Source organism: Vibrio sp. PNB23_22_6, from assembly GCF_052877535.1.
In genome coordinates this window covers 57,672-101,044 of record NZ_JBNFXP010000017.1, presented here as the reverse complement: position 1 = coordinate 101,044, position 43,373 = coordinate 57,672, and the positions used below count along the sequence as shown (strand labels likewise).

The following is a 43,373-nucleotide window of genomic DNA, read 5'->3' as shown; positions in this document are numbered from 1 at the left end:
CGCTAAAGTGACCGTCATTCTGAACCGTGAGGAACGAACGTGATTCAGAATCTACTATCCGATTGTGCGGTAGTGAGATGGCTCTATTGGGTTGGGGAGCTTGCTGAGGTTAGATTCTTAGTCTCGTTTGGACTCGCTAGAATGACGAATCTTCTCGGTTGAGTGCGCTAAAGTGACCGTCATTCTGAACAGTGAGGGACGAACGTGATTCAGAATCTACAGACCGAGTTTGATATCACTAAGGTGATAAACCGAAATTAAATAGTGCGCTGATAATAGATTCCGGATGCTCGCTTGAGCTCGTTCGGAAGGACGCTGTTGGGTTCAGTGAGCGTGTTTCTGTAAGTGAAGCGCCCTGTATTCTGTATTTCAATCACGTTCTCAAAAAGTAATGAAATGCACAAACTAGCAGAGTGCTCCACCTAGGATTCTAGGCTCTATAATCTAGGCCCTTATTTTTACCTAAAAATTCTCTTTCCAAATTGCACATGGTTCGATTTTGGCGCGTTGCAATTTATGACGGTCCTTTTCGGCGTCACGCTTGAACTTGTATGGCCCTAGTACTATTCGGTACCACGAACTGCCTTCTTTCTGGCGAATTTGGCTAGAGATGCCTTGGAAAGCGATCGCCAGTTTGCGTTCTTCCGCCTGAGCTTGAGTTTTATAGGCACCGCACTGCATGATGTAAGGGATCTTCGACACTTCGATCTCTTTAGCGACGACTTCGATTTCACGGTTTGGCAATGACTCTACGTATTCCCACTTCTCTTCAGGAGGTGCAGGCAACTCTTTTTTCGGTTTTGGCTTGCTTGTAGTCGCAGGCTGTTGTTTGACAACCGGCTGTTCTGGCTCTGGATCATTACTTAATAAGTACAAGCCGTAACCAAATCCACTGACAAGCAAAATTGCCAGCAGACCACTACGCCAAGGTTTTTTTCTAGAGGGCTGTTTTTTTGTCGACTTTTTCGGAGCGCCGCGCCCTCGTCTTACATAATCTTTATTTGCCACGGTTACTTCGGTCATCAAGAATTCTGCGAAATATGTTAATCCAGAATGAGGATGGAAAACACCCTGTTCGCGCAATCTTGTTAGTTTTAAAAGAAAGGGGCGTGATAAAACGCAGGTCCTAGGATCCTAGGACCTAAAATCTTGGATTACGGATTACGGATTACGGATTACGGATTACGGATTACGCGCAAACGTGGTCTTTTCTGTATTCCGTAAGCGAAGCGCTCCGTATTCGGTATTCCGGTCATTTTCTCGAGAAGCAATCAAATGCACTAACTTCCCACACGCTCCACTTAGGACCTAGGCCCTAACAACCTAGGTCCTTTAATTTTCTATCGCAATGGCGGAGGCGCAGCACTACCACGAACGACGAGCTTAGTATCGAGTAGGCGAGAGCCGGAGTGCACATCATGCCCTCTCAAGAGTTCTAACATCATTAGCATGGCTTGACGGCCAATCTCATAACGTGGTTGAGAAACGGTGGTTAGCGGTGGATCGCAGTATTGGGCGAATTGAATATCATCGAAGCCGACAATAGAGAGATCTTGTGGGACGCGCAAGCCAAGCCGTTTTGCTTCTTGGATCGCGCCTATCGCCATGGTGTCACAGTGACAGAATAGAGCCGTCGGAGGTGTTGGCAGTTCGAGCAGTTTACGTACTGCTTGTGCACCACCTTCAAAAGAAAAATCTGCAATGACACTGTATAGCGGATCTTGGCTAATACCCGCACGACGCAATGCTTGTTGGTAGCCTTGCTGGCGGAATTGACACAGTGCCGCAGTATCTGGGCCCGAAACTTGCGCAATTCGTTTATGCCCAAGTTGGGTTAGGTAGTTTACTGCTTCGAAAGCGGCCGTTAAGTTATCGATGTGAACCGTTGGCAGTTCAAGCTCTGGTGCAAACTCACATGCCATTACCATCGGTGGTAGGTTTTTTTGCTCAGGCTTGCTGACATCGAAAGGGAGATCCGTTCCAAGTAACAGCATGCCATCCGCTTGTTTGGTGAACACCAAGTTTACAAATGAGCTTTCACGCTTTTTCTGCTGGCCGCTATCTCCTAGCAATACAAGGTAGCCGTGCTCCATTGCCGCGTCTTCGATACCGCGAATAATTTCTGCAAAGTAAGGATCACAGATGTCTGGCACAATGGTGACAATGGTTTTTGACTCGTTTCTACGTAAATTGCGTGCGAGAGAATTCGGAGAGTAGCCCGCTTCAAGAACGGCGTCTTCTACTCTTTTTCGTGTCGAAGAAGACACTTTTTCTGGATTCATCAGCGCTCGTGATACCGTAGCCGTAGATACCCCTGCAAGCTGGGCAACATCCTTCATTGTCGCCATAGTTATACCCTCTCAAATTGTCGCCAAGTTGACGTTAGTCGTTGTTTTAATATCAGTCTATGTGATTGACTCACGTTAGACTTTGCTTATTTGAATAGTCTATTCATTTCTAGAGGGAAAGTTACGGTCTGTTTAACAAAACTCGCATTCCTATTGTGATGCAACTCACATTAAGGGGTAATTCATTACATGGTTAAACGTTTGCTAACTGAGATCTTGTGGTTCAATGTCTAAGTTCCAGCGTACTTTCTTAGCATTCGGCAACAAATCAATAGCAGGTTTTGTACTGGTTAATAACTTTTGCATTAATGAACGATGCTGAGTTTGCAGCAATAGTTGCCAACGATATTTCCCCGCACGCTTGGCTAAAGGCGAAGGTGTCGGCCCTAATACCATACAGTTGTCATCAAATAAGGGATGCGACTCTAATGTAAAGCGAACCTGACGCAGAAAATCTTCGACCAACTCACTGTGGTTCGCTTCTGCCTTAAATAATGTTAGGTAGCTATAAGGAGGGAGCTGAGCCAATTTGCGTTCTTCTAATGCTGTCATCGCAAAGTGTCGGTAGTCTTTGTGTAACAAGGCTTGGAGTAAGCTGTGTTCGGGGTGATGCGTTTGCAAAACGACTTCACCTGGCTTACTTGCACGCCCAGCACGCCCGGCCACTTGAATAAATAACTGAGCCAAGCGCTCAGACGCGCGAAAATCACTGCTATATAGAGAGCCATCGATATCAAGCAACGCGACTAATGTAACGTTCGGGAAGTGGTGTCCTTTGGCAAGCATCTGAGTGCCAATCAATATTTGATACTCACCTTTGCGAATGGACGTTAATGCATCTTCCAAGCTGCCTTTGCGGCGCGTGCTGTCTCTATCAATTCGTATTGCTTTGTATTCAGGGAATAGCTGCGCCAGTTGTTGTTCTAACTGTTCAGTACCAACGCCAACGGTGACCAGTTGTGTTGAACCACACCCTTGACACTGATGGATTATGGGTTGCTGTGAGCCGCAGTGGTGACAGCGAATCTCATTACTATATTGATGGAAGGTATAGTAAGCATCACAGCGTTTACACTCGGCGATCCAGCCACACTCATGACACATCAATGCCGGAGAAAAACCTCTTCGGTTTAGGAACAGCATCACCTGATTGCCTGCTTTTAGATGTTTACGCATTTCTGCAATCAAGGGCGCGGATAGGCCACTCTCTAAATACAGCCCTTTAACATCGAGCACTTTATTGGTTGTTGGCACCGCAGAACCTGCACGTTGTGTCAGTGTTAAATGGTGATACTTACCTGAAAGCGCATTATGAAGCGTCTCGAGTGCAGGGGTAGCAGAGCCTAGTACGATAGGTACTTGCTCTTTGTGCGCGCGCATCACCGCAACGTCACGGGCGTGATAGCGCAAACTGTCTTGCTGCTTGTAGGACGCATCGTGCTCTTCATCGACAATAATAATGCCGAGGTCAGCAAAAGGAGCAAGTAGGGCAGAGCGAGTGCCAATAATAATGCCTGCGGCTTTGTCTCGTGCCGATAGCCAAGCGTTTAAGCGTTCGGTTTCGTTCAGTCCAGAGTGGATAACATCAACAGGTACATTGAAGCGATGCTTAAAGCGATTGATGGTTTGCGGTGTTAAGCCAATCTCTGGCACTAATATTAATGCTTGTTTTCCCTTTTCGAGCACTGGCTTTATTAGGTTGAGATAGACCTCAGTTTTACCTGACCCTGTGACGCCTTCTAACAAATAGCAGGCGAATCCGGTTTGGCTATTTACACTGGCAATGGCGAGTGCTTGTTCATGGTTAAGTTTCGGTTTTTCAACCTCAGCCTCGACTTGCTGCCCCCATTTACCGATGCTCGGCTTCTTCTCTATACGTTCAACCCAACCTTTCTCTTCTAGTGACTTAAGCACCGTCGAGGCTATCTCTTGATCAAGCAACTCTTGATGTGGAACGGCACCGTTGATCAACGCCTGCAATGCACGTTGTTGCTTGACCGCACGACGGTCAAGCCCCTGCATGAGCTTATTCTTACCCGCTTCGGTAATTTGCCATTCTTGTAGTGTGGCGAAGTCAGCTGGCTTGCCTTTTCTTAGCGCGGCCGGCATGGCGTTGTGTAGTGTCTCTCCAAGTGGGTATTGATAGAAAGTACTGCACCAATTGAGTAAGGAGTAGAGCTTCTCTGACCATACGGGTTGAGAGTCTAATACCGCTTTGATCGGCTTGAGTTGCTCTTTAGTAAAGTCAGAGTGGTTCACCATTGCTGTCACTATACCCACTAAAGTCTGGCGACCGAAAGGCACAGAGACGCGACCGCCAATGATCGGAAACAGATGGCCAGGGATGACATAATCAAACTGTTTGTCGAGCGGGACGGGTAGGGCCACTCTGGCGATGGATGGGCGCATAGGTTACTAACTATATAAAAGAGAGAGAAAGGTATTAAACCGCGCTTGGCAATCTGAGTAAAGCCACTCCATTGCAATAGAAAGTCTGGTCAGCGCGATGGTTGGCGAAAAAAGTAGCAAAAAAGTCACCAAATGTATTGATCCGAGAGGGGCGATTCATTACTATACTGCGCCTTGAGATATGGCTTCGACAATGCGTCGATGCGGTATCGCATTTTATTATTAATTACGTGTGGTGTGCGGCATAGATTCGTATAGCGACACGGCCTACTATTGAGGTTATCCCATGAAAGCTGGTATCCACCCAGAATACAAAGCAGTAACTGCTACTTGTTCTTGCGGCAACTCTTTTGAGTTCAACACTACTCTAGCGAAAGAATCTATTCACCTAGACGTATGTGACAAGTGCCACCCATTCTACACTGGTAAGCAACGTATCGTTGATACAGGCGGCCGTGTTGATCGCTTCAACAAGCGTTTCGGCGCACTATCAAGCGGTAAGAAATAATAGCAGACGCTATTATGATTACAGTTTAGAAAAGGACGCTTCGGCGTCCTTTTTGTTTATGAGGTAAACGGACACTTTTGATGCAAACTGATTGTATGAAATTTATTCGATTATTTTTCGTTCGGCTATTGCATCCTAAAATGTGATCTGTATAATGCCTCGCACTGGTTAAGCCAGTTGTGAACCAATGAGCAGTGAGGAGCGAGCAAATCTTCGTGATTTGTAAGGTAATGTAGACTCAGCTTATGTTCGCGGTTAATACAATTAGCTATCTTTTCTTCGGAAAAACTGTTCCCAGAGGTGACTCTGACATATAGGGATAGTTAATCGAAAATTAACTGACAATGCGTCCTAATCTTGGATGCTACGGTTTCACATAAATCAATCGGCATTCTCTCGTCTTGACGAGTTTGAGTGGCGATATTGTTTGTGTAATTTTTAATATTGGAGCTCTGTCTCATGCAGAACCAACGTATCCGTATCCGCCTAAAAGCTTTCGATTACAAACTAATCGACGCTTCTACAGCGGAAATCGTTGAAACAGCTAAGCGCACTGGCGCACAGGTTCGTGGTCCAATCCCACTACCTACTCGTAAAGAGCGTTTCACAGTTCTTATCTCTCCACACGTTAACAAGAAAGCACGTGACCAGTACGAAATTCGTACTCACAAGCGTCTAATCGACATCGTTGAGCCAACAGACAAAACTGTTGATGCTCTAATGCGTCTAGACCTTGCTGCGGGCGTTGACGTTCAAATTAGCCTAGGTTAAGGGAGATTAGAAGAATGATTGGTCTAATCGGTCGTAAAGTGGGCATGACCCGCGTATTTACTGAAGAAGGCGTTTCTATCCCAGTAACAGTTGTTGAGGTTGAAGCTAACCGTGTTTCTCAAGTTAAAACTCTTGAGACAGATGGCTACGCAGCAATCCAGGTTACTACTGGTTCTAAGAAAGCTAACCGTGTTACTAAACCAGAAGCAGGTCACTTTGCTAAAGCAGGTGTTGAAGCTGGTCGCGGTCTTTGGGAATTCCGTTTGGAAAACGGTGAAGAGTTCGAAGTTGGTGCTGAACTAACTGTTGAACTATTCAACGAAACTAAGAAAGTAGACGTTACTGGTACATCTAAAGGTAAGGGCTTCCAAGGCGCTGTTAAGCGTTGGAACTTCCGTACTCAAGATATGACTCACGGTAACTCATTGTCTCACCGTGCACCGGGTTCAATTGGCCAATGTCAAACTCCAGGTCGCGTATTTAAAGGCAAGAAAATGGCAGGTCACATGGGTGCTGAGCGTGTAACGACTCAAAACCTAGAGATCGTACGTGTTGACGCTGAGCGCAATCTGCTTCTTATTAAAGGTGCAGTACCGGGCTCAACAGGTGGCAACGTGATCGTTAAACCAGCTGTTAAAGCATAACGTCTCAGGAGTAAGTAATGGAATTAATGGTTAAAGGTGCTGATGCACTAACTGTTTCCGAAGCTACTTTCGGACGTGAGTTTAACGAAGCTCTTGTACACCAAGTAGTTGTTGCGTACGCAGCAGGTGCTCGTCAAGGTACTCGTGCTCAAAAAACACGTTCAGAAGTTTCTGGCGGTGGCGCTAAGCCATGGCGTCAAAAAGGTACTGGCCGTGCACGTGCTGGTACAATTCGTAGCCCAATCTGGCGTACAGGTGGTGTTACTTTTGCTGCGAAACCACAAGATCACAGCCAAAAAGTAAACAAAAAAATGTACCGTGGTGCTATGAAGAGCATTCTTTCTGAGCTAGTTCGTCAAGAGCGTCTAATCGTTGTTGATAACTTCTCAGTAGAAGCACCAAAAACTAAAGAGCTTGTAGCTAAGCTAAAAGAGCTTGAGCTAACTGACGCGCTTATCGTGACTAGCGAAGTAGATGAGAATCTATTCCTAGCAGCTCGTAACCTATACAAAGTTGACGCTCGTGATGTTGCTGGTATCGACCCAGTTTCACTGATCGCGTTCGACAAAGTTGTAATGACTGCTGAAGCAGTTAAGCAAGTTGAGGAGATGCTAGCATGATCACTGAAGAGCGTATCCTAAAAGTTCTACGTGCTCCGCACATCTCTGAAAAAGCAACTATGGCAGCTGAGAAAGCGAACACTATCGTTTTCAAAGTAGCTAAAGATGCAACTAAGAAAGAGATCAAAGCAGCTGTAGAAAAGCTATTTGAAGTTGAAGTTAAGTCTGTAAATACTCTTATCACTAAGGGTAAGACCAAACGTCAAGGTCTACGCCAAGGTCGCCGCAGCGACGTTAAGAAAGCGTACGTTACTTTGAAAGAAGGTCAAGATCTTGACTTTGTTGGCGGCGCGGAATAACAGGAGTAGTTAAGAATGGCTATTGTTAAATGTAAGCCGACTTCCCCTGGTCGTCGTCACGTTGTTAAAGTTGTTAACGCTGACCTACACAAGGGTAAGCCATACGCACCACTTCTAGAGAAAAACTCTAAGAATGGCGGTCGTAACAACAACGGTCGTATCACAGTACGTCACATCGGCGGTGGTCACAAGCACCACTACCGTGTAGTTGACTTCAAACGTACTAAAGACGGTATCCCAGCGACAGTTGAGCGTCTAGAATACGATCCAAACCGTAGCGCAAACATTGCTCTAGTTCTTTACAAAGACGGTGAGCGTCGCTACATCCTAGCACCTAAAGGTCTAAAAGCTGGTGATGTTATCCAGTCAGGCGTAGATGCAGCTATTAAAGCTGGTAACACTCTACCAATGCGTAACATCCCAGTAGGTTCAACTGTACATAACGTTGAACTTAAGCCTGGTAAAGGTGGTCAGCTAGCTCGTTCGGCTGGTGCTTACGCTCAAATCGTTGCTCGCGACGGTGCGTACGTAACTATCCGTCTACGTTCTGGCGAGATGCGCAAAGTTCTTTCTGAAGGTCGTGCAACGATCGGTGAAGTTGGTAACTCTGAGCACATGCTACGTGAACTTGGTAAAGCTGGTGCTTCACGCTGGCGCGGCGTACGTCCAACCGTACGTGGTGTAGTAATGAACCCGGTTGATCACCCACACGGTGGTGGTGAAGGTCGCACATCTGGCGGTCGTCACCCAGTATCACCATGGGGTATGCCTACTAAAGGCTTCAAGACTCGTAAGAACAAACGCACTGACAAGTACATCGTACGTCGTCGTAACAAGTAATCTATATAAAGAGGAATCGCCATGCCACGTTCTCTCAAGAAAGGTCCTTTTATTGACCTACACTTGCTGAAGAAGGTAGAGAAAGCGGTGGAAAGCGGAGACAAAAAGCCACTTAAGACTTGGTCCCGTCGTTCAATGATCATCCCTACGATGATCGGTTTGACCATCGCTGTCCATAATGGTCGTCAGCACGTTCCAGTTTTCGTTACCGAAGAAATGATCGGTCACAAACTGGGTGAATTCGCACCAACTCGCACTTACCGCGGCCACGCTGCGGATAAGAAAGCTAAGAAGCGTTAAGGAGTAAATAATGGAAGCTATTGCTAAACATAACTTTGCTCGCATTTCGCCTCAGAAAGCTCGCTTAGTTGCGGATCTAATCCGTGGTAAATCTGTTGACCAAGCTCTAGAAATCCTAACGTTCAGCAACAAAAAAGCTGCTGTACTAGTTAAGAAAGTTCTAGAGTCTGCTATCGCTAACGCGGAGCACAACGAAGGTGCAGATATTGACGATCTGAATGTCGCAAAAATCTTTGTAGATGAAGGCCCAACCATGAAGCGTATTATGCCTCGTGCTAAAGGTCGTGCGGATCGTATCTTGAAGCGTTCAAGCCACATCACTGTTGTTGTAGCAGATCGCTAGAGACTAGGAGAGTAAGCAATGGGTCAAAAAGTACATCCTAATGGTATTCGTCTAGGCATCGTTAAGCCTTGGAATGCTACATGGTTTGCTAACACCAAAGATTTCGCTGACAACCTAGACGGCGACTTCAAGGTACGTCAGTTCCTAACTAAGGAACTACAAAAAGCATCTCTTTCACGTATCGTTATCGAACGTCCAGCTAAGAGCATCCGTGTGACTATTCACACTGCTCGTCCTGGCGTTGTAATCGGTAAGAAAGGTGAAGACGTTGAGAAACTACGCGCAGCTGTAGCGAAAATTGCAGGCGTACCAGCGCAAATCAATATCGCTGAAGTACGCAAGCCTGAGCTAGATGCTCAGCTTGTTGGTGATAGCATCGCGTCTCAGCTAGAGCGTCGTGTTATGTTCCGTCGTGCTATGAAGCGCGCGGTACAAAACGCAATGCGTCTAGGTGCTAAAGGCATCAAAGTGGAAGTAAGCGGTCGTCTAGGCGGCGCTGAAATTGCACGTTCTGAGTGGTACCGTGAAGGCCGTGTGCCTCTACACACTCTACGTGCTGACATTGATTACGCAACTTCTTCGGCTCACACTCAATACGGTGTGATCGGCATTAAAACTTGGATCTTCAAAGGTGAGATCCTAGGTGGTATGCCAGCAGCTAACGCTGTAGAGCCTAAGGCTGATAAGCCTAAGAAGCAGCGTAAAGGCCGTAAGTAAGGAGTCGACAGATGCTACAACCTAAACGTACTAAGTTCCGTAAGGTTCAGACAGGTCGTAACCGTGGTCTAGCTAAAGGTACTGATGTAAGCTTCGGCGAATTCGGTCTTAAAGCTGTTGGCCGTGGCCGTCTAACTGCTCGTCAAATCGAAGCGGCACGTCGTGCAATGACACGTCACGTTAAGCGTCAAGGTAAAATCTGGATCCGTGTGTTCCCAGACAAGCCTATCACAGAAAAACCACTTGAAGTTCGTCAAGGTAAGGGTAAAGGTAACGTTGAGTACTGGGTAGCCCAAATCCAACCTGGTAAGGTTATGTACGAAATGGGTGGTGTACCTGAAGAATTGGCTCGTGAAGCGTTCCGCCTAGCGGCACGTAAACTGCCATTCAAGACTACATTTGTAATTAAGCAGGTGATGTGATGAAAGCACAAGATCTACGCGAAAAAAGCGTTGAAGAGCTTAACGCTGAGCTATTGAATTTGCTACGTGAACAGTTCAACTTGCGCATGCAAGCAGCGACTGGTCAACTACAGCAAACTCATACTCTGAAAGCTGTACGCCGTGATATCGCACGTGTGAAAACTGTTTTGACTGAGAAGGCAGGCGCATAATGAGCGAAGTAAAACGTACTCAACAAGGTCGTGTAGTTAGCGACAAGATGGACAAGTCTATCGTAGTTGCTATCGAACGTTTCGTAAAACACCCAATTTACGGTAAGTTCGTAAAACGCACAACTAAAGTACACGCACACGACGAAAACAATGAGTGTGGCCTAGGCGACACAGTTGAAATCGCTGAGTGTCGTCCACTGTCTAAGACTAAGTCTTGGACTTTGGTGAAAGTCGTAGAAAAAGCGAAGATGTAATCTTCTTTAGTCTATGATAGAAAACGGCTCCAAAATTTTTTTTGGAGCCGTTTATTTTTTGACTACCCAATCACGAAAAAGGGTGGTACAATTCGCGTCCCTTATAAAGAGGCAGCCCGACCCGTGATGGGTCTAGTTATTAATATTTAGCGGAGCACTAACATGATCCAAATGCAAAGTATGCTGGACGCAGCTGATAACTCAGGCGCACGCAGCGTAATGTGTATTAAGGTTCTGGGTGGCTCACACCGCCGTTATGCACATATCGGTGACGTCATCAAAGTTACTGTTAAGGAAGCAATTCCTCGCGGTAAAGTTAAGAAAGGTGACGTTATGAAGGCGGTTGTAGTGCGCACCCGTAAAGGCGTACGTCGTCCTGACGGTTCTGTCATTCGCTTCGACCGAAATGCTTGCGTACTGTTGAATAACACTACTGAGCAACCAATCGGTACACGTATCTTTGGTCCTGTGACACGCGAACTTCGTGGCGATAAGTTCATGAAGATCGTTTCACTGGCTCCAGAAGTTCTGTAAGGAGCACGTAGAAATGGCAGCTAAAATCCGTCGTAATGACGAAGTAATCGTTCTTGCTGGTAAAGACAAAGGCAAGAAAGGTAAAGTAACTAAGGTCCTAGCAACTGGTAAAGTTATCGTTGAAGGCATCAACCTTGTTAAGAAACATCAGAAACCTGTTCCAGCACTAGGTATCCAAGGCGGTATCGTAGAGCAAGAAGCAGCGATCGACGTATCTAACGTGGCGATCTTTAACGCAGCTACTGGTAAAGCTGACCGTATCGGTTTCCGTTTTGAAGATGGTAAGAAAGTTCGTTTCTTTAAATCTAACAACGAAATCGTTTCTAACTAATAGAAGTAATTTGGAGTTCTACTATGGCGAAACTGCATGATTACTACAAGTCGTCTGTAGTCGCTGAACTGACCAAACAGTTTAGCTACACAAGCGTCATGCAAGTCCCTAGAATCGAGAAAATCACCCTAAACATGGGTGTTGGTGAAGCAATCAACGATAAGAAACTGCTAGAAAACGCAGCTGCTGATATGGCAACGATCTCTGGTCAAAAGCCACTTATCACTAAAGCGCGTAAATCTGTTGCTGGTTTCAAAATCCGTGAAGGCTACCCTATCGGTTGTAAAGTAACCTTGCGTGGCGAACGTATGTGGGATTTTCTTGAGCGTCTAATTTCGATCGCTCTTCCACGAGTACGTGACTTCCGTGGTGTTAGCGCTAAGTCTTTTGACGGACGCGGTAACTACAGCATGGGCGTTCGCGAGCAAATCATCTTCCCGGAAATCGACTTTGATAAAGTTGATCGTGTACGCGGTTTAGACATCACTATTACGACGTCTGCTGGTACTGATGAGGAAGGCCGTGCTCTGCTGGCTGCCTTTAACTTCCCATTCCGTAAGTAAGGTGAAGGGTTACTGTTATGGCTAAACAATCAATGAAAGCACGTGAAGCTAAACGTGCACAGCTAGTAGCTAAGTTCGCTGAAAAGCGCGCAACGCTAAAAGCTATCATCAGCGATGTAAACGCATCTGAAGAAGATCGTTGGAACGCAGTTCTTACACTGCAATCTCTTCCACGTGATTCAAGTGCATCACGTCAGCGCAACCGTTGCAACCAAACTGGTCGTCCACACGGTTACCTACGTAAGTTCGGTCTAAGCCGTATTAAGGTTCGTGAAGCTTGCATGAAAGGCGAGATTCCGGGTCTTCGTAAGGCTAGCTGGTAATTGCCACTTAATCATTTGGAGTAAATCATATGAGCATGCAAGATCCGATTTCGGATATGCTGACCCGCGTTCGTAACGGTCAGGCAGCAAACAAAGTTGCTGTTAAAATGCCTTCTTCAAAGCTTAAAGTTGCAATCGCTGCACTACTAAAAGCTGAAGGTTACATCGTTGACTTCGCTGTTGAAGGCGAAGCAAAACCTGAGCTAGAAGTTACACTTAAGTACTTCCAAGCTAAACCAGTAATCGAGCAACTTAAACGTGTTTCTCGTCCAGGTCTACGTGTTTACAAGAAGAAAGATCAACTTCCTTCTGTAATGGGTGGTCTTGGTATTGCTATCGTTTCTACTTCCAAGGGTCTGATGTCAGACCGCGCTGCGCGTAAAGCAGGTCTTGGCGGTGAAATCATCTGTTACGTAGCTTAATAGGAGTAGACTATGTCTCGTGTTGCAAAAGCACCTGTCGCTATTCCAGCTGGCGTAGAGGTGAAACTAAACGGCCAAGAAATCACTGTAAAAGGTGCTAAAGGCGAACTGACTCGCGTTCTTAACAACGCGGTTGTTATCGCTCAGGAAGAAAACAACCTAACTTTCGGTCCTAAAGAAGGTGTTGTTAACGCATGGGCACAAGCAGGTACTGCACGTGCACTTGTAAACAACATGGTTGTTGGTGTTACTGAAGGCTTTACTAAGAAGCTAACACTTAAAGGTGTTGGTTACCGTGCTGCTATCAAAGGCAACGCTGTAGGTCTAACACTAGGCTTCTCACACCCAGTTGAGCATGAACTGCCAGCGGGTATTAAAGCAGAATGTCCAACTCAAACTGAGATCGTTATTACTGGTTGTGATAAGCAACTAGTTGGTCAAGTTGCAGCTGACATTCGTTCTTACCGTCAACCTGAGCCTTACAAAGGTAAAGGTGTTCGTTACGCAGATGAAAATGTGCGTACTAAAGAAGCTAAGAAGAAGTAAGGTAACACTATGGATAAGAAAGCATCTCGCATCCGTCGTGCTACACGTGCACGTCGTAAGATTGCAGAACTGGGTGCGACTCGCCTAGTTGTACACCGTACTCCTCGTCACGTGTACGCACAGGTTATCGCGGCTAACGGCTCTGAGGTTATCGCAGCAGCTTCTACTGTAGAAAAAGCGATCCGTGAGCAAGTGAAATACACTGGTAACATCGATGCAGCAAAAGCAGTAGGTAAAGCTGTTGCAGAACGCGCTCTTGAAAAAGGCGTAACTGCAGTTGCATTTGATCGTTCTGGTTTCCAATACCACGGTCGAGTGGCGGCGCTAGCAGAATCTGCTCGCGAAGCTGGTCTGAAATTCTAAGGTAGGGTTGGAAGATGGCTAAAGAACAACAAGTTCAAGCGAATGATTTGCAAGAAAAGCTAATCGCAGTTAACCGTGTTTCTAAAACGGTTAAAGGTGGTCGAATCATGAGCTTCACTGCACTAACAGTAGTTGGTGACGGTAACGGTCGTGTAGGTTTCGGTTACGGCAAAGCTCGTGAAGTACCTGCAGCGATTCAAAAAGCAATGGAAAAAGCGCGTCGTAACATGACTACTATCGCGCTAAACGAAGGCACACTTCACCACCCAGTGAAAGGTCGCCACTCGGGCTCTAAAGTTTACATGCAGCCTGCTGCAGAAGGTACTGGTGTTATCGCAGGTGGTGCGATGCGTGCAGTACTAGAAGTTGCTGGCGTACATAACGTACTATCTAAAGCATACGGTTCTACGAACCCTATCAACATCGTTCGTGCAACGATCGATGCACTAGGTAGCGTTAAGTCACCAGAAATGGTTGCTGCTAAACGTGGTCTAACTGTTGAAGCTATTTCGGAGTAAGAACACCATGGCAACTATTAAAGTAACTCAAACTAAAAGCTCAATTGGTCGCCTACCAAAGCACAAAGCTACTTTGCGCGGTTTAGGTCTTCGTAAAATCAACCACACAGTAGAACTTGAAGATACTCCGTGCGTACGCGGTATGATCAACAAGGTTTACTACATGGTTAAAGTTGAGGAGTAATCAGAATGCGTTTGAATACTCTTGCACCGGCTGCTGGTTCTAAGCACGCTCCTAAGCGTCTAGGTCGCGGTATCGGTTCGGGCCTAGGTAAAACTGGTGGCCGTGGTCACAAAGGTCAAAAATCACGTTCTGGCGGTAAAGTTCGTCCAGGTTTCGAAGGCGGTCAAATGCCTCTGAAACAACGTCTACCAAAATTCGGTTTCACTTCTCGTAAGAGCCTAGTGTCTGCTGAAGTTCGTCTAGCTGAGCTAGCGAAAGTTTCTGGTGACGTGGTTGATCTAAACAGCCTTAAAGCTGCTAACATCATCACTAAGAACATCGAATTTGTTAAAGTTGTTCTTTCTGGTGAAATCAACAAAGCAGTGACTGTTAAAGGTCTACGTGTGACTAAAGGCGCTAAAGCTGCAATCGAAGCTGCAGGCGGTAAAATCGAGGCATAATCTCGAGGAACGAGGTACAGATGGCTAAGAAACCAGGACAAGATTTTCGTAGTGCTCAGAGCGGCTTAAGTGAACTAAAGTCGCGCTTATTATTCGTAATTGGTGCACTTTTAGTATTCCGAGCCGGCTCTTTTGTGCCGATCCCTGGTATTGACGCTGCTGTACTTGCCGATTTGTTCGAACAGCAAAAAGGTACCATCGTAGAAATGTTTAACATGTTCTCCGGTGGTGCTCTTGAGCGTGCATCTATATTAGCATTGGGCATCATGCCGTATATTTCGGCTTCTATTGTTGTCCAATTGCTAACTGTAGTTCATCCAGCGTTAGCGGAACTCAAAAAAGAGGGTGAAGCAGGCCGTCGTAAGATCAGCCAATATACACGCTACGGCACGCTTGTACTTGCAACATTCCAAGCTATTGGTATTGCAACAGGCTTACCAAACATGGTCGACAATTTGGTTGTAATGAACCAAACCATGTTTACGCTAATTGCTACCGTAAGTTTAGTAACCGGTACCATGTTCCTAATGTGGTTAGGTGAACAAATTACAGAGCGAGGAATCGGTAATGGTATTTCCATTCTGATTTTTGCAGGTATTGTTGCTGGATTGCCTTCAGCAATCGGTCAAACAATCGAGCAAGCGCGTCAAGGTGAATTGCATGTACTTCTTCTACTGTTAATCGCAGTATTAGCTTTTGCAGTAATTTACTTCGTTGTTTTCATGGAACGTGGTCAGCGTCGAATCGTCGTTAACTACGCTAAGCGTCAACAAGGTCGTAAAGTATTTGCTGCGCAAAGCTCACACTTGCCACTTAAAATTAATATGGCTGGTGTTATTCCTGCGATTTTTGCATCAAGTATTATCCTGTTCCCAGGAACACTGGCTCAGTGGTTTGGTCAGAACGGTGAGAGCAGCGCGTTCGGTTGGTTAACTGACGTGTCTTTGGCTCTTAGCCCAGGTCAGCCGCTGTATGTAATGCTTTATGCAGCAGCAATTATTTTCTTCTGTTTCTTCTACACGGCGTTGGTTTTCAACCCGCGTGAAACAGCAGATAACTTGAAGAAGTCAGGTGCATTCGTACCCGGCATCCGCCCAGGTGAGCAGACAGCGAAATACATTGATAAAGTGATGACACGTTTAACCCTTGCTGGTGCACTGTACATTACCTTTATCTGTCTGATTCCCGAGTTTATGATGGTCGCGTGGAACGTACGTTTCTACTTCGGCGGTACATCACTACTTATCGTAGTTGTTGTTATCATGGACTTTATGGCACAGGTACAGACTCATCTGATGTCTCAACAGTATGATTCTGTGTTGAAGAAAGCGAATCTGAAAGGCTACGGCCGTTAATACGGTGGTAGACTCAGTTTCAATTACGGAGTTTAGCAATGAAAGTTCGTGCTTCCGTTAAAAAAATCTGCCGTAACTGTAAAGTAATCAAGCGCAACGGTGTTGTTCGCGTGATTTGCAGTGAGCCAAAGCACAAACAGCGCCAAGGCTAATTAGCAGAAATTTTTACTTGAAAATGAAGGATAGGTCGAGTATATTTCTCGGCCTACCTTTTGCGTGCAAAAGAAGTAGCACTCCGCAGCGTATCCATAACGGGCTTTGCTGCGGCTAATTCTTTTTAAGAAACACTTAGGAGTGAATAATGGCCCGTATAGCCGGCATTAACATTCCTGATCAAAAACATGCTGTAATTGCACTAACGTCAATCTACGGCATCGGTAAAACTCGCTCTCAAGCTATTCTAGCTGAAGTGGGTATTGCTGAAGATGTTAAGATCAGTGAACTAACTGAAGAGCAGATCGATCAACTGCGTGATGGTGTAGCTAAATACACTGTAGAAGGTGATCTACGTCGTGAAGTATCAATGAACATCAAGCGTCTTATGGACCTTGGCTGTTACCGTGGTCTTCGTCATCGTCGCAGTCTACCACTACGTGGACAGCGTACTAAAACCAACGCTCGCACCCGTAAGGGTCCGCGTAAGCCGATCAAGAAATAATCGGGAAGGTAGAGTACAATGGCTAAACAACCAACTCGCGCTCGTAAGCGCGTACGCAAGCAAGTTGCAGATGGCGTTGCGCACATCCATGCTTCTTTCAATAACACAATCGTAACCATTACTGACCGTCAAGGTAACGCTCTAGCTTGGGCTACTGCTGGTGGTTCTGGTTTCCGTGGTTCTCGTAAATCTACTCCGTTCGCTGCACAGGTTGCTGCTGAGCGTTGTGCTGAAATGGCTAAAGAATACGGTCTAAAGAACTTGGAAGTTATGGTTAAGGGTCCTGGTCCAGGTCGTGAATCTACTGTTCGCGCACTGAACGCAGCTGGTTTCCGCATCACAAACATTGTAGATGCTACACCAATCCCTCATAACGGTTGTCGTCCACCTAAGAAACGTCGCGTATAACGTTTCTAGGACTATTGGAGAAGAATCATGGCAAGATATTTGGGTCCTAAGCTGAAGCTTAGCCGTCGTGAAGGCACTGACTTATTTCTTAAGTCTGGTGTTCGCGCGATCGATACCAAGTGTAAAATTGATAACGCACCAGGTGTACACGGCGCTCGTCGCGGTCGTCTATCTGAGTATGGCGTTCAGCTTCGTGAGAAGCAAAAAGTTCGTCGTATGTACGGCGTTCTAGAAAAACAATTCCGTAACTACTACAAAGAAGCTGCTCGCCTAAAAGGCAACACGGGTGAAAACCTACTTCAGCTTCTTGAAGGTCGTCTTGATAACGTAGTTTACCGCATGGGCTTTGGCGCAACTCGCGCAGAAGCACGTCAGCTAGTTAGCCACAAAGCTATCCTAGTTAACGGTAAAGTTGTAAACGTTCCTTCTTTCAAAGTAACGGCTAATGACGTTGTATCTATCCGCGAGAAAGCTAAACAGCAAGCTCGTATTAAAGCGGCTCTAGAAGTTGCTGAACAACGTGAAAAACCAACTTGGATTGAAGTAGATGGTGGCAAGATGGAAGGTACATTCAAGCGTATGCCTGAGCGTTCTGATCTATCAGCTGACATCAACGAACAATTGATCGTCGAGCTTTACTCTAAGTAAGGTTAAACTAAAGAGAGGACACAATGCAGGGTTCTGTAACAGAATTTCTTAAGCCACGTCTAGTTGACATCGAACAGATCAGCTCGACTCACGCAAAAGTAACTCTTGAGCCATTAGAGCGTGGCTTTGGTCATACTCTAGGTAATGCACTTCGCCGCATTCTTCTATCTTCTATGCCTGGTTGTGCAGTCACAGAAGTAGAGATTGAAGGCGTACTTCATGAGTACAGCACGAAAGAAGGTGTACAAGAAGATATTCTTGAAATCCTTCTAAACCTTAAAGGTTTGGCTGTTCGCGTTGCCGAAGGCAAAGATGAAGTGTTCATTACGCTGAACAAATCAGGCTCGGGCCCTGTGGTTGCAGGTGACATCACCCATGATGGTGATGTAGAGATCGCTAACCCAGAACACGTTATTTGTCATCTAACGGATGACAACGCTGAAATCGCAATGCGTATTAAAGTAGAACGTGGTCGTGGTTATGTTCCAGCTTCTGCGCGTATCCATAACGAAGAAGATGAGCGTCCAATCGGTCGTCTACTAGTAGATGCTACTTACAGCCCAGTAGACAAAATTGCCTACGCTGTAGAAGCAGCTCGTGTAGAGCAGCGTACTGACTTAGACAAGCTTGTTATCGATATGGAAACAAACGGAACTCTAGAACCTGAGGAAGCAATCCGTCGCGCAGCTACTATTCTTGCTGAGCAATTGGATGCGTTCGTAGATCTTCGTGATGTACGTGTACCTGAGGAGAAGGAAGAGAAGCCAGAATTCGATCCGATCCTACTGCGTCCTGTAGACGATCTTGAACTAACAGTTCGCTCTGCTAACTGTCTGAAAGCAGAAGCGATTCACTACATCGGTGATCTAGTACAACGTACTGAGGTTGAGCTACTTAAAACGCCTAACCTTGGTAAGAAATCTCTTACTGAGATTAAAGACGTACTTGCGTCACGTGGTCTGTCTCTGGGCATGCGCCTAGAAAACTGGCCACCTGCATCAATCGCTGAAGATTAATCGATACTAGTTAGAAGGATTAGGTCATGCGCCATCGTAAGAGTGGTCGTCAACTCAACCGCAACAGCTCACATCGCAAAGCGATGTTCAGCAACATGGCTAGCTCTCTAGTACGTCATGAAGTTATCAAGACTACTTTGCCAAAAGCAAAAGAGCTACGTCGCGTAGTTGAGCCTTTGATTACACTAGCTAAGACTGACAGTGTTGCTAACCGTCGTCTAGCATTTGCACGTACTCGTGATAACGAAGTAGTTGCAAAACTGTTTAACGAACTAGGTCCACGTTTTGCTGCTCGTCAGGGCGGTTACACTCGTATCCTAAAAGCTGGCTTCCGTGCTGGTGACAAAGCTCCAATGGCTTACATTGAGCTTGTAGATCGCCCAGCGGCTGAAGAAGCTGCTGAGTAATCAGTTCGTAAGAACAAAAAAAGCCGAGCATCAGCTCGGCTTTTTTGTATTCGCTGACTCTTAAAAGTCAACGTACATATCTATACAACGTCTCACTCACTCCATAGAGAGCTTAGTGCACCCAATAGATTGCTCGTTGCTCCTTGCTGTTTAAGGTAATCTAATATGATCGGTGAAAATTCGGCAACTTGAGAGGCGTCTAAGCCTGCGTTACTGAATGCACTTTTAACCTTATCCATGCTATCGATAGAGCCCATGGTCAGACTTATATCGGTGAGATCTGACAATCCTGGAACTAACTTGTTCAATTCGGATAAGTTGTCCCCTGTTAGCTTGCTTTCCGCATAAGCGAGCATAGCACTAGTGCCAGATGCGGCCATGTCGGTAGAAATAGTGAGCTTTTTCCCTACCGCTTCAGCAATGGGATTACTGTGCTCGAGCTCTACCCCTTTCACTAGGTCATCGGCACTTTTCATTGCTTTATCCGTTTCTCCTTCCGCATCTTTTAGTAACGTATCGGAGTCAGTTTCCGCTTTTTTCATTACATCTTCAGTGCTTTGCTTTGCTTTTTCCAATTCTCCTTCAGTTTCTTGGATGAGCGTATCGGCCAAAGCCGGTGTTGAAAGAATAAGGCAGGTTAAAAGTAGATTCAGTTTTTTCATTCTTTGTCCTTACTAATCGGGAGTGAGTCCGAATAAATTGTAGACAAAAAAAAAGCGACACGTGGAGTGCCGCTTTAAAATATCACTAATCAGTATCGATTATAGGATGTCTAGTAGTTCTACTTCGAATACTAGTGCTGCGAATGGAGGGATAGCAGCACCGGCGCCACGCTCACCATATGCAAGATCTTGTGGGATGTACAGTTTCCACTTAGAACCCACAGGCATTAGCTGAAGTGCTTCTACCCAGCCTTTGATTACGCCAGTTACAGGGAATTCAGCTGGTTGACCGCGAGATACAGAACTGTCGAATACCGTGCCGTCAGTGAGTTCACCGTGGTAGTGAACGCGAACTTGTTTATCAGAAGTTGGGATTTCACCGTTACCTTCAGTGATGATTTCGTACTGAAGACCAGATTCAAGTACGTTTACTTCAGGACGTAGAGCGTTATCTTTTAGGAACGCTTCGCCTTCAGCTGCTGCTGCTTTTGCTGCTTCTTGACGAACGGCTTCTGCGCGAGTGTGTAGCTCTTGCAGTGCGTTGTTGATTTCGTCAATTTCGATCGCTGGCATGTCGCCAGTTAGTGCTGTTGCAATACCCGCTGCGATAGCATCAACGTTAAGGCCTTCTAGACCAGAACCTGCAAGTTGCTGACCCATTTGCAGACCAATGCCGTAGCTTGCTTTTTGTTCAGCAGTTTCAAATTTAATTTCAGACATGAATGTCGCTCTTATTTCGAGTGAGGAAAGCAACAGGATATCAGTTTCACGCGTAGGTTTAAACGATTGTAGTGGAATGTCTTATTAGGGCATCAAGGGTGTGACTTATCTCTTACTCCAAGTGAAATCTTTGCCAATTTCAGCCAAAACGCATTTTACTTTGGTGAAAAACATATACTCTCCGCGCTGGTATTTTTATACTGGTGTCAGAAGTATTAAGGGACTCATTACCATGAATCGTCGCAGAAAGAAAAAGCAGCAAGTCGACTACGTCGAATTGATGAAACAAAAGCTCGCTGCTATCGATTGGAAGCAGCCGGTCAGCAAGGCCAAGTGGCAGCAAATCATTCAGCCGATTGCCCAATTTTGGCAACACCTTCCTAAGTTACACCAACGTGCTTTAATGGTGCTGCTACCAGTGGTCTTTTTGCTTTTGCTCATCCCTGCTCCTAAGGATAAGCAAGCAGTGGTGGAATCTCCGGTTGACACTCAACGTGTCGCAATCCAGCTGAATGCACAAAGCTTGAGTGAGCAGCGTTCAGTGCAAAACTCAGAACCAAAGAAGTCTGAGCAATGGAAAGAGTACACGGTAAAGAACGGTGATACGTTAGCTCAAGTATTCCGCAGCAACCAACTGCCGATGGCAGACTTAAACGCCTTGGTCAAAATAGAAGGCAGTGACAAACCTCTGAGTCGAATCAAGCAAGGTCAGTTGGTGCGCTTTAAGCTCGCTAATGATGGAAAATTAGATATGCTTCAGCTGGAGAAAAGTGGCGATTCGGTGATGTTTTTCCGTTTATCTGATGGGACATTCGGTCGTAACAAATAACATTCACTAGTAACTATTCTAGAGGCCTTTGATTCGCGCCTTGTTTGTATCCGCCAGTTGCTTGTGTATGGCTGCTCAATATGTTCAATCTTGTGTCTGTTGATTGACGCGCTGTTTTCTCTTATTCCATGGTAAGAGAGGCAGTACGATCACTAGGATCCCTATTGCCGTCAGCCAATCCGGAATCTCATCAAACCACCATATCCCGAATAGTGTTACAAACACTAAGCCTGAATATTCCGCTAAGGCAATGTCTCCAGCCGGAGCTTTCTGATACGCCAAAACAGCTAAGCCATTATAACTTAAGATGCACACGGCACTCGCGATCACGAACGCCAGTTCGTGCCAAGTCATAGGTTGCCAGTAAAACCTAGCTAATATTGTGGAGATAGGCAACGAGAACAGTGTTGTCCACCAAAGTGTGGTGACGACCGATTGTTCACTGGGCAGCTTTCTTACCAATATATTGAACATCGCCAGTGTGATTGCTGTGCCGAGTGCAAACAACGCAGCCCAATGAAAATGATCCGGTCTGAGCACCACTAAGACTCCGAGGAAGCCAAAGCAAGTGAGCAAGATCTTACTCAGTGGTGGGTGCTCTTTTAGGAACAATATTGACAGTGGCAACATTAAAATGGGTGCTGCGTAAAAGATGGCGTTAGCGGTAGCGAGAGGGAGGTGAGTGACTGCAACCATCATACAGCCGCTACCAATCAATATAAGGTGGGCTCGCAACAAGGTGATAGGTGCTTGTTTTAGGCTGCGCTTATTCGGTTTTTGTTTGAGGTAAAAAGGCAAGATGATCAGCAGTGAAGCCAACTGGCGCACAAACATATATTGGAAAGGGCTGATGCCGCCCTCAATCAGTTTGACGGCGACATCGGAGAGTGATGCCGCCAAGTTACCGATAACCAGTAGGAGTAACGCTAGCAGGTGTGGTGACATTTAGCTTACTCGGCGCATATCCACATGAGGGATACCATCTTCCAGGTAGCTTTCGGAAATGACCTTAAAGCCATGACTCGCATAGAAAGCCATCAGATGTTCTTGCGCGCCAATATCGATCGTCTGACCTGACCATAGCTGTTGGCAATATTGTAGGGCTTGCTCAAGAAGTTCATGTCCAAGACCACTACCTCGAGCGCTTTGTTTGGTTACCACACGACCGATACTCACATTGTCATATGTTGTACCCGCAGGCAGTAAGCGCGCACAAGCAACCAGCTCCTTGCCTTTATAGCCCAATAGGTGAAAAACGCCTTCTAGTGTATCTTTGCCGTCCAGTTCAGGATAAGGACAGGTTTGCTCCACCACAAAGACATCAACGCGCAGGCGCAGCATCTCATACAGTTGTATGGTTGTCAGTTGAGAGAAAGGTTGGGCAGTCCAGTTGATCATTTCCAATATCCATTAATGAGAGTATGCCGCTGACTTTACGTCGTTTTCTGTAATTACTCATTAACTATGGTTAATTTTAACTGGTCTTCGTGACAAATCTGGCGATAATGTGCCCTCTTTTTCATCCCACCTGAGGATACTACCCTGTGAGCAAACAAACTTTTGACCAAGTAGGGCTAAATCCAGCGCTACTAGAAACGCTTGATTCATTGAACTATACCCATATGACGCCAATTCAAGCGCTCAGCTTGCCAGCGATTTTGAATCAGCGTGATGTGATTGGTCAGGGTAAAACTGGCTCGGGTAAAACGGCAGCGTTTGGCCTCGGTGTGTTATCCAACCTCAACGTAAAGCGCTTCCGGGTGCAATCTTTGGTGTTGTGCCCCACGCGTGAGTTGGCTGATCAGGTGGCGAAAGAGATCCGTACGTTAGGTCGTGGTATTCATAATATCAAAGTGCTGACTTTGTGTGGTGGGATGCCGATGGGGCCTCAGATTGGCTCACTAGAGCATGGTGCTCATATTCTGGTGGGAACACCTGGTCGTATTCTCGATCACCTTGAAAAGGGCCGAATTAATCTTGAAGAGCTGAATACGTTGGTATTGGATGAAGCTGACCGCATGTTGGACATGGGCTTTCAAGACGCGCTGGATGCGATCATTGAGGCTGCGCCGAAGCAACGTCAAACGCTGCTTTTCAGCGCCACCTTCCCAGAGAAAATTGAACAGATTGCTCAGCGTATTATGCAATCACCAGAGCTGATTAAAGTCGAAGCAACTCATGATACGTCGAGCATCGCACAGTACTTTTATAAGGTAGAAGGCTCAGAAGCGCGTGATGAAGCATTGGCCAATCTACTTTTGACTCATCAGCCAGAGTCGGCGGTGGTGTTCTGTAACACCAAGAAAGAAGTACAGAATGTGGCAGATGAACTACACCACAAAGGTTTCAGTGTCATTGACCTTCATGGTGATCTAGAACAGCGTGAGCGTGACCAAGCGTTGGTTCAGTTTGCGAACAAGAGTGTTTCTATTCTAGTGGCTACTGACGTTGCTGCTCGCGGTTTGGATGTGGACAACCTAGATGCGGTGTTTAACTTTGAACTGTCTCGAGACCCTGAAGTACATGTACACCGTATTGGCCGTACCGGTCGTGCTGGCAGTAACGGCTTGGCATTCAGCTTCTTTGGTGAAAAAGACGGTTTACGCGTTGCCCGTATCGAAGAGTACTTGGATATGGATGTGGTTCCAGCAACGCTGCCAGCGAAATCAAACCAACAGCCTTATCAAGCAAAAATGGTGACGATCAATATCGATGGTGGTAAGAAGCAAAAAGTTCGTGCGGGTGATATTTTAGGTTGTTTGACCGGCAAAGGCGGCATTACTGGTGCACAAGTGGGTAAGATCCAATTAATGGCGATGCGCTCTTACGTGGCGGTCGAAAAGTCAGTGGCGAAGAAAGCGCTACAGATCATTAGTAACGGTAAGATGAAAGGTCGTCAATTCCGAGCTCGTATTCTGAAGTAATAAGATACCCTCTGAATTAGGAAGGCGCTTCGAATGAAGCGCCTTTTGCGTTTTAGTCATTCATGTCTTTCTTTAAGCGCGTTTTTATACGACTTAAACTGATGGCGGTTATTCCTAAATAAGCTGCAATTTGACTGTCTGTAATGCGTTGTTCTAAATCAGGGTAATGGGCGCAAAATAATTGGTAGCGTTCTTCCGGTGAGTAGAGCAACATAAAGCGCTCTTTGTTTTCTTTATGCATCAGTTGTGTTTCAAGCAACTTCAAATAAATCGGATGCTTCTCTTTGCGCCATTGGTGCACTATTTCAATGGGTAAGCAAAATAGATCACAAGGCGTCAGCGTTTCTAATAAATACGGGGCAGGCTGATTTTTTATAATGCCTTCAAAGCCAATCATCCAATCTTTTTCCCAGTAAAACTCTTTGCTGAACTCTTTGCCTTTATCGGTCAGGTAACTGGCGTGGCATAAGCCTTCCAACACAAAGTAGATGTGTGAACTGCACTCGCCTTGATGATTCAAAATGTGTCGTGTAGGCAGTTCAAGCTGCTGGCCGTGCTCGATAAGCTGATTGGCTTCTTGTTCCAGAAAACCATGATTGATTAAGTCAGAAAAAAGCGCGTGGTGCATGTGATACTCCCAAAGAATTTTCTCTATTCTAACGGCTTTTTCTGGTGACAAAAAAGCGGCTTATAGAAGCCGCTTAATATTTTGAGTCTGGTTGAGGCTATTTGTTTAAGTCGATTTGGTAGATCGCAAAACCAATCTCATCGGTTGCGACACGCTTCATCGGGTATTGTCCATTCGCTTTGATGAACTGTGCTGCTTTATCGCTTGGTGATGTTTCAAAGCGGATGTCTAGCTTGGTATTTGACTTAATCGGAGCGAACGACCAGTTGTTATCAGCACTTGGTGTGACTTCGCCTTTTTCTTCACTTACGCGAGAGATGTAAGCGGCAATCACAGATCGGTTCTCATCGGGAGAATCGAACGCGATGAAGTCAGGGCCTGTACCAGGGAAGGTGTTGCTGTACGCACGGTAGTTGTTCGTCGCAATAATGAAATCTTGCTTCGGATCGACAGGCTTGCCATTGAACGTTAGGTTCACGATACGTTGTGAGTTCGGGTTGATGACTTTACAGCCTGCGTCGTACTTAGGTGGTTGAGTGATATCGATTTGGTAGCTCACACCATCAATCACATCGAAGTTATAAGTGCGGAAGTTATCCCAATCAATCAAAGACTGAGGTTCATGACTGTTCACATCGATGTGCTTGAATTGGCCAGCACTGCACTCTAGCCATTCTTTAACTTCTTTACCTTTGACCTTCATTGCCACGAGTGTATTCGGGTACAGATAAAGGTCAGCGGCGTTACGGAAGGTTAGCTGACCAGCTTCAACTTCTGTGAAGCCCGTTGGGTCATCTTTACGGCCGCCCACTTTAAACGGCGCAGCTGCACTCAATACCGGAATGTCAGCGAGATCAGGATCGCCTTGAATAAAGCGCTCCACGTAGTCTTTCTGTGCTAGGTTTACGATCTGAATGGTTGGATCATCTTGTACCAATGCGAGGAAGCTGTACATCACATCATTCGCTTTACCAATTGGCTGGTTAACGAACTCACGCGTGCCTTTATGGTCTTCTTTTAGTGCGTTAACGATGCCGTTATCCGCTTCTGCGAGAGATTTCTTGTTCGCGTTGTCGAAAATAGGGCGAGCTTCTGCTTGGCCTTCTACTACTTGCCACTTACCGTCTTGCTCTTTAAGTAGTAAGTCCATGACACCAACGTGACTGCCCCAGCGGCCTGGCATGACGGCTGTTACGCCATTGATGCTGCCTTTTTCGTTATCGACGCCTTGAAGATTTTTAAATCCTTTGCCTGGGAATACGGCGTGAGAGTGACCAAACGCAATCGCATCGATGCCTTCTACTTCCGTTAAGTAGTAAACCGAGTTTTCTGCGTCTAGTTTATATGGGTCAGTTGAAACGCCAGAGTGTGGGATCGCCACAATCACATCCGCACCCTCTTTTTTCATTTGAGGAACGAGCTTCTCCGCGGTTTCTTTGATGTCTTTGGCGACGACTTTGCCTTCTAGATTTTTCTTATCCCACACCATAATTTGAGGTGGCACGAAGCCAATGTAACCGACTTTGATTTCGTGGCTTTGACCCTCAGTGTCTTTGAAGGTGTGCGTTTTGATCAAATAAGGTTTGAAGTAGTGTTCACCCGTTTTTTTATCGAACACGTTCGCACTGATATATGGGAAGTTCGCCCCGTCGATGGTTTTTTTCAGAAAATCTAACCCGTAGTTAAATTCGTGGTTACCAATGTTACCTACATCGTAATCTAACTGGTTCATCGCTTTGTAAACGGGGTGGACTTCGCCAGCGTTAATCCCTTTCGCTGCCATGTAATCCCCCATCGGACTGCCTTGAATTAAGTCACCATTATCCACGAGGACGCTGTTTTCTGCTTCTGAACGGGCTTGTTTAACCAGCGTTGCAGCGCGACTTAAACCGATTTTCTGTGATGGTTGATCTTTATAGTAATCGTAATCCATCACATTGGTGTGAATGTCGGTTGTTTCGATAATTCGCAGCTTGATAGTGTCTGCCATGGCAGAGCTAGCCAGCGTTAACATGCCAGTCAAAACTGCGACGGAAACGGGATTAACTGCTATCTTCATTAGATGCTCCAAGTTTAATAGAGAGAACGTGCGTTGACTAATTTAGCAAATATTGATGCAACCCTACGCTTGGCATGCAGAAAACTGTGATTGCGGTTGGTTTAATGGTGGAGTTGTTGGCTTTTCATCGTTTTGAATGAGACTAAACAAAAATTGCTTAGCAGTTTTTTGAATAAAAAATGAAATTTTAGAATTTCCGGCAATATACGTACGCCGCCATAATGTCAGATATACGATATCAATGGATGATGAGTGAGCACATGGCAGTCAACGAGTCAGTAACGACGTTCCCCTTAAATAAGCCTCGGCTGGTGGCGAATAATAAAGCCGTCGAGGTTCCGCGTTTTGCTAAACAATCACTTCAATCAGGCGAAGTCGCTTTAGTCGGGGCCGGGCCTGGCGATCCTGAATTGCTGACGTTAAAAGCCTTAAACTGTCTGCAGCAAGCGGATGTCGTGCTTTATGACTACCTTGTCTCTGAAGAGATCATGGCGCTTATCCCAAGCGATACCATTTTGGTGTGCGTAGGGAAAAGAGCGAGTTATCACAGCGTGCCGCAAGAGAAGACCAATCAGCTGCTGGTGGATTTTGCCAAGCAAGGCCACAAAGTGGTGCGCATAAAGGGCGGTGATCCCTTTGTTTTTGGTCGTGGTGGCGAAGAGCTGGAAGTTTTGGCTGATGCCGGTGTGCGTTTTCAGGTCGTCCCCGGCATTACGGCTGCCGCAGGGGCGACAGCTTATGCAGGCATCCCTTTGACTCACCGTGATTATGCGCAATCCGCGCTGTTTGTTACAGGGCATTTAAAAGAAGACAGTGACGATATGGACTGGTCGACACTCGCTCGAGGTAATCAAACGTTAGTGATCTACATGGGCTTGATGAAGTCTCACCATATTCAAGATCAACTTATAAAACACGGCAGAGCGGCCTCTACACCTATTGCGATCATCGAGCGTGGTACTCAAGTTCAGCAAAAAGTGTTCTCAGGAGTATTGTCGCAGTTGTCCGAGCTGTCGAAGCAAGCTCAGGCGCCCTCTTTGATTGTTGTCGGTGAGGTGGTGCGCTTATCTCAAAAATTAGACTGGTTTTTGCCTAATACTGATTGCAACAAAACCGCCGTTGCGAATGGCCGATAGCCAGAGCCACAAAATTCGTAACCTAATGAGCCGGTTAGCTTAACAAGGAAATTCAAAATATGGATCAACAACGTTTAACTCACCTACAGCAGCTCGAAGCGGAAAGTATTCATATTATCCGTGAAGTTGCTGCTGAGTTTGATAACCCAGTCATGATGTATTCGATTGGTAAAGACTCTTCAGTCATGCTGCATCTTGCGCGCAAGGCTTTTTATCCTGGCAAAATTCCGTTCCCTTTACTGCACGTCGATACCGACTGGAAATTCCGTGAGATGATCGAATTTCGTGATCGTACGGCAGAGAAATATGGTTTTGAGCTTTTGGTTCATAAGAACCCAGAAGGTCTTGCTATGGGATGTAGCCCGTTCGTACATGGTTCTTCAAAGCACACTGATATTATGAAAACGCAGGGATTAAAGCAGGCTCTGAACAAGTACGGCTTTGATGCAGCGTTTGGTGGCGCGCGTCGTGACGAGGAAAAATCACGTGCCAAAGAGCGAGTGTACTCATTCCGCGATAAGAACCACACCTGGGACCCAAAGAATCAACGTCCTGAGCTTTGGAAGACGTACAATGGCCAAGTCAATAAAGGGGAAAGCATTCGTGTATTTCCGCTTTCAAACTGGACAGAGCTGGATATCTGGCAATACATCTATCTAGAGAACATCGAAATTGTGCCTCTCTACCTTGCTGACAAGCGTCCTGTGGTTGAGCGCGATGGCATGTTGATCATGGTTGATGATGATCGTATGAAGCTAGAACCAGGCGAAGTGATTGAAGAGAAAAGCGTGCGTTTCCGTACGCTTGGTTGTTACCCATTAACCGGTGCGATCGAATCCGAGGCGAATACGCTAACGGGCATTATAGAAGAAATGCTAGTCGCCACTTCAAGTGAGCGTCAAGGCCGAGCGATTGACCACGATCAGTCAGGATCGATGGAGCTTAAGAAACGTCAAGGTTACTTTTAGGGTGAATAGACCCTTTGATCTAAGGAAAGATAATGAACAGTACAGTTGAAGCTCAATTAGCCGAGCTTGGTATCGAAGGCTATTTAACACAACATCAGTACAAGTCCCTGCTTAGATTCCTGACTTGTGGCTCGGTTGATGACGGTAAAAGCACCTTAATTGGCCGTTTGCTCCATGATTCCAAACAAATTTATGAAGATCAGCTTGCTGCCGTTCACTCGGATAGCCAGCGAGTGGGCACCACGGGTGAAAAACCAGATTTGGCATTGCTAGTGGATGGTCTCCAAGCCGAGCGCGAGCAGGGTATTACCATCGATGTGGCGTACCGTTACTTCTCTACCCAGAAGCGTAAGTTCATTATTGCCGATACCCCAGGGCATGAGCAGTACACCCGTAACATGGCAACGGGCGCTTCGACTTGTGACCTCGCGGTGATCCTTATTGACGCGCGTAAAGGGGTGTTGGATCAAACCCGTCGTCATTCATTCATTTCCAATTTACTCGGTTTGAAGCACTTTATTGTGGCGATAAACAAGATGGATCTGGTGGATTACTCACAATCGCGTTTTGAAGAAATTCGTGATGAGTACCTGAAGTTTTCTGAGAACCTAATTGGTGAGACTGATATTCAGATCATTCCAATTTCAGCTTTAGAGGGCGACAACGTGGTCGACAAAGGACCAAACTTAAGTTGGTTTGAAGGTCCGTCGCTATTAGAGCTGCTTGAAGAAGTGGATATTGATCAATCAAGAGATGCAGGGGATTTTCGCTTCCCAGTGCAATACGTGAATCGCCCGAATCTGGATTTTCGCGGTTTTGCTGGCACGATTGCTTCAGGCTCGGTGGAAGCCGGCGATGCGATTAAAGTACTGCCATCGGGCAAAACGTCTACGGTTGCACGTATTGTGACGTTTGATGGCGATGTACAGCAAGCCCAAGCGGGATTGGCAGTGACGCTAACACTGAGTGATGAAATCGACGTCAGCCGTGGTGACTTGATTGTGCTTGAGAATGCGCAAGTAGAATCAACCAATCACCTGTTGGCGGATGTCGTATGGATGACGGAGCAACCCCTGCAACCAGGGCGAGACTATGACATCAAGATTGCAGGTAAGAAGACGGTGGGGCATGTAGAGTCTATTCATCACCAATATGACATCAATAATTTATCGACTTATGGTACGCCAGAACTGCCACTGAATGGCATTGGTTTATGTGAGTGGTCGCTGAACGAGTCTGTCGCTCTCGATAATTACCAAGCGTGCGCGGACACGGGGGGGTTCATCATCATTGATCGTCTGACGAACGTAACCGTTGGTGCGGGGATGGTGAAAGAAAGCTTGGCTGAAGTTGAACGTGGCCTTGCTGATGTTTCAGCGTTCGAAATTGAGCTTAATGCTCTGGTTCGTAAGCATTTTCCACACTGGGAGGCCAAGGATCTGAGCCAGCTACTGAAGAAGTAATCGGTTCATTGAGCCTGGCTGAATTGCAGCACCAGTCAGGCTGATTTTTCCCCAAATCCAGAATGCTCAGGAGGTCAAAGAAATCGAGCATTTTGGCATTTTTCTTTTATGGTTTTGTTTTTGTAGCTCGTTTTTCACGTTGTATATCACGCGTTGTAAGAGTGATTCTTTTTGTCCGGTTCGGGTTTGTTAGTAAGGAAAGGCTATGTGGGAACAAGGATTGGTATTGGCGATTTTGCTGGGCATTATTACTTGTCTGCTCGTAAGTAAAACCAAACCGAGCCATGTCTTCGCTGGTGCCGCTTTTGTCGCCTTTATGGCCGGTATGATTGAACTTAACACCATTGCTGCCAACTTCACTAATTCTTCTCTACTGACTTTAGTCTTGTTGATCTTGGCATCTTGTGCATTGGAGAAAACGTTACTTATTAGTTGGGTTAGTCGCAGTATCTCGAAGGGGAGCCTCGGTCAGGTCATTGCTAAGTTAGGCTTTTCAACCGCGTTATTGTCCTCTTTTACCAATAACACTGCCGTCGTAATCTCTTTGATTGGTGCGATTAAGCGCAACCAGCAACATGCTCCATCTAAGTTACTGATCCCGCTATCTTACGCTGCTATCTTTGGTGGTACGTTAACGCTGATAGGAACCTCGACCAACTTAATCATCAACAGCTTTGTGGAAGATGTGGGCTTACCGAGTTTGAGCTTTTTTACCCCGACCATGATTGGTTTGGCAGTGCTGGTGGGCGGGCTGCTCATCTTAATTCCATTGAGCTATTTATTGCCTAACTATGATGATCAGAACCAAGAGGATTTGCCATACTTTTTAGAATCTCGTGTGGAGCCTGGGTCACCTCTAGTCGGGCGTACCATCAGCGAAAATAATTTACGTGCGCTAAGAAAGTTGTTTCTAGCGGAAGTGATCCGAGATGAGGTCAGCGTCCCCTCGGTTGGACCTGATTTTGTGTTAAAAGCGAAAGATCGCTTGCTGTTTTGTGGGGATGTTGAAAGTGTGGCCACACTGCAAGAAATTTCTGGCCTGACGTTATTTGGTCATCAGCATCTTAACGGGCAGCATTTTATAGAAGTCGTTGTGAGTTCGTCGGCGACCTTTTGTCGTAAGACGCTCAAAGAAAGCCGATTTCGTGACCGCTTTGATGCGGTGGTGGTGGCGATTCGTCGTGGTCATGAGCGCCTTGAAGGTGGGTTAGGTAACATTACGTTAGCGGCAGGCGATACCTTAATTTTAGTGCCCGGTAAGCGTTTTGAAAGTGAACGCCGAGCGCATCGTAAAGAATTTGTTGTGATAAATGATCTGGACTCCAGTGCCCGTTTGGATGCCAATAAATCTTCACTGGTGTTACTCGGCTTTGCGTCAGTCATCGGTTGTGCACTCCTTGATGTCATTCCGCTGATTAAGGGCTTAGCCGCTTATCTCATCGCTTTGCTTGCATTCGGTGTTGTACAACTTTCTGAGCTTCGTCGTCGTTTCCCCATCGATATCGTGGTGATAGTTGGCTCAGCGCTGTCGATTGCACAGCTAATGCTCTCGTCCGGTTTGTCGGTGAGAATGGGTGATATGTTTATTGAAGCCTTTAATGGCTGGGGTGTGTTAGGGGCACTGGTGGCGACTTATATTATGACCTTAGTGCTGACAGAGTTGGTGACGAATAATGCGGCGGCGGCGCTGTCTTTTCCTATCGGCTATAGTATGGCTGTAGGGTATGGTGTTGATCCCATGCCATTTATTATGGCGGTGTTGTTCGGCGCCAGCGCAAGTTTTATTTCTCCTTACGGGTATCAAACTAACCTGTTGGTCTACAGCGTAGGGAATTACAAATTGACCGATTATGTGCGAATTGGTGTGCCGATATCCATCGTGTATTCCGTGTTGGTACTGACACTGATCCCGGTCTTCTTTCCGTTTTAATCTGTAAATTTACAAGGATACGTTATGGCTGCTGAAACAGCGGTAAAAGATGGAAACATTGTTTGGCATCAGCACTCGGTTGATAAACAGCGTCGTGCGGAGTTAAAGCAGCAAAAACCAGCGGTGTTATGGTTCACAGGGCTGTCCGGAGCAGGGAAGTCCACCATTGCAGGGGCGTTAGAAAACCGCTTATCTGAGCTGGGGTACCACACTTATTTGTTAGATGGCGACAACGTTCGGCATGGTTTGTGTAGTGATTTAGGTTTTTCTGAGCAAGATCGTCGGGAGAACATTCGCCGTATTGGTGAATTGGCTAAGCTAATGGCGGATGCAGGCTTGATTGTGCTGTCTGCATTTATTTCCCCACACCGTGTTGAGCGTCAGTTAGTACGTGATTTACTGCCTGATGGCGAGTTTATTGAAGTGTTCGTCAATGCGTCTCTAGAAGTGTGCGAAGGGCGTGATCCGAAAGGGTTATACAAAAAAGCGCGCGCCGGTGAAATATCGAATTTCACTGGTATTGATTCTGAATATCAAGCACCAGCTAACCCAGAGATCGATTTGCCCGCAGGCGACAAGAGTGTCGAAGCGCTAGTGGAATTGTGTTTGGCTGATCTAACACAACGTGGTGTGATCCGATAAAAAAGCATTTGGATCATGGGTGGCCAAAAAGTCACTAAGCTGTTTAAAGAGCTTTTGGATCATCAGTGATAAAAAGCTCTTTTTTCTGAACTAAACGGTGTGATTCACCGTGGTTTTCGCTTCGCTGTGAACGCTAAATTTCTGATTTAAAAGGGTCAACATCTGGTCGTAGTATTGATTGTTAGGTTTATTGCCAAGCAGCTTACACAACTCATTGCCTGTTGGCGTAAAGCGGTAATACAGAAGACGGACACCTTTCGTGTTCACTTGCAGTGACAAACTCTTACCTTGGTAGGTGAGCATCAAAGGTACTTCGATACCAATCTCTCCTGATTCTAATTCTGTGCTGTGCAGAAGTCCCAGCTCAATCAACACCAGTAAACTCGAATAAGGAAGCTGGAAGCTGCCCATATTGAGGTTGCTAGTGGTATCGCGTTTACCAAAGCTAAATATTCCGCCATGCGCTTTGTAGCCAATGAGCAGCTTTTGGCTGCTGTCACCACCAAAACTGCACGCTAAAGAGGCGGCTCTTTGCAGCGTTTGAGCTTCCTTGGGTGACATGTCTTTCAATGCTTTTAGTGCCTTCATTGAAGTGGCTCCTGGGTTGATGACCTCTCGCTTCAGCACTTGCGCCCATAGTTTTTGCATTGAACTGTTGTGGATGTTCTGCGCCATATCGAAAAAGCGGTATAACCAATCTTGGTCTGGCTCTCCGGCGGTTTCATCTCGGCATGAGCTGTGCGCTAACTTAAGGATCTGTTCTAGGTTTTTCTGTCTTTGCTCTTGGCGGCGCTGCTCACGCAGTTGTGCACGTTCTAGTGCGGTTTTTGCAGGCGGTTCGCTTTGTAGCAGTGCGTCGAGCCCATAAGTCTGCGCAATGGTTTGAACACGGCTCGCGCTGTCTTTGATGTAGCCAGTCTTTTTGTCATGGTGACGTTTTTTCTGACAATTGGGTTTGTGTTCGATGACAATAGGTTGCTTTGCTGGTTCTGCCATTTATTTTCCTACCAGGGCTTGCGGTTCTCGCTTGCCTAAATTTACACCTTAATACGATGGTCGACCAGAGAGTGATGCTCAGATTTTGATACAAAAAAGGACTATTCAAAATGATAACAAATTGTTAAGATTGTTATCACTATTTTGGAGGGGCGATGAAATATTCAGAGACAAGCAAACTGAAAAAGCACCTGTCGATCGCGCTTATTTTGATTCTGTATGTCGGGGTTTTAGCGTACCTATCCCGCTATATCACGTAACTTGCTGGCATGAAAAAGGCGTCAAAATGACGCCTTGGTGCACATTATATACTGACTGAAAAACGCACTTTTGTTCCGCTCACTACATATCATCGTAGGCTTCGATGCCTGTGCCTTCGATGACGTAGGCCGTTTGTGCCAGTTCATGACTTATGGTTTCTGTTTTTAATTCGCCAACCACGTAAATCACATCCCACAGTTCTTGCACGGGTGCGCCTTTAGGAAATTTTACATAAATGATTTGGTTTGGCGGCGGCGGTGGTACATGGATACACGCGCCAAAGTACGGCACCAACAGAAATTCAGTTACGGTATTTGCATCCCCCTCTAGTGGGATAACAAAACCAGGGATTTTCACCTGACTGCCATTCAACTCTGGTCTTACATTACCTATTTTTGATTGCTGTGCAGCGTCACCGTTGTGATCAGAAGAAGGCATGCCGATGCTGTCAAACATCTTGCGCTCCGATTCTGGTATGAGATCTATCCAATCTAGTGTTAGAGGCTCTTCGTCACTGGCTATCACAGGCGAAGCCAATGAGAAGATCAGCGCAACAGCGGTGAGAATTTTTGTCCACATCTTTTTTAAATCCTTATTGTCATTCCATCACTGAGTGATTGTCGATAAGCTCGGAATGCAGGGATGAAGCCAATGACTATCCCCGCGCATTGAACGAAGCCAAGTAACATCCATTCATACGATGAGAGGGCGCTTAGCGTCAGGTGTATGCCATAGTGTTGTTGAATGATGGGTTTCAGTAGGGAAAGTATGGCATAAAGCCCTACGATACCCGTCACAATTCCGCTTGCTGTCAGGAGGCTCGCCTCACTGATCAACAGAGAGAAAACATGCCTTGGTCGTGCGCCCATGGCGCGGAGAATCGCCATTTCTCGGCGACGTTCTTGCAAACTGATGAGAAGGCTGCTCAACATGCCAAGCAATCCTGCCACGACGACAAATCCAGACACGGCCATTAATGCTTGTTCTGCGATTGACATCATGCTCCATAACTCATACAAAGCAACGCCGGGCATGATGGCACTGAGCGGTTCTTTTGGATAGGTATTGATTTGCCGTTGTAGGGCAAAAGTTTGAATGCGTGACTTTAGTCCCACCAACATTGCCGTGATCTGCTTGGGCTGAAAGTCTCTTGCGCGTAGTTCATCCGCTTTTGGCGTCGCCCCGAGACGTGCGCCACTTTCCCAACCAACATGGATGGCTTCGATGGCCTCGAGAGAGACGTGGACTGTTTTATCGACAGGCGTTCCCGTTGGGGCAAGAATGCCTACGACCTTAAAAGGTAAATTATTATGGCGACTAAAGCCAACGTCACTGATGCCATGGGCGATAATGATTTCGCTGCCGAGCTTATAACCGAGCTGTTTTGCTACATCTGAGCCAAGCACGGTTTCAAATAATCCATTGAATGGTTTGCCTTGTGAGAAGGTAAGTGGTTGCTTACTTCCATACTTGTAATGTTCGAAATAGCGATGGTTTGTTCCCATCACGCGAAAGCCTTTATGAGAATCCCCCAACGAAATGGGAATTGCCCAGTCGACGGCGCGATGGTTTGCGAACTCTTGGTAGCTCTTCCAGTCAATATTGTTCGTGGCATTGCCGATTCTGAATATCGAGTACAGCAGCAGGTTCACTTGACCTGAGCGCCCGCCGACAATTAAGTCGGTTCCTGAGATGGTGTTGGCAAAGCTGTCTTTTGCTTGAGTTCGAATGCGTTCAACGCCTAATAAGAGTACGACCGAAATCGCGACCGTCATGATAGTGAGGATCGCAGTCGCTTTGCGGTTCATCAGGCTTTTCCAAGCGAGCTTGACGACAGTACTCATGATGCCGCTCCTCGATTTGAGGTTAGATTGATTTCAGGGAGATTAAGTGTTCGGTCGAACAAGGACTCAAGGGTTGGATCATGGCTAACAAACACTAACGTTGCGTTAGCAAGGTTCGCTTGTTCCATAAGCAACTCAATAAATGCCATGCGATTGTCATGATCCAACGCGGATGTCGGTTCATCGGCAATGACCAGTTCTGGCTGGCCAATTAAAGCTCTCGCGGCTGCGACACGTTGTTGTTGTCCGATACTCAGTTCTGATACTGGCTTATCGTGCAGTTCTTTAGGTAAGTGCAGGCGTTCTAGCAGTGTCGTCGCTTGCTCGACCAGTGATGAAGTTGATGCATTAGGCGTGACACGATCGCTACGGATCTTACTGAACTGGCATGGAATTAGCACGTTCTCAATCACATTTAAGTAAGGCAACAAATTGAATTGTTGGAAGATATAGCCAATGTGATCGGCACGAAACTTATCTCTTTGGCTTGCTCTTAGACTGGCCAATTCGGTACTTAGTACCGAGAGGGAGCCTGAGGTTAAGGTATTAATCCCCGTTAGTAGAGCGAGTAGCGTCGATTTACCACAGCCACTAGGACCCTTGATGAAAACATGTTCACCTTGGGCTATGTGTAACTGTGGGATATAAATGGTCGCGTTTTCTGAGCCGGGCCAGACAAACTGGGCATTCGTTAGCTCAACAACGTTTGATGTGGTTTCAGTCATAGTAAATCACCAAAGCACCGACGTGTTAGTAAGCACTCACACGTCATGTGAGTTATTTAATTGAGATCTTCGCGTTGTCTTTGCTTAGGTTAGTCGCAGACTGAGTGGTATCAGTGAACAGATTCACATTGATCGATTCCGTGGTTGGGAACGTCTTGAACCAAGTGGTATCAATGCTGTTTAGGTCTGCTATCGAGTCACAGTGGTAGCGGTATTCTCCTGTGAACTCACCGTGTCCGCCGTGTTCACGGTTGTGACCTTGGTGATCGTGATGTTCATGACCGTTATGATCGGAGTGGTCATCATGTGTGTGTTCATTATGAACATGATCTTTATGCTTGTCATGGTCATGGTCATGGTCATGCTTATCGTGATCGTGCCCTTCATGGGCGTGGTGATCATGACCTTCGTGCGAATCTTGGCCTAGCGTATGGGAGACGTAGACGTCTTCAATCACGCACTTCGCTTGTTGGTTGATAGCAAATAGTTTGTTGGTATCTTTGAGAGCAGCAATTGCGTTGTTAAGTGCCTTCTCTTGTTCTGCGTTTTCTGTTGCGTGCTCAAAGCCCACGATGTCAGCACCTGGAGAAGTGATTTCGATCAGTAGGTCTTTACCGTCTTGAGCAATATTGAATTCTACGTGACCGTGCTCGTGCGCTTTGTGCTGACGGTACTCTTCTGCGTTAACCGTGGCGGTTAGTGATAGACAGATAACAAGAGCTAGAGCGTGTTTAGATGGCATTTTATTATCCTAATTTTGCTTAAATTTCTTATGTGGTTGCGGTTTAGATTATGCGATTAGCAACCCTAATTCTAATAAGGGGACTTCTTAAGTTTAAGCAAAGATTGGAGGTGCGCGTGCGGTATAACGCACGTCACTAATGCTGAATTGCCTCTCTATGACGTCAGAATGCGTGGCGCGCTGGTAGGTTGGCGCGAAAGTCTCAGGTTGATGCTTGACCAAGCCATGTTGTGCGCCGGAAAATAGTTGGCAATGATGATGGCTATGATGCTCAGGTGTGAGATCGAGTTGATGGGTGATGGTGGCAAAGTTCCAAGCGATCAGCAACGTGACACTGAATAGTACAACAGTGCGGTGCAATTGATAGGTGATTGCTTGCCAAAGGTGATGCATCTTAGAGCCTGAAATAATACCAGTGTTATAATATAACATTTATTTGTAGTGAACGTTCCCCCTTTTGTTAACGCTAAGCCATTTATCGACATCGATACCCAAGTACCTGAGGCTACATGGGTATCGATGTCGATAAGGCTCCTTGTCAACGCGAACAAGAAGCCTGAGTCAATCAGATGTTCTGTTTGATAAGGCCTAATACTTGATTGATCTCATTAGGTGATAGGGCACCTTCTTTGATAAATAAAATCTTACCTTGCTTGTCTTGTACGATGATTGCAGAGCTTTCTTCTTTCAGTGCCCACGAGCTTGCAATGACACCGCTCTCATCCAATACCATGGACGACCAAGGAAATTCTTTTTTACTGTCTTGCGCTGATGATTTTACAAATGACCCCGTGCCCCAGATCGAATCATCTTGGTTAATGATCGTCGTTGTTTGGTAGCTATCTTGTGGTAATTTCGCCTCGATTAATGCAGTCATCAGTGGCGCATTCATTTCTTTTGCGCTAGTGCGTCCTGCAATCGCTTGGATCACGCGAACCTTTCCAAGCATGTGCTGTGTCGCCCATGGTTGGTAAGCGACGCCTTCACCTTGCAGTACGATTTCACCGTAAGCGTTTACTTTCGCGGCAGGCACTGTTTCGCCAAGCTTTAGGTTAGTAGCAAGAGCAAGGCTAGGAGTGAGAGCGATAAAAACAGAGAGGAGAGTCTTAGTTTTCATGTTGTTATGTTCCATGTGGGTTATGTAATTTGCCAAGTATACACTTAGAGTGAATAAAAATGTAGAACGACAATTAACAATTACTTAACATTTGCCGTATTGGTTTGTTGCGATAAGTCTAAAATTTGGTAAAATAAATTCTGTCGCAAATCGCGCATAAAGTTGCCATGGAAAGAGTTATAGGTATTTTTTCTCAAAAGGATATTGAGGTTGGTTATGCTTCGTGAGTTTGTTGTTTATCGTCCACGTCAAGTGGCGCGTTTCGTTAAGACGTTATTCAAAGGGCAATTTTCAATTGCTGGAGTAGGCCAGTTCCATTTTGATAACGGTAAAGTATTATTACCGGACATCAAGGATCCTAAGCAACTTTCCGTATTTAAAGAGGTGAACCAGGCAATATTGTCCTTGCCTGCTTAATTAGGAATTGCAAAAGAGCGACGATGGTCGCTCTTTTTGGTTTTGCTAGAGATTGGGTGGGAAGCATACGCCGGTACCGCCTAATCCGCAGTAACCATTGGGATTTTTTGCCAAATATTGTTGATGGTAGGTTTCTGCAAAGTAATAGGGGCCAGCGGGCCGGATCTCGGTGGTGATTGCAGAGCGTTGATCTTCTTGCAAGGCTTGTTGATAGCGCGTTTTTGATCTTTCAGCGGCGTCTTGTTGAGTCTGAGAGTAGGTGTAAATCGCTGAGCGGTATTGAGTCCCCAAGTCATTGCCTTGGCGCATGCCTTGAGTCGGGTCATGCTTTTCCCAAAAAGCGGCCAGAAGTTGCTCGAGTGAAATAATACTTTCATCAAAGAGCACTCGTACTACCTCGGTATGCCCTGTTTTGCCACTGCACACTTCCTCATAGTTTGGATTTGGTGTATAACCGCCCGCATAGCCGACGGATGTCGAGATCACTCCTTCGAGTTGCCAAAACAGGCGTTCTGCGCCCCAAAAGCAACCCATACCAAATAAAATTTGCTGTTGTTTACCCTGTGGTTTCGCCGTGAGGCTGGAACGATTGACAAAATGAATATCTTCAATCGGCATCGATACCTCTCGTCCCGGCAGTGAATCTTCTATACTGATCATTGTCTGTTTGTTGAGCATAGTATTTGTCCTTCAATACGAGTCTTAATGTTACGAATTTTTTAACTAAGTCGGAAACTTATGTTGGTCTGACACAAATCGCAGTAAACCTATTTATATTACAGATTTGGTCTTTGAACCGCGTTATTGTTGTTTACGTTAATTTAATCTCACTAGCTAAAAAAATAAGCATGATAAGAAAAGCTATTCCGATAATTGCTAGCCTAATTGTTTTTTCTCAAAGCACTTACGCCGATGTGTCCTTAAAAATCAAAGGGCTTGATGGTGCGCTAGAAGACAATGTGACCGCTTACCTTTCCTCGATACCAGAAAAGGATTATTCCACCTCTTTGCGTTTCCAGGCTCGTTTGGAAAAAAGTATCAATGAAGCGCTTAACGCGCTTGGCTATTATCATGCGACAATTTCATACACTAGTACGAAAGAGAATGATGAGTTGATCGTTAATGTCACGCCAGGCAAACCAATCCGTGTGAAAACCATGGATGTGGTGATCTCTGGGGAGGCTAAAACAGATGAAGAATTTATTAATCTTATTGCAAAATCGCCTCTAAAAGTCGGACGAGTGTTAAACCAAGGTCAATACGATAGCCTGAAGTCCGGAATTCGAAATCTAGCGCTGCAACGTGGTTATTTTAATGGTGATTTTACGCTTCATCGCCTTGAAGTGATCCCCGAACTCAATCAAGCCATTGTACGATTGCACTATGACAGTGGTATTCGTTATCACTTTGGCGACTTAGACATTATCGGTAGTCAAATCTGGGAAGAGAGGGTTGCGTCTTTAAGCCCATTCAAAAAGGGTCAGCCTTATTTAGTATCGGAAGTGGGTGAATATAATCAAAACCTATCCAACACAGACTGGTTCTCATCGGTATTTGTTGAGCCCGATCTGAGCAAGCTCAAAGACGGTCGTGACATACCGATAAAGGTCTCCTTAGCGCCGGCCGCTAAGAATCAAATTGAAACCGGTATTGGTTATTCCACGGATATGGGCGTGCGCGGAAGGCTAAAATGGAAAAAACCATGGGTAAGCGCTCGAGGCCATAGCTTCAATACCGCATTGTCACTCTCTAAACCTGAACAAACCATTATCGCGGGTTACAAAATCCCGATGGACGACGTGCTGCGCGAATATTACCAAGTTCAGTTTGGTCTCAAACACCTTGATAACCGTGACACCGAGAGTTTGGAGTCCAACTTGGCTTTTGGGCGGTATTGGCTCACTGATAATGGATGGCATACCGTCTTGTATGTTCGTCATCTATACGAAAACTTCTCTCAGGGCTTGCAAGATGATGGCGTGCAGTTTTTGTTGCCAGGTACAACCCTATCTCGAACTCGAACGCGCGGCGGGAACATGCCAATGTGGGGGGATAAGCAGAGTGTCACGATTGAGTATGGTGATCCTGCTCTGCTATCTGAAACACGAGTATTACGCCTACTCGGAGGAACATCATGGATTCGTAGTCTTGGTGAAAACAACCGTGGACTATTCCGTTTAGAAGGCGGAGCGAACATCACGGATGAATTGGAAAAACTCCCTCCATCGCTGCGTTTCTTCGCTGGTGGTGATAACAGTATTCGTGGTTATGGCTATGAATCGATTTCACCCAAAGATGCCAGTGGCGCATTAACGGGTGCAAAATATATGTTAGCGAGCACATTGGAGTATCAATATCGCGTTTACGGCAATTGGTGGGGAGCGGTGTTTTACGATATTGGTGATGCGTTCAATAAAACCCCAGTGTGGCAATCCGGTGTCGGTGTGGGCGTTCGCTGGGCATCACCTGTCGGTCCGGTGAGTATTGACTTTGCTTGGGGGTTAGATGCCGAGCCCGATCCAGACTTTCGTATCCACTTCTCATTGGGACCTGAACTATGATCAAAGTGATGCTTGAGTGGACGAAATGGTTGTCGTTCGCTCTACTTAGTTTGGTGTTGTTGATCGCGATTTTTATCGCGACCTTGTTGTTTACTCATCCCGGTTTAAAGCTGGCTTTGTGGGGCGCTGAAAAAGTGTTGCCTCAGCTGCAGGTTGAGAAGGTGCAGGGGGCGTTGTTTCCACGTTTTGCTCTGCAGAATATTCACTTTGTTGATGAGTCACTTCATATTGATGCGAAGGTTGAGAGCCTGACTTTAGCGACAAATTTCCGTTGTTTCACCGATCCTAAAGTGTGCGTAGATGAGCTTACGCTGCAAGGTGTGAACTTCCAAATGCCATCGTTGCCTCCGAGTGAAGACGTAGAAGAAGAGACGCCTCCACTGCGTTCGATCAGTACGCCAGTGCCAATTTTTGTTAATAAAGTCAGTTTGAACGACATCAATTTGAACATCTTGGGTAACCAAATTGACTGGCAAGATTTTTCCACTGCGATATCGATGCAGGGCGATCGTTTAGTCATTGCTCCGACAGTATTGAAAGCGATCAATGTTGCGTTGGCTCCGAGTGAAGAAGCGGCGGAAGATAGCACAGTACAAGAGACTGAAACGAAAAAAGATACAGCGGCTAAACCAGAGGCTGAGTCCGAGTCAAAAGACATCCTATTGCCAGAGGTTTGGATCCCTCTGAGCGTGGAAGTGCAGCGCTTGGACATTCATGACTTTAAACTGGCTGGGGAAACGCCCGTTATCGTGCATCATCTCGGCTTAGAAGCCAAAGCAGGCGGGGAGAAAGTCGATGTAAAAACGCTTGAGCTAGATATGCCAGAGGTGGAAGGAACGCTAAGCACACAAGTCACCTTATCTGCCGATTACCCAATCCAGGCACAGGTCGACGCACTTGTGAAGCAAGCGGATGTGAAAGGTCAGAAGCTATCACTTAACGCATCTGGCTCGGTGGGGGCTCTGTCATTGAATGCGACTTTGTCTGACTTGGTTAAGGCGAAAATTCAAGGCGAAGTGCAACCGCTTAAATCAGAATTGCCATTTGATATCAATCTTAAAGACGTTGAAGCGCAATGGCCGCTAAGCGGAAAAAGTGATTACCAAGTCTTGGCGCCGAGCTTGGCCGCTAAAGGATCGTTAAACGGCTATACCGTTGTATTGGAAACTCAAGCCTCAGGTAAAGATATTCCAGCGGTTGATGTCACTTTAAATGGTAAAGGAACGCTAGAGCAAATCGATTTGGACAGCCTAGTGGTGAAAACCTTAGGTGGTGAGCTGTCAGGAAAAGTGATGGCGAACTGGGCGGAAGCGATTAACTGGCAAGCCGACCTCAATTTGAAGCACATTCAGCCGGGCTTGCAATGG

The 43,373-nt window shown here is 46.1% G+C and carries 56 protein-coding genes (1 of these 56 only partly in view); 39 read left to right on the top strand and 17 right to left on the bottom strand.

Translation table 11 applies throughout. The features are described from left to right. Window positions 1-462 precede the first annotated feature (462 nt). From ftsN to priA, 3 genes are all read right to left on the bottom strand, one after another. Complete coding sequence (gene ftsN, locus ACVA54_RS14050) at window positions 463-1,008, bottom strand: cell division protein FtsN (RefSeq protein WP_099080010.1); 546 nt, start codon at window positions 1,006-1,008, stop codon at window positions 463-465. Between the two features lie 332 nt (window positions 1,009-1,340). Further along, window positions 1,341-2,348: a DNA-binding transcriptional regulator CytR gene (gene cytR, locus ACVA54_RS14045; RefSeq protein ID WP_099079991.1), complete on the bottom strand. Its 1,008-nt coding sequence runs from the start codon at window positions 2,346-2,348 to the stop codon at window positions 1,341-1,343. Window positions 2,349-2,552: 204 nt separating this feature from the next. Next, on the bottom strand, window positions 2,553-4,757 hold the full coding sequence (priA, locus tag ACVA54_RS14040) for a primosomal protein N' (RefSeq protein ID WP_446580966.1): 2,205 nt from the start codon (window positions 4,755-4,757) through the stop codon (window positions 2,553-2,555). Between the two features lie 286 nt (window positions 4,758-5,043). Between priA and rpmE the strand changes: the two genes are divergently transcribed. The 29 genes from rpmE (at window position 5,044) to rplQ (ending at window position 19,382) form a co-directional block, all read left to right on the top strand. After that, the gene (gene rpmE / locus ACVA54_RS14035; RefSeq protein WP_099079989.1) at window positions 5,044-5,265 is read left to right on the top strand and encodes a 50S ribosomal protein L31; all 222 of its coding nucleotides are present in this window, start codon (window positions 5,044-5,046) and stop codon (window positions 5,263-5,265) included. Between the two features lie 459 nt (window positions 5,266-5,724). Continuing rightward, the gene (rpsJ, locus tag ACVA54_RS14030) at window positions 5,725-6,036 is read left to right on the top strand and encodes a 30S ribosomal protein S10 (protein ID WP_004410492.1); all 312 of its coding nucleotides are present in this window, start codon (window positions 5,725-5,727) and stop codon (window positions 6,034-6,036) included. 14 nt (window positions 6,037-6,050) lie between these two features. Then, entirely contained in the window at window positions 6,051-6,680 is a 630-nt protein-coding gene (rplC, locus tag ACVA54_RS14025) for a 50S ribosomal protein L3 (RefSeq protein ID WP_099079988.1), read from the top strand. Window positions 6,681-6,697: 17 nt separating this feature from the next. Next, on the top strand, window positions 6,698-7,300 hold the full coding sequence (gene rplD, locus ACVA54_RS14020; RefSeq protein WP_099079987.1) for a 50S ribosomal protein L4: 603 nt from the start codon (window positions 6,698-6,700) through the stop codon (window positions 7,298-7,300). Continuing rightward, entirely contained in the window at window positions 7,297-7,599 is a 303-nt protein-coding gene (gene rplW / locus ACVA54_RS14015; RefSeq protein ID WP_004398471.1) for a 50S ribosomal protein L23, read from the top strand. The genes rplD and rplW overlap by 4 nt, the downstream gene beginning before the upstream one ends. A 15-nt stretch (window positions 7,600-7,614) precedes the next feature. Beyond that, window positions 7,615-8,439: a 50S ribosomal protein L2 gene (rplB, locus tag ACVA54_RS14010; RefSeq protein WP_099079986.1), complete on the top strand. Its 825-nt coding sequence runs from the start codon at window positions 7,615-7,617 to the stop codon at window positions 8,437-8,439. 21 nt (window positions 8,440-8,460) lie between these two features. Beyond that, window positions 8,461-8,739 carry a 30S ribosomal protein S19 gene (gene rpsS, locus ACVA54_RS14005; RefSeq protein WP_011078827.1) on the top strand — a complete coding sequence of 93 codons (279 nt, stop codon included), beginning with the start codon at window positions 8,461-8,463 and terminating at the stop codon, window positions 8,737-8,739. 10 nt (window positions 8,740-8,749) lie between these two features. After that, on the top strand, window positions 8,750-9,082 hold the full coding sequence (gene rplV / locus ACVA54_RS14000) for a 50S ribosomal protein L22 (RefSeq protein WP_005528535.1): 333 nt from the start codon (window positions 8,750-8,752) through the stop codon (window positions 9,080-9,082). A gap of 18 nt (window positions 9,083-9,100) precedes the next feature. Then, window positions 9,101-9,799 carry a 30S ribosomal protein S3 gene (gene rpsC, locus ACVA54_RS13995; protein WP_099079985.1) on the top strand — a complete coding sequence of 233 codons (699 nt, stop codon included), beginning with the start codon at window positions 9,101-9,103 and terminating at the stop codon, window positions 9,797-9,799. Window positions 9,800-9,810: 11 nt separating this feature from the next. Continuing rightward, on the top strand, window positions 9,811-10,221 hold the full coding sequence (gene rplP / locus ACVA54_RS13990) for a 50S ribosomal protein L16 (protein WP_099079984.1): 411 nt from the start codon (window positions 9,811-9,813) through the stop codon (window positions 10,219-10,221). Continuing rightward, window positions 10,221-10,412, top strand: a complete 192-nt coding sequence (gene rpmC, locus ACVA54_RS13985) for a 50S ribosomal protein L29 (RefSeq protein WP_004410456.1) — start codon at window positions 10,221-10,223, stop codon at window positions 10,410-10,412. The genes rplP and rpmC overlap by 1 nt, the downstream gene beginning before the upstream one ends. After that, complete coding sequence (gene rpsQ / locus ACVA54_RS13980) at window positions 10,412-10,666, top strand: 30S ribosomal protein S17 (RefSeq protein ID WP_099079983.1); 255 nt, start codon at window positions 10,412-10,414, stop codon at window positions 10,664-10,666. The genes rpmC and rpsQ overlap by 1 nt, the downstream gene beginning before the upstream one ends. Window positions 10,667-10,828: 162 nt before the next feature. Next, a complete protein-coding gene (rplN, locus tag ACVA54_RS13975; RefSeq protein WP_005489425.1) occupies window positions 10,829-11,200 on the top strand; it encodes a 50S ribosomal protein L14 in 372 nt (123 codons plus the stop codon). A gap of 13 nt (window positions 11,201-11,213) precedes the next feature. Continuing rightward, the gene (rplX, locus tag ACVA54_RS13970) at window positions 11,214-11,531 is read left to right on the top strand and encodes a 50S ribosomal protein L24 (RefSeq protein ID WP_005435084.1); all 318 of its coding nucleotides are present in this window, start codon (window positions 11,214-11,216) and stop codon (window positions 11,529-11,531) included. A 23-nt stretch (window positions 11,532-11,554) separates the two neighbouring features. Then, entirely contained in the window at window positions 11,555-12,094 is a 540-nt protein-coding gene (gene rplE, locus ACVA54_RS13965; RefSeq protein WP_005450569.1) for a 50S ribosomal protein L5, read from the top strand. Between the two features lie 17 nt (window positions 12,095-12,111). Continuing rightward, window positions 12,112-12,417 carry a 30S ribosomal protein S14 gene (gene rpsN / locus ACVA54_RS13960; RefSeq protein ID WP_099079982.1) on the top strand — a complete coding sequence of 102 codons (306 nt, stop codon included), beginning with the start codon at window positions 12,112-12,114 and terminating at the stop codon, window positions 12,415-12,417. A 29-nt stretch (window positions 12,418-12,446) separates the two neighbouring features. After that, window positions 12,447-12,839: a 30S ribosomal protein S8 gene (gene rpsH, locus ACVA54_RS13955; protein WP_005450567.1), complete on the top strand. Its 393-nt coding sequence runs from the start codon at window positions 12,447-12,449 to the stop codon at window positions 12,837-12,839. Window positions 12,840-12,851: 12 nt separating this feature from the next. Beyond that, complete coding sequence (rplF, locus tag ACVA54_RS13950; protein WP_099079981.1) at window positions 12,852-13,385, top strand: 50S ribosomal protein L6; 534 nt, start codon at window positions 12,852-12,854, stop codon at window positions 13,383-13,385. Between the two features lie 9 nt (window positions 13,386-13,394). Continuing rightward, the gene (gene rplR / locus ACVA54_RS13945) at window positions 13,395-13,748 is read left to right on the top strand and encodes a 50S ribosomal protein L18 (protein ID WP_021451677.1); all 354 of its coding nucleotides are present in this window, start codon (window positions 13,395-13,397) and stop codon (window positions 13,746-13,748) included. Window positions 13,749-13,762: 14 nt separating this feature from the next. Continuing rightward, window positions 13,763-14,266 (top strand): 30S ribosomal protein S5, encoded by a 504-nt coding sequence (gene rpsE / locus ACVA54_RS13940; RefSeq protein ID WP_021708925.1) that lies wholly within the window; start codon window positions 13,763-13,765, stop codon window positions 14,264-14,266. Between the two features lie 7 nt (window positions 14,267-14,273). Continuing rightward, the gene (rpmD, locus tag ACVA54_RS13935; RefSeq protein WP_000201159.1) at window positions 14,274-14,450 is read left to right on the top strand and encodes a 50S ribosomal protein L30; all 177 of its coding nucleotides are present in this window, start codon (window positions 14,274-14,276) and stop codon (window positions 14,448-14,450) included. A 5-nt stretch (window positions 14,451-14,455) separates the two neighbouring features. Continuing rightward, entirely contained in the window at window positions 14,456-14,890 is a 435-nt protein-coding gene (gene rplO, locus ACVA54_RS13930) for a 50S ribosomal protein L15 (protein WP_099079980.1), read from the top strand. A 20-nt stretch (window positions 14,891-14,910) separates the two neighbouring features. Next, window positions 14,911-16,245 carry a preprotein translocase subunit SecY gene (gene secY, locus ACVA54_RS13925; RefSeq protein WP_005435093.1) on the top strand — a complete coding sequence of 445 codons (1,335 nt, stop codon included), beginning with the start codon at window positions 14,911-14,913 and terminating at the stop codon, window positions 16,243-16,245. 38 nt (window positions 16,246-16,283) lie between these two features. Next, window positions 16,284-16,397: a 50S ribosomal protein L36 gene (gene rpmJ, locus ACVA54_RS13920; protein WP_000868186.1), complete on the top strand. Its 114-nt coding sequence runs from the start codon at window positions 16,284-16,286 to the stop codon at window positions 16,395-16,397. A gap of 149 nt (window positions 16,398-16,546) precedes the next feature. Then, window positions 16,547-16,903, top strand: coding sequence for a 30S ribosomal protein S13 (gene rpsM, locus ACVA54_RS13915; protein ID WP_005435100.1), 357 nt, complete (start codon window positions 16,547-16,549; stop codon window positions 16,901-16,903). A gap of 18 nt (window positions 16,904-16,921) precedes the next feature. After that, window positions 16,922-17,311 carry a 30S ribosomal protein S11 gene (gene rpsK, locus ACVA54_RS13910; RefSeq protein ID WP_001118870.1) on the top strand — a complete coding sequence of 130 codons (390 nt, stop codon included), beginning with the start codon at window positions 16,922-16,924 and terminating at the stop codon, window positions 17,309-17,311. Between the two features lie 27 nt (window positions 17,312-17,338). Further along, window positions 17,339-17,959 (top strand): 30S ribosomal protein S4, encoded by a 621-nt coding sequence (gene rpsD, locus ACVA54_RS13905; RefSeq protein WP_099079979.1) that lies wholly within the window; start codon window positions 17,339-17,341, stop codon window positions 17,957-17,959. 23 nt (window positions 17,960-17,982) lie between these two features. Further along, window positions 17,983-18,975 carry a DNA-directed RNA polymerase subunit alpha gene (locus ACVA54_RS13900; protein ID WP_005383143.1) on the top strand — a complete coding sequence of 331 codons (993 nt, stop codon included), beginning with the start codon at window positions 17,983-17,985 and terminating at the stop codon, window positions 18,973-18,975. Between the two features lie 26 nt (window positions 18,976-19,001). Continuing rightward, window positions 19,002-19,382 (top strand): 50S ribosomal protein L17, encoded by a 381-nt coding sequence (gene rplQ, locus ACVA54_RS13895; protein ID WP_005383141.1) that lies wholly within the window; start codon window positions 19,002-19,004, stop codon window positions 19,380-19,382. A gap of 92 nt (window positions 19,383-19,474) precedes the next feature. On the opposite strand, the gene ACVA54_RS13890 is transcribed toward rplQ, so the two are convergent. Then, window positions 19,475-20,044, bottom strand: coding sequence for a DUF2780 domain-containing protein (locus tag ACVA54_RS13890; protein WP_099079978.1), 570 nt, complete (start codon window positions 20,042-20,044; stop codon window positions 19,475-19,477). 99 nt (window positions 20,045-20,143) lie between these two features. Continuing rightward, on the bottom strand, window positions 20,144-20,764 hold the full coding sequence (locus ACVA54_RS13885) for an FKBP-type peptidyl-prolyl cis-trans isomerase (RefSeq protein ID WP_099079977.1): 621 nt from the start codon (window positions 20,762-20,764) through the stop codon (window positions 20,144-20,146). A 232-nt stretch (window positions 20,765-20,996) separates the two neighbouring features. On the opposite strand from ACVA54_RS13885, the gene ACVA54_RS13880 reads away from it, so the two are divergent. Then, window positions 20,997-21,593, top strand: a complete 597-nt coding sequence (locus tag ACVA54_RS13880) for a LysM-like peptidoglycan-binding domain-containing protein (protein ID WP_099079976.1) — start codon at window positions 20,997-20,999, stop codon at window positions 21,591-21,593. A gap of 84 nt (window positions 21,594-21,677) precedes the next feature. On the opposite strand, the gene ACVA54_RS13875 is transcribed toward ACVA54_RS13880, so the two are convergent. Beyond that, complete coding sequence (locus ACVA54_RS13875; protein WP_099079975.1) at window positions 21,678-22,538, bottom strand: DMT family transporter; 861 nt, start codon at window positions 22,536-22,538, stop codon at window positions 21,678-21,680. Beyond that, the gene (locus ACVA54_RS13870) at window positions 22,539-22,991 is read right to left on the bottom strand and encodes a GNAT family N-acetyltransferase (RefSeq protein ID WP_099079974.1); all 453 of its coding nucleotides are present in this window, start codon (window positions 22,989-22,991) and stop codon (window positions 22,539-22,541) included. Window positions 22,992-23,137: 146 nt separating this feature from the next. Between ACVA54_RS13870 and dbpA the strand changes: the two genes are divergently transcribed. Then, on the top strand, window positions 23,138-24,517 hold the full coding sequence (dbpA, locus tag ACVA54_RS13865; RefSeq protein WP_446649700.1) for an ATP-dependent RNA helicase DbpA: 1,380 nt from the start codon (window positions 23,138-23,140) through the stop codon (window positions 24,515-24,517). Between the two features lie 52 nt (window positions 24,518-24,569). Here dbpA and ACVA54_RS13860 read toward each other — a convergent pair whose 3' ends face one another. Both ACVA54_RS13860 and cpdB read right to left on the bottom strand, forming a co-directional pair. Then, window positions 24,570-25,145, bottom strand: a complete 576-nt coding sequence (locus tag ACVA54_RS13860; RefSeq protein WP_119464017.1) for a Crp/Fnr family transcriptional regulator — start codon at window positions 25,143-25,145, stop codon at window positions 24,570-24,572. 97 nt (window positions 25,146-25,242) lie between these two features. Then, window positions 25,243-27,204, bottom strand: coding sequence for a 2',3'-cyclic-nucleotide 2'-phosphodiesterase (cpdB, locus tag ACVA54_RS13855; RefSeq protein WP_182852642.1), 1,962 nt, complete (start codon window positions 27,202-27,204; stop codon window positions 25,243-25,245). A 260-nt stretch (window positions 27,205-27,464) separates the two neighbouring features. Here cpdB and cobA point away from each other — a divergent pair, with 260 nt between their 5' ends. From cobA to cysC, 5 genes are all read left to right on the top strand, one after another. Further along, window positions 27,465-28,340, top strand: a complete 876-nt coding sequence (gene cobA, locus ACVA54_RS13850; RefSeq protein ID WP_172438145.1) for a uroporphyrinogen-III C-methyltransferase — start codon at window positions 27,465-27,467, stop codon at window positions 28,338-28,340. Between the two features lie 59 nt (window positions 28,341-28,399). Further along, window positions 28,400-29,308 carry a sulfate adenylyltransferase subunit CysD gene (gene cysD, locus ACVA54_RS13845; RefSeq protein WP_099079970.1) on the top strand — a complete coding sequence of 303 codons (909 nt, stop codon included), beginning with the start codon at window positions 28,400-28,402 and terminating at the stop codon, window positions 29,306-29,308. A gap of 32 nt (window positions 29,309-29,340) precedes the next feature. Then, a complete protein-coding gene (gene cysN / locus ACVA54_RS13840) occupies window positions 29,341-30,771 on the top strand; it encodes a sulfate adenylyltransferase subunit CysN (RefSeq protein WP_099079969.1) in 1,431 nt (476 codons plus the stop codon). Between the two features lie 205 nt (window positions 30,772-30,976). Further along, entirely contained in the window at window positions 30,977-32,701 is a 1,725-nt protein-coding gene (locus ACVA54_RS13835) for an SLC13 family permease (RefSeq protein ID WP_446640881.1), read from the top strand. A 24-nt stretch (window positions 32,702-32,725) separates the two neighbouring features. Then, window positions 32,726-33,343: an adenylyl-sulfate kinase gene (gene cysC, locus ACVA54_RS13830; RefSeq protein WP_099079967.1), complete on the top strand. Its 618-nt coding sequence runs from the start codon at window positions 32,726-32,728 to the stop codon at window positions 33,341-33,343. 90 nt (window positions 33,344-33,433) lie between these two features. Here cysC and ACVA54_RS13825 read toward each other — a convergent pair whose 3' ends face one another. From ACVA54_RS13825 to ACVA54_RS13795, 7 genes are all read right to left on the bottom strand, one after another. Next, entirely contained in the window at window positions 33,434-34,339 is a 906-nt protein-coding gene (locus tag ACVA54_RS13825) for a TIGR03899 family protein (protein WP_099079966.1), read from the bottom strand. Between the two features lie 342 nt (window positions 34,340-34,681). Beyond that, window positions 34,682-35,179: a DUF3299 domain-containing protein gene (locus ACVA54_RS13820; protein ID WP_099079965.1), complete on the bottom strand. Its 498-nt coding sequence runs from the start codon at window positions 35,177-35,179 to the stop codon at window positions 34,682-34,684. Between the two features lie 5 nt (window positions 35,180-35,184). Beyond that, the gene (locus ACVA54_RS13815) at window positions 35,185-36,444 is read right to left on the bottom strand and encodes an ABC transporter permease (protein ID WP_099079964.1); all 1,260 of its coding nucleotides are present in this window, start codon (window positions 36,442-36,444) and stop codon (window positions 35,185-35,187) included. After that, a complete protein-coding gene (locus ACVA54_RS13810) occupies window positions 36,441-37,169 on the bottom strand; it encodes an ABC transporter ATP-binding protein (RefSeq protein ID WP_119464020.1) in 729 nt (242 codons plus the stop codon). Before ACVA54_RS13810 ends, ACVA54_RS13815 begins: the two co-directional genes overlap by 4 nt. Before the next feature lie 52 nt (window positions 37,170-37,221). After that, window positions 37,222-37,911, bottom strand: coding sequence for a zinc uptake protein ZrgA (gene zrgA, locus ACVA54_RS13805; RefSeq protein ID WP_446649699.1), 690 nt, complete (start codon window positions 37,909-37,911; stop codon window positions 37,222-37,224). Window positions 37,912-38,004: 93 nt separating this feature from the next. Next, window positions 38,005-38,304 carry a DUF2607 family protein gene (locus tag ACVA54_RS13800; protein ID WP_099080008.1) on the bottom strand — a complete coding sequence of 100 codons (300 nt, stop codon included), beginning with the start codon at window positions 38,302-38,304 and terminating at the stop codon, window positions 38,005-38,007. Between the two features lie 172 nt (window positions 38,305-38,476). Continuing rightward, window positions 38,477-39,028, bottom strand: coding sequence for a YtfJ family protein (locus ACVA54_RS13795; RefSeq protein WP_099079961.1), 552 nt, complete (start codon window positions 39,026-39,028; stop codon window positions 38,477-38,479). A 216-nt stretch (window positions 39,029-39,244) separates the two neighbouring features. On the opposite strand from ACVA54_RS13795, the gene ACVA54_RS13790 reads away from it, so the two are divergent. After that, on the top strand, window positions 39,245-39,445 hold the full coding sequence (locus ACVA54_RS13790; RefSeq protein WP_099079960.1) for a DUF1107 domain-containing protein: 201 nt from the start codon (window positions 39,245-39,247) through the stop codon (window positions 39,443-39,445). Window positions 39,446-39,490: 45 nt separating this feature from the next. Here the strand turns inward: ACVA54_RS13790 and msrA are convergent, their stop codons facing one another. Then, a complete protein-coding gene (gene msrA, locus ACVA54_RS13785) occupies window positions 39,491-40,123 on the bottom strand; it encodes a peptide-methionine (S)-S-oxide reductase MsrA (protein ID WP_099079959.1) in 633 nt (210 codons plus the stop codon). A gap of 170 nt (window positions 40,124-40,293) precedes the next feature. Here msrA and tamA point away from each other — a divergent pair, with 170 nt between their 5' ends. Next, on the top strand, window positions 40,294-42,006 hold the full coding sequence (tamA, locus tag ACVA54_RS13780) for an autotransporter assembly complex protein TamA (protein WP_099080007.1): 1,713 nt from the start codon (window positions 40,294-40,296) through the stop codon (window positions 42,004-42,006). Beyond that, window positions 42,003-43,373, top strand: the 5' end (the start) of a protein-coding gene (gene tamB / locus ACVA54_RS13775) for an autotransporter assembly complex protein TamB (protein WP_446649698.1). The gene runs 2,424 nt beyond the window's last position; only the first 1,371 of its 3,795 coding nucleotides appear in the window; its start codon is at window positions 42,003-42,005; its stop codon lies off the right edge, out of view. Before tamA ends, tamB begins: the two co-directional genes overlap by 4 nt.

What these genes read in the sequence shown, in the direction of transcription:
- cytR (WP_099079991.1), bottom strand. Translation starts at nt 2,348, where the DNA reads ATGGCGACAATGAAGGATGTTGCCCAGCTTGCAGGGGTATCTACGGCT.
- priA (WP_446580966.1), bottom strand. Translation starts at nt 4,757, where the DNA reads ATGCGCCCATCCATCGCCAGAGTGGCCCTACCCGTCCCGCTCGACAAA.
- rpmE (WP_099079989.1), top strand. Translation starts at nt 5,044, where the DNA reads ATGAAAGCTGGTATCCACCCAGAATACAAAGCAGTAACTGCTACTTGT.
- rpsJ (WP_004410492.1), top strand. Translation starts at nt 5,725, where the DNA reads ATGCAGAACCAACGTATCCGTATCCGCCTAAAAGCTTTCGATTACAAA.
- rplC (WP_099079988.1), top strand. Translation starts at nt 6,051, where the DNA reads ATGATTGGTCTAATCGGTCGTAAAGTGGGCATGACCCGCGTATTTACT.
- rplD (WP_099079987.1), top strand. Translation starts at nt 6,698, where the DNA reads ATGGAATTAATGGTTAAAGGTGCTGATGCACTAACTGTTTCCGAAGCT.
- rplW (WP_004398471.1), top strand. Translation starts at nt 7,297, where the DNA reads ATGATCACTGAAGAGCGTATCCTAAAAGTTCTACGTGCTCCGCACATC.
- rplB (WP_099079986.1), top strand. Translation starts at nt 7,615, where the DNA reads ATGGCTATTGTTAAATGTAAGCCGACTTCCCCTGGTCGTCGTCACGTT.
- rpsS (WP_011078827.1), top strand. Translation starts at nt 8,461, where the DNA reads ATGCCACGTTCTCTCAAGAAAGGTCCTTTTATTGACCTACACTTGCTG.
- rplV (WP_005528535.1), top strand. Translation starts at nt 8,750, where the DNA reads ATGGAAGCTATTGCTAAACATAACTTTGCTCGCATTTCGCCTCAGAAA.
- rpsC (WP_099079985.1), top strand. Translation starts at nt 9,101, where the DNA reads ATGGGTCAAAAAGTACATCCTAATGGTATTCGTCTAGGCATCGTTAAG.
- rplP (WP_099079984.1), top strand. Translation starts at nt 9,811, where the DNA reads ATGCTACAACCTAAACGTACTAAGTTCCGTAAGGTTCAGACAGGTCGT.
- rpmC (WP_004410456.1), top strand. Translation starts at nt 10,221, where the DNA reads ATGAAAGCACAAGATCTACGCGAAAAAAGCGTTGAAGAGCTTAACGCT.
- rpsQ (WP_099079983.1), top strand. Translation starts at nt 10,412, where the DNA reads ATGAGCGAAGTAAAACGTACTCAACAAGGTCGTGTAGTTAGCGACAAG.
- rplN (WP_005489425.1), top strand. Translation starts at nt 10,829, where the DNA reads ATGATCCAAATGCAAAGTATGCTGGACGCAGCTGATAACTCAGGCGCA.
- rplX (WP_005435084.1), top strand. Translation starts at nt 11,214, where the DNA reads ATGGCAGCTAAAATCCGTCGTAATGACGAAGTAATCGTTCTTGCTGGT.
- rplE (WP_005450569.1), top strand. Translation starts at nt 11,555, where the DNA reads ATGGCGAAACTGCATGATTACTACAAGTCGTCTGTAGTCGCTGAACTG.
- rpsN (WP_099079982.1), top strand. Translation starts at nt 12,112, where the DNA reads ATGGCTAAACAATCAATGAAAGCACGTGAAGCTAAACGTGCACAGCTA.
- rpsH (WP_005450567.1), top strand. Translation starts at nt 12,447, where the DNA reads ATGAGCATGCAAGATCCGATTTCGGATATGCTGACCCGCGTTCGTAAC.
- rplF (WP_099079981.1), top strand. Translation starts at nt 12,852, where the DNA reads ATGTCTCGTGTTGCAAAAGCACCTGTCGCTATTCCAGCTGGCGTAGAG.
- rplR (WP_021451677.1), top strand. Translation starts at nt 13,395, where the DNA reads ATGGATAAGAAAGCATCTCGCATCCGTCGTGCTACACGTGCACGTCGT.
- rpsE (WP_021708925.1), top strand. Translation starts at nt 13,763, where the DNA reads ATGGCTAAAGAACAACAAGTTCAAGCGAATGATTTGCAAGAAAAGCTA.
- rpmD (WP_000201159.1), top strand. Translation starts at nt 14,274, where the DNA reads ATGGCAACTATTAAAGTAACTCAAACTAAAAGCTCAATTGGTCGCCTA.
- rplO (WP_099079980.1), top strand. Translation starts at nt 14,456, where the DNA reads ATGCGTTTGAATACTCTTGCACCGGCTGCTGGTTCTAAGCACGCTCCT.
- secY (WP_005435093.1), top strand. Translation starts at nt 14,911, where the DNA reads ATGGCTAAGAAACCAGGACAAGATTTTCGTAGTGCTCAGAGCGGCTTA.
- rpmJ (WP_000868186.1), top strand. Translation starts at nt 16,284, where the DNA reads ATGAAAGTTCGTGCTTCCGTTAAAAAAATCTGCCGTAACTGTAAAGTA.
- rpsM (WP_005435100.1), top strand. Translation starts at nt 16,547, where the DNA reads ATGGCCCGTATAGCCGGCATTAACATTCCTGATCAAAAACATGCTGTA.
- rpsK (WP_001118870.1), top strand. Translation starts at nt 16,922, where the DNA reads ATGGCTAAACAACCAACTCGCGCTCGTAAGCGCGTACGCAAGCAAGTT.
- rpsD (WP_099079979.1), top strand. Translation starts at nt 17,339, where the DNA reads ATGGCAAGATATTTGGGTCCTAAGCTGAAGCTTAGCCGTCGTGAAGGC.
- ACVA54_RS13900 (WP_005383143.1), top strand. Translation starts at nt 17,983, where the DNA reads ATGCAGGGTTCTGTAACAGAATTTCTTAAGCCACGTCTAGTTGACATC.
- rplQ (WP_005383141.1), top strand. Translation starts at nt 19,002, where the DNA reads ATGCGCCATCGTAAGAGTGGTCGTCAACTCAACCGCAACAGCTCACAT.
- ACVA54_RS13890 (WP_099079978.1), bottom strand. Translation starts at nt 20,044, where the DNA reads ATGAAAAAACTGAATCTACTTTTAACCTGCCTTATTCTTTCAACACCG.
- ACVA54_RS13885 (WP_099079977.1), bottom strand. Translation starts at nt 20,764, where the DNA reads ATGTCTGAAATTAAATTTGAAACTGCTGAACAAAAAGCAAGCTACGGC.
- ACVA54_RS13880 (WP_099079976.1), top strand. Translation starts at nt 20,997, where the DNA reads ATGAATCGTCGCAGAAAGAAAAAGCAGCAAGTCGACTACGTCGAATTG.
- ACVA54_RS13875 (WP_099079975.1), bottom strand. Translation starts at nt 22,538, where the DNA reads ATGTCACCACACCTGCTAGCGTTACTCCTACTGGTTATCGGTAACTTG.
- ACVA54_RS13870 (WP_099079974.1), bottom strand. Translation starts at nt 22,991, where the DNA reads ATGATCAACTGGACTGCCCAACCTTTCTCTCAACTGACAACCATACAA.
- ACVA54_RS13860 (WP_119464017.1), bottom strand. Translation starts at nt 25,145, where the DNA reads ATGCACCACGCGCTTTTTTCTGACTTAATCAATCATGGTTTTCTGGAA.
- cpdB (WP_182852642.1), bottom strand. Translation starts at nt 27,204, where the DNA reads ATGAAGATAGCAGTTAATCCCGTTTCCGTCGCAGTTTTGACTGGCATG.
- cobA (WP_172438145.1), top strand. Translation starts at nt 27,465, where the DNA reads ATGGCAGTCAACGAGTCAGTAACGACGTTCCCCTTAAATAAGCCTCGG.
- cysD (WP_099079970.1), top strand. Translation starts at nt 28,400, where the DNA reads ATGGATCAACAACGTTTAACTCACCTACAGCAGCTCGAAGCGGAAAGT.
- cysN (WP_099079969.1), top strand. Translation starts at nt 29,341, where the DNA reads ATGAACAGTACAGTTGAAGCTCAATTAGCCGAGCTTGGTATCGAAGGC.
- ACVA54_RS13835 (WP_446640881.1), top strand. Translation starts at nt 30,977, where the DNA reads ATGTGGGAACAAGGATTGGTATTGGCGATTTTGCTGGGCATTATTACT.
- cysC (WP_099079967.1), top strand. Translation starts at nt 32,726, where the DNA reads ATGGCTGCTGAAACAGCGGTAAAAGATGGAAACATTGTTTGGCATCAG.
- ACVA54_RS13825 (WP_099079966.1), bottom strand. Translation starts at nt 34,339, where the DNA reads ATGGCAGAACCAGCAAAGCAACCTATTGTCATCGAACACAAACCCAAT.
- ACVA54_RS13820 (WP_099079965.1), bottom strand. Translation starts at nt 35,179, where the DNA reads ATGTGGACAAAAATTCTCACCGCTGTTGCGCTGATCTTCTCATTGGCT.
- ACVA54_RS13815 (WP_099079964.1), bottom strand. Translation starts at nt 36,444, where the DNA reads ATGAGTACTGTCGTCAAGCTCGCTTGGAAAAGCCTGATGAACCGCAAA.
- ACVA54_RS13810 (WP_119464020.1), bottom strand. Translation starts at nt 37,169, where the DNA reads ATGACTGAAACCACATCAAACGTTGTTGAGCTAACGAATGCCCAGTTT.
- zrgA (WP_446649699.1), bottom strand. Translation starts at nt 37,911, where the DNA reads ATGCCATCTAAACACGCTCTAGCTCTTGTTATCTGTCTATCACTAACC.
- ACVA54_RS13800 (WP_099080008.1), bottom strand. Translation starts at nt 38,304, where the DNA reads ATGCATCACCTTTGGCAAGCAATCACCTATCAATTGCACCGCACTGTT.
- ACVA54_RS13795 (WP_099079961.1), bottom strand. Translation starts at nt 39,028, where the DNA reads ATGAAAACTAAGACTCTCCTCTCTGTTTTTATCGCTCTCACTCCTAGC.
- ACVA54_RS13790 (WP_099079960.1), top strand. Translation starts at nt 39,245, where the DNA reads ATGCTTCGTGAGTTTGTTGTTTATCGTCCACGTCAAGTGGCGCGTTTC.
- msrA (WP_099079959.1), bottom strand. Translation starts at nt 40,123, where the DNA reads ATGCTCAACAAACAGACAATGATCAGTATAGAAGATTCACTGCCGGGA.
- tamA (WP_099080007.1), top strand. Translation starts at nt 40,294, where the DNA reads ATGATAAGAAAAGCTATTCCGATAATTGCTAGCCTAATTGTTTTTTCT.